The 57,671-nt window shown below is 47.7% G+C and carries 49 protein-coding genes, 2 tRNA genes, 1 rRNA gene and 1 other RNA gene (2 of these 53 running past the window's edge); 38 read left to right on the top strand and 15 right to left on the bottom strand.

The annotated features are described in order from the left end of the window. A protein-coding gene (locus WC959_03835) for a sulfatase (GenBank protein MFA5688261.1) crosses the window boundary here: on the bottom strand, window positions 1-1,379 show its 5' portion. The gene continues 94 nt to the left of window position 1, outside the view; only the first 1,379 of its 1,473 coding nucleotides appear in the window; it begins with the start codon at window positions 1,377-1,379; the stop codon falls past the left edge of the window. Window positions 1,380-1,870: 491 nt separating this feature from the next. Here WC959_03835 and WC959_03830 point away from each other — a divergent pair, with 491 nt between their 5' ends. From WC959_03830 to WC959_03815, 4 genes are all read left to right on the top strand, one after another. Then, on the top strand, window positions 1,871-2,905 hold the full coding sequence (locus tag WC959_03830; GenBank protein MFA5688260.1) for an IS30 family transposase: 1,035 nt from the start codon (window positions 1,871-1,873) through the stop codon (window positions 2,903-2,905). 299 nt (window positions 2,906-3,204) lie between these two features. Continuing rightward, window positions 3,205-3,281 (top strand) — tRNA-Arg (locus WC959_03825). A gap of 84 nt (window positions 3,282-3,365) precedes the next feature. Continuing rightward, the gene (alr, locus tag WC959_03820; GenBank protein MFA5688259.1) at window positions 3,366-4,463 is read left to right on the top strand and encodes an alanine racemase; all 1,098 of its coding nucleotides are present in this window, start codon (window positions 3,366-3,368) and stop codon (window positions 4,461-4,463) included. Then, window positions 4,460-5,215, top strand: a complete 756-nt coding sequence (locus WC959_03815; protein MFA5688258.1) for a VC0807 family protein — start codon at window positions 4,460-4,462, stop codon at window positions 5,213-5,215. Before alr ends, WC959_03815 begins: the two co-directional genes overlap by 4 nt. 151 nt (window positions 5,216-5,366) lie before the next feature. On the opposite strand, the gene WC959_03810 is transcribed toward WC959_03815, so the two are convergent. After that, window positions 5,367-6,305 (bottom strand): UDP-glucuronic acid decarboxylase family protein, encoded by a 939-nt coding sequence (locus tag WC959_03810; protein ID MFA5688257.1) that lies wholly within the window; start codon window positions 6,303-6,305, stop codon window positions 5,367-5,369. A 68-nt stretch (window positions 6,306-6,373) separates the two neighbouring features. Between WC959_03810 and WC959_03805 the strand changes: the two genes are divergently transcribed. The 4 genes from WC959_03805 to WC959_03790 all read left to right on the top strand — a co-directional run bounded on the left by WC959_03805 (window position 6,374) and on the right by WC959_03790 (window position 9,744). Next, window positions 6,374-6,946 (top strand): Maf family protein, encoded by a 573-nt coding sequence (locus tag WC959_03805; GenBank protein MFA5688256.1) that lies wholly within the window; start codon window positions 6,374-6,376, stop codon window positions 6,944-6,946. Window positions 6,947-7,003: 57 nt separating this feature from the next. Continuing rightward, on the top strand, window positions 7,004-7,681 hold the full coding sequence (rsmI, locus tag WC959_03800; GenBank protein MFA5688255.1) for a 16S rRNA (cytidine(1402)-2'-O)-methyltransferase: 678 nt from the start codon (window positions 7,004-7,006) through the stop codon (window positions 7,679-7,681). 95 nt (window positions 7,682-7,776) lie between these two features. Continuing rightward, on the top strand, window positions 7,777-8,295 hold the full coding sequence (locus tag WC959_03795) for an STAS domain-containing protein (protein MFA5688254.1): 519 nt from the start codon (window positions 7,777-7,779) through the stop codon (window positions 8,293-8,295). Between the two features lie 6 nt (window positions 8,296-8,301). Further along, window positions 8,302-9,744, top strand: coding sequence for a GAF domain-containing SpoIIE family protein phosphatase (locus tag WC959_03790; GenBank protein ID MFA5688253.1), 1,443 nt, complete (start codon window positions 8,302-8,304; stop codon window positions 9,742-9,744). Window positions 9,745-9,778: 34 nt separating this feature from the next. On the opposite strand, the gene recR is transcribed toward WC959_03790, so the two are convergent. The 3 genes from recR to dnaX are packed head-to-tail and all read right to left on the bottom strand — an operon-like array spanning window position 9,779 to window position 12,384. Beyond that, window positions 9,779-10,381: a recombination mediator RecR gene (recR, locus tag WC959_03785; protein ID MFA5688252.1), complete on the bottom strand. Its 603-nt coding sequence runs from the start codon at window positions 10,379-10,381 to the stop codon at window positions 9,779-9,781. Window positions 10,382-10,441: 60 nt separating this feature from the next. Continuing rightward, a complete protein-coding gene (locus WC959_03780; protein ID MFA5688251.1) occupies window positions 10,442-10,726 on the bottom strand; it encodes a YbaB/EbfC family nucleoid-associated protein in 285 nt (94 codons plus the stop codon). A gap of 17 nt (window positions 10,727-10,743) precedes the next feature. Further along, complete coding sequence (dnaX, locus tag WC959_03775; GenBank protein ID MFA5688250.1) at window positions 10,744-12,384, bottom strand: DNA polymerase III subunit gamma/tau; 1,641 nt, start codon at window positions 12,382-12,384, stop codon at window positions 10,744-10,746. A 76-nt stretch (window positions 12,385-12,460) separates the two neighbouring features. Here dnaX and WC959_03770 point away from each other — a divergent pair, with 76 nt between their 5' ends. From WC959_03770 to WC959_03755, 4 genes are read left to right on the top strand one after another with little or no spacing between them, the layout of a single operon-like run. Then, window positions 12,461-13,132 (top strand): hypothetical protein, encoded by a 672-nt coding sequence (locus tag WC959_03770; protein MFA5688249.1) that lies wholly within the window; start codon window positions 12,461-12,463, stop codon window positions 13,130-13,132. Window positions 13,133-13,187: 55 nt separating this feature from the next. Beyond that, the gene (locus WC959_03765) at window positions 13,188-13,772 is read left to right on the top strand and encodes a sigma-70 family RNA polymerase sigma factor (GenBank protein MFA5688248.1); all 585 of its coding nucleotides are present in this window, start codon (window positions 13,188-13,190) and stop codon (window positions 13,770-13,772) included. Continuing rightward, window positions 13,769-14,230 (top strand): hypothetical protein, encoded by a 462-nt coding sequence (locus tag WC959_03760; GenBank protein MFA5688247.1) that lies wholly within the window; start codon window positions 13,769-13,771, stop codon window positions 14,228-14,230. Before WC959_03765 ends, WC959_03760 begins: the two co-directional genes overlap by 4 nt. A gap of 14 nt (window positions 14,231-14,244) precedes the next feature. Beyond that, window positions 14,245-14,844: a hypothetical protein gene (locus tag WC959_03755; protein ID MFA5688246.1), complete on the top strand. Its 600-nt coding sequence runs from the start codon at window positions 14,245-14,247 to the stop codon at window positions 14,842-14,844. A 67-nt stretch (window positions 14,845-14,911) separates the two neighbouring features. On the opposite strand, the gene WC959_03750 is transcribed toward WC959_03755, so the two are convergent. The 6 genes from WC959_03750 to WC959_03725 all read right to left on the bottom strand — a co-directional run bounded on the left by WC959_03750 (window position 14,912) and on the right by WC959_03725 (window position 21,101). Next, window positions 14,912-15,739, bottom strand: a complete 828-nt coding sequence (locus WC959_03750; GenBank protein ID MFA5688245.1) for an RluA family pseudouridine synthase — start codon at window positions 15,737-15,739, stop codon at window positions 14,912-14,914. After that, window positions 15,736-16,926, bottom strand: coding sequence for an aspartate aminotransferase family protein (locus tag WC959_03745; GenBank protein MFA5688244.1), 1,191 nt, complete (start codon window positions 16,924-16,926; stop codon window positions 15,736-15,738). Before WC959_03745 ends, WC959_03750 begins: the two co-directional genes overlap by 4 nt. 2 nt (window positions 16,927-16,928) lie before the next feature. After that, entirely contained in the window at window positions 16,929-17,801 is an 873-nt protein-coding gene (gene argB, locus WC959_03740) for an acetylglutamate kinase (protein MFA5688243.1), read from the bottom strand. A gap of 70 nt (window positions 17,802-17,871) precedes the next feature. After that, on the bottom strand, window positions 17,872-19,056 hold the full coding sequence (argJ, locus tag WC959_03735) for a bifunctional glutamate N-acetyltransferase/amino-acid acetyltransferase ArgJ (protein ID MFA5688242.1): 1,185 nt from the start codon (window positions 19,054-19,056) through the stop codon (window positions 17,872-17,874). A 142-nt stretch (window positions 19,057-19,198) separates the two neighbouring features. Further along, entirely contained in the window at window positions 19,199-20,962 is a 1,764-nt protein-coding gene (locus tag WC959_03730; protein ID MFA5688241.1) for a UTP--glucose-1-phosphate uridylyltransferase, read from the bottom strand. Between the two features lie 52 nt (window positions 20,963-21,014). Next, window positions 21,015-21,101, bottom strand: a tRNA-Leu gene (locus tag WC959_03725). A 168-nt stretch (window positions 21,102-21,269) separates the two neighbouring features. Here WC959_03725 and WC959_03720 point away from each other — a divergent pair. The 14 genes from WC959_03720 to WC959_03655 all read left to right on the top strand — a co-directional run bounded on the left by WC959_03720 (window position 21,270) and on the right by WC959_03655 (window position 38,006). Beyond that, complete coding sequence (locus WC959_03720) at window positions 21,270-22,667, top strand: tyrosine-type recombinase/integrase (GenBank protein ID MFA5688240.1); 1,398 nt, start codon at window positions 21,270-21,272, stop codon at window positions 22,665-22,667. A gap of 2 nt (window positions 22,668-22,669) precedes the next feature. Continuing rightward, window positions 22,670-23,455, top strand: a complete 786-nt coding sequence (locus tag WC959_03715) for a hypothetical protein (GenBank protein MFA5688239.1) — start codon at window positions 22,670-22,672, stop codon at window positions 23,453-23,455. 110 nt (window positions 23,456-23,565) lie between these two features. Next, window positions 23,566-23,859, top strand: a complete 294-nt coding sequence (locus WC959_03710) for a helix-turn-helix domain-containing protein (protein MFA5688238.1) — start codon at window positions 23,566-23,568, stop codon at window positions 23,857-23,859. Beyond that, the gene (locus WC959_03705) at window positions 23,859-24,164 is read left to right on the top strand and encodes a hypothetical protein (protein ID MFA5688237.1); all 306 of its coding nucleotides are present in this window, start codon (window positions 23,859-23,861) and stop codon (window positions 24,162-24,164) included. The genes WC959_03710 and WC959_03705 overlap by 1 nt, the downstream gene beginning before the upstream one ends. Window positions 24,165-24,181: 17 nt before the next feature. Then, complete coding sequence (locus tag WC959_03700) at window positions 24,182-24,991, top strand: AAA family ATPase (protein MFA5688236.1); 810 nt, start codon at window positions 24,182-24,184, stop codon at window positions 24,989-24,991. 987 nt (window positions 24,992-25,978) lie between these two features. Further along, window positions 25,979-27,133, top strand: a complete 1,155-nt coding sequence (locus WC959_03695) for a hypothetical protein (GenBank protein MFA5688235.1) — start codon at window positions 25,979-25,981, stop codon at window positions 27,131-27,133. Between the two features lie 2 nt (window positions 27,134-27,135). Further along, window positions 27,136-32,649, top strand: coding sequence for a DUF6531 domain-containing protein (locus WC959_03690; GenBank protein MFA5688234.1), 5,514 nt, complete (start codon window positions 27,136-27,138; stop codon window positions 32,647-32,649). Next, on the top strand, window positions 32,646-33,026 hold the full coding sequence (locus WC959_03685; GenBank protein MFA5688233.1) for a hypothetical protein: 381 nt from the start codon (window positions 32,646-32,648) through the stop codon (window positions 33,024-33,026). The genes WC959_03690 and WC959_03685 overlap by 4 nt, the downstream gene beginning before the upstream one ends. A 26-nt stretch (window positions 33,027-33,052) precedes the next feature. Next, complete coding sequence (locus tag WC959_03680) at window positions 33,053-33,655, top strand: hypothetical protein (protein MFA5688232.1); 603 nt, start codon at window positions 33,053-33,055, stop codon at window positions 33,653-33,655. A 255-nt stretch (window positions 33,656-33,910) separates the two neighbouring features. Further along, on the top strand, window positions 33,911-34,759 hold the full coding sequence (locus tag WC959_03675; GenBank protein MFA5688231.1) for a macro domain-containing protein: 849 nt from the start codon (window positions 33,911-33,913) through the stop codon (window positions 34,757-34,759). A gap of 3 nt (window positions 34,760-34,762) precedes the next feature. Beyond that, window positions 34,763-35,341 (top strand): hypothetical protein, encoded by a 579-nt coding sequence (locus WC959_03670; GenBank protein ID MFA5688230.1) that lies wholly within the window; start codon window positions 34,763-34,765, stop codon window positions 35,339-35,341. Between the two features lie 403 nt (window positions 35,342-35,744). Next, window positions 35,745-36,407 carry a hypothetical protein gene (locus tag WC959_03665; GenBank protein MFA5688229.1) on the top strand — a complete coding sequence of 221 codons (663 nt, stop codon included), beginning with the start codon at window positions 35,745-35,747 and terminating at the stop codon, window positions 36,405-36,407. Window positions 36,408-36,432: 25 nt separating this feature from the next. Next, entirely contained in the window at window positions 36,433-37,236 is an 804-nt protein-coding gene (locus WC959_03660; protein ID MFA5688228.1) for an SHOCT domain-containing protein, read from the top strand. 155 nt (window positions 37,237-37,391) lie between these two features. Then, window positions 37,392-38,006, top strand: coding sequence for an outer membrane beta-barrel protein (locus WC959_03655; GenBank protein ID MFA5688227.1), 615 nt, complete (start codon window positions 37,392-37,394; stop codon window positions 38,004-38,006). A gap of 678 nt (window positions 38,007-38,684) precedes the next feature. Here the strand turns inward: WC959_03655 and WC959_03650 are convergent. After that, window positions 38,685-39,938 carry an outer membrane protein transport protein gene (locus WC959_03650; GenBank protein ID MFA5688226.1) on the bottom strand — a complete coding sequence of 418 codons (1,254 nt, stop codon included), beginning with the start codon at window positions 39,936-39,938 and terminating at the stop codon, window positions 38,685-38,687. 332 nt (window positions 39,939-40,270) lie between these two features. Between WC959_03650 and ssrA the strand changes: the two genes are divergently transcribed. Further along, window positions 40,271-40,626, top strand: a transfer-messenger RNA (tmRNA) gene (gene ssrA / locus WC959_03645). A gap of 41 nt (window positions 40,627-40,667) precedes the next feature. On the opposite strand, the gene WC959_03640 is transcribed toward ssrA, so the two are convergent. Together WC959_03640 and WC959_03635 are read right to left on the bottom strand one after the other, a co-directional pair. After that, complete coding sequence (locus WC959_03640; protein ID MFA5688225.1) at window positions 40,668-41,069, bottom strand: NFACT RNA binding domain-containing protein; 402 nt, start codon at window positions 41,067-41,069, stop codon at window positions 40,668-40,670. Window positions 41,070-41,124: 55 nt separating this feature from the next. Next, on the bottom strand, window positions 41,125-43,599 hold the full coding sequence (locus WC959_03635; protein MFA5688224.1) for an ATP-dependent Clp protease ATP-binding subunit: 2,475 nt from the start codon (window positions 43,597-43,599) through the stop codon (window positions 41,125-41,127). A 374-nt stretch (window positions 43,600-43,973) separates the two neighbouring features. Between WC959_03635 and WC959_03630 the strand changes: the two genes are divergently transcribed. From WC959_03630 to WC959_03590, 9 genes are all read left to right on the top strand, one after another. Next, a complete protein-coding gene (locus WC959_03630) occupies window positions 43,974-45,224 on the top strand; it encodes a sialidase family protein (protein MFA5688223.1) in 1,251 nt (416 codons plus the stop codon). Window positions 45,225-45,334: 110 nt separating this feature from the next. Further along, the gene (locus WC959_03625; protein MFA5688222.1) at window positions 45,335-45,994 is read left to right on the top strand and encodes a hypothetical protein; all 660 of its coding nucleotides are present in this window, start codon (window positions 45,335-45,337) and stop codon (window positions 45,992-45,994) included. A 51-nt stretch (window positions 45,995-46,045) separates the two neighbouring features. Next, the gene (locus tag WC959_03620) at window positions 46,046-47,728 is read left to right on the top strand and encodes a sialidase family protein (protein ID MFA5688221.1); all 1,683 of its coding nucleotides are present in this window, start codon (window positions 46,046-46,048) and stop codon (window positions 47,726-47,728) included. 24 nt (window positions 47,729-47,752) lie between these two features. Further along, on the top strand, window positions 47,753-48,388 hold the full coding sequence (locus WC959_03615) for a hypothetical protein (GenBank protein ID MFA5688220.1): 636 nt from the start codon (window positions 47,753-47,755) through the stop codon (window positions 48,386-48,388). A 180-nt stretch (window positions 48,389-48,568) separates the two neighbouring features. After that, window positions 48,569-49,285 carry a PEP-CTERM sorting domain-containing protein gene (locus tag WC959_03610; GenBank protein ID MFA5688219.1) on the top strand — a complete coding sequence of 239 codons (717 nt, stop codon included), beginning with the start codon at window positions 48,569-48,571 and terminating at the stop codon, window positions 49,283-49,285. 68 nt (window positions 49,286-49,353) lie between these two features. Continuing rightward, window positions 49,354-50,469, top strand: coding sequence for a sialidase family protein (locus tag WC959_03605; GenBank protein ID MFA5688218.1), 1,116 nt, complete (start codon window positions 49,354-49,356; stop codon window positions 50,467-50,469). A 9-nt stretch (window positions 50,470-50,478) separates the two neighbouring features. Next, window positions 50,479-51,411, top strand: a complete 933-nt coding sequence (locus WC959_03600) for a dihydrodipicolinate synthase family protein (GenBank protein MFA5688217.1) — start codon at window positions 50,479-50,481, stop codon at window positions 51,409-51,411. Window positions 51,412-51,508: 97 nt separating this feature from the next. Beyond that, the gene (locus WC959_03595; protein MFA5688216.1) at window positions 51,509-52,429 is read left to right on the top strand and encodes a dihydrodipicolinate synthase family protein; all 921 of its coding nucleotides are present in this window, start codon (window positions 51,509-51,511) and stop codon (window positions 52,427-52,429) included. Between the two features lie 14 nt (window positions 52,430-52,443). Next, window positions 52,444-55,011, top strand: a complete 2,568-nt coding sequence (locus WC959_03590) for a sodium/solute symporter (protein ID MFA5688215.1) — start codon at window positions 52,444-52,446, stop codon at window positions 55,009-55,011. Here WC959_03590 and WC959_03585 read toward each other — a convergent pair. Beyond that, window positions 55,008-56,090: a substrate-binding domain-containing protein gene (locus WC959_03585; GenBank protein MFA5688214.1), complete on the bottom strand. Its 1,083-nt coding sequence runs from the start codon at window positions 56,088-56,090 to the stop codon at window positions 55,008-55,010. The genes WC959_03590 and WC959_03585 overlap by 4 nt on opposite strands. 283 nt (window positions 56,091-56,373) lie before the next feature. On the opposite strand from WC959_03585, the gene WC959_03580 reads away from it, so the two are divergent. Both WC959_03580 and WC959_03575 read left to right on the top strand, forming a co-directional pair. Continuing rightward, the gene (locus tag WC959_03580) at window positions 56,374-56,499 is read left to right on the top strand and encodes a hypothetical protein (protein ID MFA5688213.1); all 126 of its coding nucleotides are present in this window, start codon (window positions 56,374-56,376) and stop codon (window positions 56,497-56,499) included. A 261-nt stretch (window positions 56,500-56,760) separates the two neighbouring features. Then, window positions 56,761-57,671: ribosomal RNA gene (locus WC959_03575) — 16S ribosomal RNA — on the top strand (it continues 662 nt past the right edge of the window).

The following is a 57,671-nucleotide window of genomic DNA, read 5'->3' as shown; positions in this document are numbered from 1 at the left end:
TCCTGACCGCGAAAAACCGGCTTCATCTGATACGGATCGTTTTCGTTATCATATAATACTTCGCAGCCGTCGCCGGACATACTTTTGTATACGGCCTGCGTCAGCACATAGGTATATTTTTTTGTGCGGACGCCGCGCCAGTAACGGTCGGCTTCCTGATTTCCGTAAAACAGTCCTTTGTCAAACTGAATAAACGCTTTGCCGGGCGTTTCCATTTCCTGTCCGCGCATCAGCGGCGAAAAATCCGTGCCGTCCACCCGCGCCGGAACCGGCAGTTCCATCAGGCCGAGCAGCGACGGCATTAAATCAATGCTATTGAACGGTTCGTCCGTTTTTCCGGCGGGAATTTTTCCCGGCCACGAAATCAGCATCGGCACGCCGATGGATTCTTCATACCAGATTCCTTTGGTCATGCGTCCCTGCGACCCCAGCATTTCGCCGTGATCCGCCGTATAAACAATAATTGTATTTTCCAGCTCGCCGTTTTTTCTCAACGCTTCAAGCATCCGCCCGAACTGTTCGTCAATCGATGTAATTGCACCGAAATATCCCGGCAGTGTTTCGCAGGAGGAATCCTGCATTTTCCCGACCGGTCTCACATTCGGGCGGCGCTCAAGTTTTTCGCACGGCTGATACAGCGCTTCAAACCGCTCCGGCGCGGCATAACCGTAACCTAATGTTTTCTGCGGCTTGCCCGGATTCCATTTTGTTTCAAATCCCGGGCCGCCGCCGTTGTGCGGCGGCGCATACGAAACAACCAGCGCAAACGGTTTAGATGTATCGCGCACCGCGTTTTTATTCAGAATAAAATCAAGCGCTTTATCCGTTGTGCGCTCCGGTATCCAGCCCTCTTCACGAATAATTTCCGGCGTGTCGCCGTAATAGGTCGGCGTAAAATGCCAGTGCATCACACTCTTAAACCAGTAATCCCAGCCGTGCCGCCGGTCGCGCGGCACAAAATCTTTATGATGCCCTTTCGGATCGCCGTTTAAATGCCACTTTCCGACATAACCAGTGCTGTAGCCGTTCTGCTTTAGCACATCGCCCAGCGTTTCGCCGGTCAGCGGCAGTGCGCAGTCATTACTGTGCACCGTATTATTCTGTGTATAGCAGCCCGTTAAAAGACACGCGCGGTTCGGCGATGAAATCGGCACTTCCGCTACCGCCGAGGTAAAAACAAGCGCGCGTTTGGCAAAATCGTCAAACACCGGCGTGATCACCGGATCTTCATGCATAAACCCCATGGCCTGCCGGCGGTGCTGATCAGAAAAAACAAACAGCAGATTCGGGCGTTTCCGTTTTAACGTAACTCCTGCCGTCGACGCAGCAAAGGTTCCTGCCATTGCTGTTGTTGATATAAACTCTCTGCGTTTCATCATAACTGCACGTCCTTATTTTGTGTTTCTGCGACCTATTACACTAAAATTAATGCATTGATTAAACCCTGTCAACTTAAACGGCTCGATTTTTACAATTTATCCAGGCATATCAGTGTCGAAAAAGAAGCGTTTTTTTTGATTAACCCGGCGTACAGGCTTTTAAAGGCTCTCAGAAATCGAATGGAAGATCTTTATGAAATTTCAGAGCGGCTTGATGAGGAATTCAGATTGAGAAGATCTTAGACTGTAAACTTATAATTTTTCGCGGGCTTTTGTTTGAAAATATAGTGAACCGCTCCACGGGCTGAAGCCTGTGGAGCAGTTCACTAAAATACGAAACCCCTAAAGTATGATTCATGTCACAGAGACTTCGTTGCTTGTCGGGGGAAGTTGGTAGATTGTAAAAGCAAGAGTCCGGTTGGAGGCGGAAAAATTCCATGCCAGAATGAACCTTTCTTCATTCAGTGAAAACAAAGGAAAGGAACATCGGCATGGAACAGGCAGAGCGTAGCACACCTCACCCGCGCAAAGGAAAACAGTTGAGTCAGGAAGAACGCATTCAGATTGAAGTGCTGTTGCGTTCCGGCGAAACCGCAGTTCACATCGCAAGGCTGCTCGGACGGTCGGAACGCACCGTCAGGCGGGAACGTCAGCGCGGCTGGCTGACCTGCCGTACCGGGCGCGATTCAGCCGAAGAGCGCTATAATGCAGTACGGGGTCAGACGGTGTATGAACGCCGGCGGAAAACGCAGGTTCCGGCAGTAATCGATCCGCAGTTGGCGGCGTTTCCGGTTGAACAGATTGCGCTCAAGCGATGCTCTCCGGCGGTGGCCGCGTACCGGATGAAAGATGAGCCCTATGCGGTGTGTATGAAAACGGTTTATCATCTGATTAATCACGGCAGAGTCCCCGGGGTGAGTGATGAGTCACTGTGGGAAAAGCGGCAGCGCAAACGCCGGTATCGTCCGGTTCACCGTATCCGTAAGCGTGCGGTGGCACCGGGACACAGTATTACAGACCGGCCGGCAGCGGTTGAAACCCGGGGCGAGTTCGGCCATTGGGAGATCGACCTGATCGTTAGTGAGAAAGGCGCACTGCTCTCATTAACGGAACGCAAAACCCGGCGGCTGATCCTGCGGAAACTGAAAAGCCGGAGTCAGGCGGCGGTGATTCGTGTACTCAATGAGATCGAACGGCAGATGGGGGTCGAGGCGTTCCGGAGCGTATTTAAAAGCATTACCCCGGATAACGGGAGTGAACTGCTTGATCATGCGGGAATGGAACGTTCCGTTGGCAGGGGCAGGCGGACGCATCTGTATTATGCCCATCCGTACAGTGCGTGGGAACGCGGCGGCAATGAGAATACCAACCGGTTCATCCGGCGGTTTATTCCGAAAGGGAGAAAGCCGGGACGCATCAGCAGAAAAATGCTTCACGAGATCGAACTATGGATTAACACCTATCCACGCAAGATTTTAAATTTTGAAACAGCGGAAGAACGGTTCAATCAGGAAATCGCGGCATGAATCAAAAAGCTTCAACCGGACACTTGCTTTTACAATCTACCCTTGTCGGGGGAAGTTCCATTTTTCAAAACAGATTGTTTGTAAAAGCTGATTATGCCTGTATTTTTATAACCCGTAGCAGAAAATCCCGGCTTTTAAGGCCGGGGGATAAAATGAAATCCATACTTCGGACTGTTTTGCCGGAACGGAGCAATTATGCAGAAGACCGGAAGCTGCGGGCTTCCGCCGGCGGGGTGCTTCACTTTGTTTCTTGCCTTGTCCCGACCCCCTTGTCTATCTTTTCACCTGCTTTATGCTGCACCCCTGTAGCTCAGCTGGATAGAGCATCGGATTTCTAATCCGACGGTCACAGGTTCGAATCCTGTCGGGGGTGCCAAATTTTAATGAAAAATGAAGTCTGAAATCTGAAAAATAATAATGCTGTTTTTTCAGAGCGCGGGTTTCAGCAGGCAGGTTTTATATGACGCACTCATGGGTGGAAATTGATCTCGGCGCACTGAAGGAAAATGTTCAGTCGTTGCGCCGTTCTATTCCGCCGGATGTCGAAATTATTTTTGTTGTTAAAGCCGATGCTTACAACCACGGAATTATTCCGGTATCATGCGCCGCCGCTGAAGCGGGTGTGAAATGGCTGGCAGTGGCTTATCTTGATGAGGCTCTGAAGATTCGTGCGGCGCTGCCGGACGTTAACATTCTTATTCTCGGTGTGCTCGATTCCGGTGATGTTGCAACGGCGTATCGGAATCACATCATTCCGATTCTCGCCAATGGTGATCATGCCCGCGCATTGGCAGCTGAAGCGGCGCGGCTGGGAATTGAGCTGCCGGTGCACCTGAAGATTGATACCGGTATGGGGCGGCTCGGCTGTCCGTGGAACGGAGTTGAAGCGCTGGCCGCTGAACTTAAAAAATTCCCGGCACTGAAAATTTCCGGTGCGTGCAGTCACTTTGCCGCCGTTGAGCCGGATTCACCGCACGGCGCAACAATGCAGGTTGAACGTTTTGAAACGGCATTACATTTTCTACCGGAAAATATTTTTAAACATATTTCCAGCAGCCGCGCCGCACTTTTCTTTCCTGAGTGGGATTTTAGCGGCATTCGCCAGGGCATTGTGCTGTACGGCTACGGCACCGGTCATCCGGACGGGCGGTTTCACACGCGCCCGATTCTGCAGTGGAAAACGCGGATTGTACAAATCAAACAGGTTCCGGCGGGCTGTGCAGTCGGTTACGTCAGCACACACGTTACTGAAAATCCAACGCAGATTGCAACGCTGGCGGTGGGTTACGCCGACGGTTATAACCGCGCGCTCAGTAATCGCGGCGACGTACTGATTCGCGGATGCCGGTGTGCGGTGGTCGGACGTGTCAGCATGAACTGGGTCACGGTCGATCTTGGTCCCGATCTCGCTGCACAAACCGGCGACGAGGCTGTTTTGATCGGCCGGCAGGGCGGTGAAGAAATCTGGGCAAGTGAACTTTCAAAAATCTGCCGCACCATTCCGTATGAAATTTTAACCAGCATTAATGCCGGCATTGAACGCCGGTATATCCAGTGAGAAAACAAATGACCGAAAAGAAAAAACCGTTCAGCGACAATCCGATGTTCAGCCTCATGCTGAACGTTATCATTCCCGTTCTGATTCTCACTCTGCTCAGCAAAGAAAAATATCTCGGTCCGGTGAAGGCGATGATCATTGCGCTGCTGTTTCCGATCCTTTACGGAACACACACATTAATAAAAGAACGGCGTACCGACTTTATTGCACTGCTCGGCATCATCAGCGTACTGCTCACCGGTGTTTTCAGCATCATGGAACTGCCGCCCGAATGGATTGCCTGCAAAGAAGCCGCCATCCCGCTGATTATCGGACTCGCCGTTGTCATTTCATTAAAAACACCGTGGCCGCTCATTAAAAAATTATTGATGAATCACAAGCTGTTCGATGTCGATAAAATCCATGAACATCTACGTGAGCGTGATAACGAACAGATTTTTGAAAAACGACTCGTCGGGTTGACGTGGGGACTCGCCTCGTCATTTTTTCTTTCGGCCGGTTTAAATTACGGGTTGGCAAAAGTTATTTTAAAAAGCGAACCGGGTACCGAAGCGTTTGCCGCGGAAGTAGGGCGTATGACCGGATTGAGTTACATCGTCGTCATGCTGCCGAGCATGGCGGTGATGATCGCTGTACTTATCGCTCTTATTAAAACGCTTACCGGACTCACCGGCTTGAAAATGGACGATATGCTCTCTGCTGAATTACGGGAAAAAACAGCGCTGCCGGATTCTTCACCCAAAGAAAATTGATTCACCGCCGCGCGTCATACCATCCAGGATGTGAGCAGCCAGCAGCTCATCTGTTTTTTCAGGATGCCGGATGTCTCGGTTTCCGGCTCAGCCGTTGAATACAAATGAGATCAGAAGTTTTTATCGCCGCTCTGTTATGCCGTCTAAACGTTTAGACATAATTCTTGAAATAAGAGATCGTTTTTTTAAGTCCGTCATTGAGCGGAATCAGCGGTTCCCAGCCGAGTTTTTCTTTAGCGAGTGTGATATCGGGCCGGCGCTGTTTCGGGTCGTCGGACGGCAGCGGTTCGAAGACGAGTTTTGAGTTTGAGCCGGTGAGTCCAATCACTTTTTCTGCAAGCTCAAGCATAGTGAATTCATCGGGATTACCGGTGTTAACCGGACCGGTAATTTCGTCCGGTGCGTCCATTAATTTCAGAAACGCAGCAATCAAATCATCGACATAGCAGAATGAGCGCGTCTGTTTTCCGTCGCCGTACACGGTGATCGGATCGCCGGCCAGGGCCTGCATAATAAAATTACTGACGACACGTCCGTCTTGCGGATGCATGCGCGGACCGTAGGTATTAAAAATGCGCGCGATTTTAATTTTTATACCGTGCCGGCGGTGATAGTCGTAGAAGAGGGTTTCAGCGGCGCGCTTGCCTTCGTCATAGCAGGAGCGAACACCGATCGGATTGACGTGCCCCCAGTAACTTTCCGGTTGCGGATGAACATCAGGGTCGCCGTACACTTCACTGGTGGATGCCTGGAAAATTTTTGCACCGGTGCGTTTGGCGAGTCCGAGCATGTTGAGCGCACCGAACACGCTGGTTTTCATGGTATGAATCGGATCGTGCTGATAGTGCGGCGGCGATGCGGGACAGGCGAGATTGTAAATTTCATCCACTTCAACATGATGCAGCGGATGGCAAACATCATGCTCGATAATCTCAAATGAAGCATTGCCGGCTAAATGTTCCACATTTTTGTGCCGTCCGGTAAAAAAATTATCGATGCACAGTACATGATAATCGCGATTCAGCAGCGCGTTGCACAAATGTGAACCGAGAAATCCGGCGCCGCCGGTAACAAGTGCACGTTTTTTCATATGCTTATATCTCATTGTTTAATTATCCGCTTAAAATTCAACCGGTGAGAATGCTATCGTTCCGGCGAATGGAAACCAACCCAAAACTGATTCTTGCCAGCGGATCCCCGCGCCGCGCCGAACTTTTACGCAGCTCCGGAATTGATTTTGAAGTCCGCCGGCCGGAAGCTGACGAAATCCCGCGTGCCGGCGAAGTGCCGGCAGAATTCACTGAGCGCACCGCGAGAGAAAAGGCTGCATCGATTCAGTTGAATGCAGACGAAATAATTCTGGCAGCAGACACGATCGTCACCATCGCCGGAACAATTCTCGGCAAACCGGCAGACGAAAACCACGCCGGCGAAATGCTGAGACTGCTTGCCGGAAATATACACGAGGTCATCACCGGCGTTTGTCTGCGCGCCGCCGGCAAAGTTGTTTCGTTCAGCGTTTCTACTGCGGTGGAATTTCGCAAACTAGCTGATGATGAAATTGTTGCGTATATCAAAACCGGCGAGCCTTTGGATAAAGCCGGCGCCTATGCAATTCAGGGCGGCGCTGCCGGAATGGTACGGAAAATTAATGGTTCCTATTCGAATGTGGTTGGACTGCCGCTTTGTGAGGTTATAGAAGCCGTTAACGGTCTAACGTCTGAAAGTTAAACGTCGGTTGTATGATTTTCGGCTTGTGACCCGCAGGCTTTCGACTAAAACAAACGTATGGACGCCGGACTATATATTGTTGGAACGCCGATCGGGAATCTTGGTGATATGAGCGCGCGCGGCGTTGAAACGCTGTCGAACGCCGCACTGATCATTGCAGAGGATACGCGCCAGACGCGAATTCTGCTGAATCATTTTGCCATAAAAACGCACTGCATCAGTTGTCATAAGTTTAATGAAGCGCAGCGCTGTGAAGAAATTATTGAGCGCATTCGCGCCGGCGCGGCAATTGCAATGGTGACGGATTCCGGCATGCCGTGCATCTCCGATCCGGGGTCGCGCATCGTCATGGTCTGTCGCGCTGCCGGTTTGATGGTTACGTCTGTGCCGGGACCAACGGCAGTCACCACCGCGCTCGCATTGAGCGGTTTCGGCGGACACGGTTTTTTGTTCGCCGGTTTTCTACCGCGCAAATCCGGCGCGCGCCGGAAAATTCTGGAACAGTGTGCGGCGCTGCCGGTACCGGTAATTTTCTATGAGTCACCTTATCGCCTTTTGAAAACGGTGGAAGAGATCGGTGCTGCCGCCGGCGCAGGGCGGCTGATGTTTACAGCGCGTGAACTGACGAAAAAATTTGAAGAACTGTTCACCGGTACACCGCCGGAAACGCTTGCATACTATGCCGGCAGGACCGTTAAAGGTGAATGTGTGATTATCCTTGCGCCGGCAGAATAATGCCTACAAATAAATAAGCGGTTGCACTCCGCCGCGCATCCTCTAGAATCACATAGAATTTTGAACGGGTTGTACACTCAGGATTTTGACTTTATATGGCCGATAACGAACAGCTTCGCAACGATCTGCAGGCAGCGATCACAGCCGACACCGTTTTTATACGTGTAGTCGGCCGCGGGTCATTTCAAGTCAGTGCGGCGCTAAAACAGTTTATCAACGAATATTCGGCGAAGGACCGGATTGCCGCTGTGGTAATAGATCTTGCGGAGTGCATCGGTATGGACAGCACGTTTATGGGTGTACTTGCCGGGCTTGCATGGCGGCTCAGTAAACAGAATAAAAAAATTGAACTGATCAATGTATCGCCGAAAAACCGTGAGCTGCTTGAGACGCTCGGTGTGGCACGCGTGATTAAGCACTACGAAAATGATAACGGATATCACATTCCGGCTGACACGCCGGAACAGCTCGCAGCGGCTGATTCGACCAAAAGAGAACTGGCGGAAACTGCATTGCAGGCGCATGAAAACTTGATGAAACTTGGTGATGAAAACATTTGCCGGTTTAAACGCGTGGTCGAATATCTTCAGGTCGATATCGATAGACTGAATTAACGAATTATGTCATTGACCGCCACATTCTGGATTGTTTTTCCTGCCGGACTGGCGGCGGCAGTAATCATCGTCCGCCTGTCTCTCTGCCGGCGGCGGCAGAGAAAAGAAAATCTTGCGTTGCGCCGCGAACTGGAAACGATTTTTGAATTTGTTCATGATGTCGGCGAAGTATTCGCGGAAGATGAGGACATCTCTACGGATGCTCTGCTGACTCGTATTCTGTTTTTCGCCGTAAAAACTGCCGGTGCATCCGCCGGCGCAATTTATCTTTTTAATTCCGACCGTACACGGCTTTTCGCCCGTGCCGTTTCAGGCGTTTTTCCGCCGCTTTACGATGCGGAACAGGTAAAAGATGAGCAGCTGTTCACTACGGCAAAATCTCTTGAAACGTGTGTAAAAACCCGGCCGGTGGCCGCCGGCGAAGGGATTATCGGCATAGTTGCCGAGGTCGGAACCGGTATAATTATCGAAGATGCCGAACTGGATGCCCGCACTCCAAATTACACCGCTGCATTTTTAAAAATCCGTACGCTGATGGCCGTTCCAATGCGTTTCGGAAACGAAGTGCTCGGCGCCATTGTTTTAATCAACCGTGTTGATGGACAGCTTTTTACGGCCGGCGATCTCATGCTTCACCAGGCCATGACCGATCAGGCCTCTGTTCCTGTTCACTATGCCGGACTGCGCGCCGCACTTGAGGAAAAACGGATTCTCGACCGCAGCATGCAAACTGCGCGCCAGATTCAGGCTTCACTGCTGCCGCAAACGCTGCCGGAAATCGATTCGGTTTCCATCGCGGCATACAATCTTCCGGCCTTCGATATCGGCGGGGACTATTACGATGTAATTGAACTTGGCAATCATCTGCTTGGGATCGCAATCGCTGATGTTTCCGGAAAAGGAATTGCCGGTGCGATGATGATGGCCGTCTGTCAGGGCGTACTGCGTGCTCGCGCGCCGCTGCAGCACAGTCCTGCGCTGATGCTGTCCGAACTGAATAACGTACTCAGCGCCAATCTTGCTGAAGATATGTTTATTACCATGCTTTATATGGTCATCAATACCGAAACGCGCGCAATGAAATTTGCGCGCGCCGGACACGAACGTCCGCTGCTCAAGCGCACCGGCAGTATAAACGTAGAAATGCTGGATGGCAACGGCATTGCAATCGGTCTTGCAGATTCCGAAATTTTTAACACTGCAATTGAAGATGTTTGCGTGCAACTCGAGCCCGGCGATACAGTTGTCCTTTTTACCGACGGCATTAATGAGGCGCTTGATAACAAAAATAAAGAATGGGGTATTAACCGGCTTAAGCAGGTGATTGATCAAAGGGCGGATGACGGTGTTGATCAACTCATCCAAACCATTCGCGAACAGCTCGCCCGTCACGTCGGTGCTCAACCGCAGTATGACGATATGACCCTCGTCGCCGTTGCAGTGAAATAAACGATGTCCGGAGATTTGCCGGTATTTGTTGTGGTCAAAATGATTGACGTCCCTGAATGGCGCGCTGAAGCGTAGTGGAGTCGGCGTATGCAATTGCGCTGCCGGAAGGCAGCCCGAACGCCAGCCGTGACGCTTTTATATTGCGACTGGATAAAATTTCGGCGAGATAGCTGGCGGTGGCTTCGCTTTCAACATCGGTACCAAGCGCAACAATTACTTCAGTGATATTTTCCGGTTGCAGTCGTGTGAGCAGTTCATTAACCCGCAATTCTGAAATGCCTTTGCCGAGCGCCGGCGAAAGATGTCCGCCAAGCACATGATAACGTCCGTTAAAGCTGTTGGAGTGTTCTATTTTTAAAATGTCGCCGGCGCTTTCGACGACACAGATCAAGCCATTGGCCCGCCGGCCGTCGGTGCAGATTGAACACGGATTTTCTTTGGTTACGGTGATACTGCCGCAGCGCGAACAACTGCCGACCTGTTCATCCGCCGCAAGCAGGGCGTCGGCAAGTTTGCGTGCCAGCCCGTCACGATTCTGTGCCAGTGCAAATGCGATTCGCTCGGCCGAACGTTTGCCGATGCCCGGCAGTTTTTCCAGCGCGGCAACTAAATTATCAAGTGGAAGCAGGTGTCTCATAAATTTTCAATTTTCAGCCGCAATGATCATTATTCATTGAATATCGGGTATAGAGCATTTTTAAAACGGCAGATTCATGCCGGCGGTTAAGCTTTTCATTTCATCGGCAGCGGCGGCCTGCGCGAGATTGAGTACGCCTTTAAATGCATCGAGCACTGCGGTCTCAATTTTTTTGACATTACCGGTGTCGATGAGTTCCGGCGGAATAGAGATGCTTTTTGGCTTCATGTCGCCGGTCATTTTTACAGTCACACCGGAAGCGGTGAACTCAACGGTTTTTGAAGCAAGCGCTTTCTGCTTTTTTTTCAGCTCTCTGACCTGTTTCATCATTTTCATCATGTCCATAATAAGAGAATTCCTTTCTATTCTCTGATTTCTATAATTTCTCCGCTGAACGCTTCGAGTACGCTGCGCACAACGGGATGGCTGTAGTATTTCTGTTTGTTATCCAGTGCGCCGGATACCGAACGGTTTCTGGCGCCGGGATTCAACGCAAAGTCCACCGCAATATCGCGCTGCAAAAACCGTCCGAGGGTTTTTTGAATAAACATCACGGTGCGCGGATTTTCAAGACTGGCGCGTGCAGCGGCAAATTCAAGGTCGACGGCAATCGTGACCCGGGGCCCGGTGACGCTCTGCGGCGTTGTGTCCATCAGATATTGTCTGGCATGCGGAACGCCTTTACTGATGTGTTCAATCAGCACCGGCCATGCGGTTTTTAACCGCTCAAGATCAGTCAAAACGTTTTTTTTTTCGTCAACGGACAGTGCTGCCGGCGCACCGCCACTGTCTGCCGGCGGTGTGTTTTGAAGCACGGCGATTTGTTTCATCAGTTCATCTACCGTGGCAACCGTTGCGGCGCGCGAAGCACGGATCAGCGCGGCTTCAAGCATGGTGCGGCGCGAAAGGGCGTAGCGCATCCGGTTTTCGGCTTCGATCAGAATTTCTATGATACGCAGCAGGCGGCCGGCTGGACATTTTGCCGCCTGTGTCTGCAATGTGGCAAGTTGCGTTTCCGGCAGGTCGAACGCGGTCGCGTTTTTACCGGCGTGCAGAACAATGAGCAGGTTGCGAAACTGGTCGAGCAGTTCCAGTACAACGCGCTGCATGTCTTTGCCAATTTTATCAATTTCATCAATCGCGGCGATGATTGCCGGAATATCCCCGTCGAGGATTGCGCCGGCGAGGCCTTCAAGCTGTGCGCGGCTGATAAGTCCGAACACAGAAAGTACATCACTTTCTTCGATCACTTTGCCGCGGAACGAAATTAACTGGTCAAGCGCGCCTTCGGCGTCGCGCAAACCGCCTTCGGCGCCGCGCGCGATTGCGAGCAGGGCGTCGTCGCTGGTCTGGATCCCCTCAGCATTGGAAATTTTACGGAGCTGCGCAGTGATATCGGTAATGGAAATCCGGCGCAGATCAAACCGCTGACAGCGCGACAGAATCGTAGTCAAAACCTTTTGCGGTTCGGTGGTGGCAAAGAAAAATTTAACGTGCGGCGGCGGTTCTTCCAGCGTTTTCAGAATCGCATTGGACGCTTCGCGCGTGAGCATGTGAACTTCATCAATGATATAAATTTTATACGGACCGCGCACCGGCGCATAACGGACATTGTCGCGCAGCTCCTGGATGGCGTCGATTCCGCGATTGGATGCACCGTCAATCTCAATCACATCGAGGCTGGAACCCTTCATGATTTCAACGCACGAATTGCACCTGTTACACGGTTCAACGCCGCCTTCCCGGTGCTGGCAGTTGAGCGCTTTGGCGAGAATGCGGGCGGTGGTGGTTTTGCCGGTGCCGCGCGGGCCGACGAATAGATAGGCGTGTGCAAGACGGTTATTGCAAATCGCATTGTGCAGTGTTTGCACAACGTGATTCTGCCCGATGACATCCGCAAAAATTTGCGGCCGCCATTTTCTTGCCAGTACTTCATAACCCATAAGCTGTTCAATGTAGCCGCCCGACGCCGGAATAGCAAGAGCAAGGGAATCCGGATTCAAGCGCGCGAGATGTCCGTGCCTTTAAGTTGTTTCGCGCCGGGATTTTTATATGCTTTGGCCGGAAAAGGAAGGGTTTATGAAAAAATTCCTCAAATTCAGTATCGGGATTCTGCTGCTGCCGCTTTGCTGGGCATTTTCAAAGGCGTTGATTGCACTGCTGGCATCATCGCCGGCCGGGTCGCCAGACTGGACGATGTGGGCGCTGCCGGCGGGTTTTCTGATTTCAGTGGGATCATTTTTCGTGCTGCCGCGTCCGTTCCGGGCGTATGTGTTAGGGCACGAACTGTCGCACGCGCTGTGGGGAGTGATCTTCGGCGCGAAAGTCGGCCGGATGAAGGTGGGGAAAAACGGCGGACATGTAATGCTGTCAAAAACCAATTTTATCATTTCACTGGCACCGTATTTTTTCCCGTTTTACACCTTTATTGTGATTGCGTTGTGGGCGCTCGCCGGACTGTTTGTTGATTTGAATGCGTATCGTATCTGGTGGCTTGGTGCGGTCGGTCTGACATGGGGTTTCCATCTGGTGTACACCATTTATATGTTAAGTCAGCCGCAGCCGGATGTAAAAGAACATGGCCGTTTTTTTTCATATATTATCATTTTTCTGATGAACCTCTTCTTCGTGGCGCTCTGGATGATCGTTGTCGATGCGCCGACCTTCCATTCCGCCGGCGTAATTCTCCGTAAAGAAGTGTCCAGTGCGTATCTCGCCGTCTGGCGATTTTTTTTACAAACGGTGCAATAAAATTACAGAATCTCCGTTCTATGTCATGAAAACCGCGGAAGGAAATACCCGTTGCATGGATGGTGACGATGCAAAACTGCTGGCGGCCTATCGTGCCGGGAATACGGAGGCGCTCGGTGAGCTGGTCGAAAAATACAAGCGCCCGCTGTTCAGCTTCATTCTGCGGTTTTCGGAGGGGCGCGAGGATGCTGACGAGGTTTTTCAGGAAGTCTGGGTGAGAGCGATTAAACACATGAGCCGCTACCGCGAAAAAAATCTGCTGAGCTGGCTTTTCCGGATTGCACACAATCTGATGATCGACCGCGGGCGCAAAAGCCGCTCGCTGGTTTCATTTGATACGCCGGCGTACACTGACGGTGTGGCAGTCGGTGAAACGCTGGCGGCACCGCAGATCGGGCCGGACAGTGAAACGGACGGCCTGGAGATCGGCCGGAAAATTGAACGCGCGGCGGCGCTGCTGCCGTTAGAGCAGCGTGAAGTGTTCTGGCTGCGGATGAGCGCGGATTTAAGTTTTAAGGAGATTGCCAAAATTCAACGATGCTCCATCAACACCGCGTTGGCGCGGATGCAGTATGCGGTGGCAAAACTGCGCAAAGAACTTGCCGGTGAATACCGCGAACTGCTGGAGGCGGGACAATGACAACGAAGAGAACAGAGCGCTTACTGCTGCTTGAACAGAGCGGTGAAATGACAGCGCGGCAGAAACGCCGGCTGCAGCGTGCACTGGAAACATCGCCGGAGATCCGGCAGTTGCGTACAGAATTAAACTTCCTGAACAGGACGATGCTTGATGCCGGCGCAGAGCCGCCGGAATGGAGTACGGACAAAATCATCAACCGGCTGCGCACTGAAAAAGACCGGCATAGGCTTTGTATGCCGGTATGGAAGCCGGTGCTTGCCATAGCGGCCGGTCTGGCGGTCGCGGCAAGCATCTGGAATTTTACTGCCGGTAAACCGATGCCGGCGCTGACATCAAATTCCGGTGCAGAAACAGAAATGGATTTATTATGGGATGATCCGTTCGGCGCAGAACTCGCTGAACTGGAAAATCTGCTGCTCACAATATCCGTAGATCTGGTCAGCTTCACTGAATTATAAAACGAGGAGGGAAAATGAAATACCGTTTAGCTATATTTACAGCGGGAGTTTGTATCGCTGCCGGCGTTGCGGCGCAGGACGATACTCCATGGTGGAAACGCCTGTTTGCCGGCGGTGGAAGTGCGCCGATGTCTGAAACTGCAGAAGAACAGCCGGCACCGAGCATCTGCTCCACGCCGGAACAGACACATTGTCACCCGCGAAATAAATTTAATCTGCGAAACCGGCTAATGATGCGGCCGGAGCAGGTGCGTCGCGGCGGACCGGATATGCACCGGATGCCGGTGGAGCAGATGGAAAAAATGCGGCAGCAATATCAGGAAATAATGAAGCTCGGCGAAGCTGTACGCAAAGAAACCGATGCGATAAAAAGAGAAGAATTAATCAATCAATTACGTGTACATCTGACAGAAATTAGTAACCGCATGAACGAAATGCATCACAAACGCCTTGAAGCGGCGGAACGCGATTTAGAACGGTTGAAAAAATCGGCGGCAGAAATGTACAAAATGAAAACGCAGCGCGTTGAAGAACAGCTTCAACGGATTCTTTCCGGCGAACCGATGCGACCGGAAGGAACTCCGGGAATGAGAAAAGGATTTCACCGAAAGTAGACGCGGCAGGGACGCCGCGTTCACGCGTGCTCCAAACGTGGACAGGCTGAAGCCCGTCCTGCGTTCGTTATTTTAATTTCAGGGTTTTTAGACTGGCGGCGAAATCGTCCGGCACCGGCGCTGTTACGCGAATAGATGTATTGCTCAGTTCACCGGGAAAGATGAGCCGGTACGCGTGCAGCATCTGACGCGGCACAGACCGGAACACGGGTTTACCGCGCTGCTCGCCGGCGTAATCTTTATCGCCCAGCACCGGGAAACGCAGTGCTGCCAGGTGTTTGCGAATCTGATGCGTGCGTCCGGTTTGAATCCGCAGTTCCAGATAACTCGCATCGCGATTGCGGTCGAGAATGTTTACCAGCGTGGTCGCCGATTCACCGTCAATATCGCGCGTAATTTTTTTCAGCGCATCCGGCACGCGTCCAATGGCGATGGCGCGATAAATTTTTATAATACGCTGATCTTTAAACAATGGAATCATGCGTGCTTTTGCTTCAGCGCCGGCGGCGAACATCACACAGCCGGACGTGTCGCGGTCAAGACGGTGCACCGCACACAGTTGCGGGTTTCCAAGCTCGTGCTGTAATCGTGTTTCCAGACTGCGCGCGCTGCTGTTTGTCACCATGCCGGACGGTTTATTCACCACAATCAGCTCACCGGCACGTTTCAGGATTTCAATTTTCTTAGACTTCGGTTCCGGCCGTACCGTTTCGATCACATCTTTATTTTTAACAGTATGCTTCGCCATCCAGATGCGTTTGCCGTTAACAAAAACCTGCCGCGTGTCCAGCAGAACGCGCGCCTGTTTTTTTGAACAGCGGAACCGATCTGACAGCACATCGACCAGCGGCAGACCATCCTCGTGCGGGCGCACTTGCAATGTTTCACGGCTCATTGTGCGGCATCCAGTTCGGCGCAGGCTTCTTCAATGCATGTAATCGCGCGATCTGTTTCGGCGGCAGTGATTGTTAACGGCGGCAGCAGCCGCAGGACACGAATCGCGGTGGCGAGTGTAAGCAATCCTTTTTCTTCCAGTTTTTTCTGGAGCGGTGCCGCTGCATGTTTCAATACGATGCCAACCATCAGTCCGCAGCCGCGTACCGTTTCGATCCAGTTATATTTTCCGGCGAGCGGCGAAAGTTTTTCAACGAGCTGTGCGCCGCGGGTTTTGGCGTTTTCAAGCAGGTGGTCTTTTTCAATTGTCTCAATCACCGCCATTGCGGCGGCGCAAACCAGCGGTGTACCCCCGAACGTCGTGGCATGATTGCCGGGCTGGAATGTGTCGCCGAGCTCCGGCGTGACAACGATTGCGCCGACCGGCAGTCCGTTGCCGAGCGCTTTCGCCAGCGAAAAACCGTCCGGACGCACATCATAATTCTGGAAGCCGAACCATTTGCCGGTGCGGCCGATACCCGCCTGAACTTCATCAAAGAACAGCAGGATACCTTTTTCGTCACACAGCTTCCGCAGACCGGTAATAAATTCCGGCGCTGCCGGCAGAATGCCGCCTTCGCCCTGGATTGCTTCCACCAGAATTGCGGCGGTTTTATCCGTGACGGCGGCGCGGCACGATTCGAGATTGTTGAACTCCGCATATTTAAAACCTTCGGGCAGGGGATAAAATCCTTGCTGTACTTTATCCTGTCCAGTGGCGGTCAGCGTGGCGAGCGTTCGTCCATGAAACGAATTGCGCATCGTAATCACTTCGTATCTGCCTTTGTCCCGGCCCCAGAAACGCGCGAGTTTAATCAATCCTTCATTCGCTTCCGCACCGGAATTGCAGAAAAAGCATTTGCCGCCCATCGACCGCTCCGCCAGCATCTGTGCGAGGCGCGGCTGATTTTCGGTGTAATAGAGATTCGATGTATGAACCAGTTTTGCTGCCTGTTCCTGAACGGCTTTGGTTACCGCCGGATGACAATGACCCAGATTCAGCACCGCAATCCCGGCGAGAAAGTCCAGATACTCTTTACCGTCCGCGTCTTTTACCATTGTGCCGGAGCCTTCCGTGAGCACAAGTCCCCGCCCGTACGTCGGCATGACATATTTTTTTGTCAGATCAATAATTTCATCTTTTTTCATAGTTATTTCACAATCTCAGTTCCGACGCCTTTATCGGTGAAAAGTTCGAGCAGTAAGGAGTGGGGCAGGGATGAGTCGATAATATGGGTTTTGTTGACGCCGGCTTTTAATGCCTCTACCGCGCCGCCGATTTTCGGCAGCATACCGCCGGAAATGATGCCGCGCGAAATCAGCTCTTCAATTTCGCTCAGTTTTAAACTGGTGATGAGTGTCGACGGATCAGATGGATCGCGCAGCAGTCCTGGCACATCGCTGAGAAAAACGAGCTTGCGCGCTTTGAGTCCGCGGGCGATCGCATTGGCAACATCGTCGGCGTTTACATTATACAGTCTGCCGTCCTCGCCACGTCCGAGCGGTGTAATCACCGGAATAATATCTGCTTTCAGAAAAGCGAGAACCGGTTCGATATCAATCTGAATCACTTTGCCGACAAAGCCCCAGTCGAGTTCCTCGCCGGTTTGAGGGTTGGTGCCGGTATGCTTTTTCACACGCACAATATCTTCACCATGAATGCCGCGCGCTTTACTGCCGTATTCCTTTAAAATTTCAACCAGATGCGGATTCACTTCATTATTCAACACTTCTTCAACCACCTCGATGGTTTGGCCATCGGTAACACGCAGTCCCTGAATGAAATTCGGTTGAATATTCGCTGCGCGCATCTTTTTAGAAACAGATTTCCCGCCGCCGTGAACAATAACCGGTTGAAGCCCGACACATCCCATGAAGGCGACGTCCTTCAGAATGTTCCGGTAGCCGGTTTCACTTTCCATAATGCTGCCGCCGAATTTGACGACAATTGTTTCGCCGCGAAAGCGTTGAATATAGGGCAGAGCTTCAATTAAAACACCCGCTTTTTCAATCATCTGCTGCATGGTTTTCTTTCCGTTTTCTTTGCTGCTGTTTGTAAAAATCTGTTTCTATCCGTTTAATCCGCGGTTGAAATTATTCAAAATTGATCCGCACATACTCTTCGGTGCAGTTGCAGGTGTAGACTGTGGCACTGCCGCTGCCGAGGTTCAGATTCACGTTGATGGTGAATGCCTCTTTTGAAACGGCGGCAACGAGCTGCTTTTCCGGTGTTCCGGCAGCAGTGCCGCCGCGCACGGCGGGAACATCATCATAATCAATATCAATTTTATTTTCCTGAACCTGTGCATGCGAATAGCCGAGCGCATCGGCAATCCGTCCCCAGTTCGGCCGGACGCCGGCCCAGGCGGTTTTATTGAGCATCGAATTGGCAACCGCGCGCGCGGCTTCATTCGCTTCACCGTCAGACGCGGCACCGCGCACATGAATCGTTACCACCCGTGTCGCGCCTTCACCGTCTTTGACGATCATCATCGCCAGGTCGAAAAGGATCTGATTCAGCGTCTCGCAAAAAAGTGTCCAGCTCCCGGATTTGCGGGTCAGTTTTTCATTTCCGGCGAGTCCGTTTGCCAGACAGATTACGCTGTCATTTGTGCTGCGGTCACCGTCAACGGTAATGCGGTTAAAACTTAAATCCGCGGCGTCGCGCAGCGCGCATTGGAAGCAGGCTTTTTCCACCGCGGCATCGGTAAGAATAAACGCAAGCATGGTTGCCATGTTCGGTTCAATCATACCGGAGCCTTTCGCGAGTCCGGTGAGGCGCACCGGTTTGCCGCTGATGATAATTTCTTTAGTGACAGTTTTGGTGATAAGATCCGTTGTCAGCATCGCTTCAGCGGCGTGCATTCCGTTTTCAGGAGAAAGACCGGTGAACAGTTTAGCGATGCCGCCGGCAATTTTATCCATCGGCAGCGGTTTACCGATTGTGCCGGTAGAGCAGACAAAAATTTCTTCAGCCCGTGCGCCGAGCCGTCCGGCAGTGAGCGCGGCCATCGCTTCGGCATCTGCCATTCCCTGAGCGCCGGTACATGCGTTGGCATTACCGCTGTTCATCACAATGGCGCGTGCAGTTTGCTGTTCCACGATGCGGATGTCCCATTTTACCGGCGCAGCCTGTACCTGATTAGTAGTAAATACGGCAGCGCTGACCGCCGGTACAGCAGACACGAGCATGGCCATGTCTTTGCCTTTTTTCTTTTTGATGCCGGCGGAAACACCGGCGGCGGAAAACCCTTTTGGAAGCGGCAGTTTTTTCATCATCCTCTTTCTGAAATTCAAGAGTAAGCACTGTAGCGTTCACTGCGCTGATACGAAACAAAAAAGTGCCGGAACCCGATTCTGATAACCGGCAATGAAAAGAAAGAAGATTTTTTAAAAAACTGAGTCGACCGGTTGAGCCATGTTATTTGGTACCGGAATATATTTCTGCTCCGCGATTTTCGATGCGGTAGCCGCGTAGACGCAGGTGTTCCGGCGTGGCAGGGTCGTTCTGTTCGGCGTCGGTTAATGCAATCAGTTCAAAACCGGCATTTTCAATTTTTACATTTTTCAGGGCGATGGTGTCTTCCCCTGCACGGATCACGAGTGCAGAGTTCCCTGCAAGTTCAATATGTTCAAGCAGGACGTTTTCGCCGGCGATGCTCAGGGTGGCTTCACCGGAAATTTTTCCACCGGAGATTTTTTTGCGCACTTCGGCCAGCGTCATCGCGAATGATGGATGCAAAATTACGCGCGGTCCCGGAATAATGTTTATTCCGCGAATCATTTTTTCCGGTGCGGTTTCAATCTCAACGCCGGCGGCGGCGAGTTTCATTCGTCCGGCGAGATAGAAGTCTGATTCCGCCGTTGCGGCCGATTCCGGCGGCCCGCCGCTGGCCTGTTTTTCAGCGGCGTCTTTAATATTGTTTTTGTTTGCCGAAAAAGCCCATCGGCGATCAAAAACAGACACGCCGGTCTTTTCGTCCGGGCCGAAAAGTTTCGGCAGGTCCTGCATCATTGTTTCGAGGCGCGTCGGTTGTTTAAAAGTGCTGCGTGAAGCATCGGCATATTTAGGGTTTACAAATTCGGCGATAATTCCGTGTGTGCGTTCGAGAAGTTTAACGTAGGATGAGAGTTTGATGATGAGTACGTTGATGTTGCCGGGAAAGATCGACCAGCCCTGTTCGTTGGGAACATCGCCCGCCGGATTGACCGTTGCGCGGAGCAGGGGATCGAGCTGGTTATATTCAATATTCAGCGTGAGTTCAGTGCCGCCTTTCACCAGCCGCGCGAGTCCGCCGACGGCTTCGCCGGGAATGCGGTTTACAGCGAGCGAATTAAAATCAAACTTCTTTTCAACGGAAACACCGAGTGCTGCCGGCAGTGCATTGAACACCTGGCCGTTGGTATCCTGAATAAAGATAAAATGTTCAATGCCGGCGGCGGCATATTTTTTAGCGAGGCCGCTGGAATGAAGCAGCATGTGTACATCGCCGTGACCGTGCGGCTTGAGAATGAGCTTATATTTTTCTTCGAGCGCGAGATGTCCGGCGTTATCTGCAAGCGCCGGCACGAGCTCCTGTTTGAGGATATGAATCTGCTCTTTTTGCAGCCCGTAATAGTTATTGTTTTCGAGCGACGCGACCGTTTTCGCCTGCGTGTCTTCCGATACCATAATGATCAGCGGCACTGGATGCGGATTCTGCATGCGCGCTTCCATCGCTTTCAAACATGCGGCGTAATGTGCAAGGTAGGGCGTTGTTTCCGTCACTTCCACCGGGATGTCGAGTTTGATGCCGGAATAGCCGAGCCGCTCGCCGAGTCCGCCGGCAACAAGCACTACAGCGACCTTTTCGAAGTGTGCTTGGCCTAGCGCTTCATAATGATCGTACCGTGTGTCAAATTTCGTCAAATCCGTTATATCAGGCTGATGCGGCACAAAACCGTCGAACGGGTTCGCACCGGATTTGGCTTCTGCCAGCAGATTGCGTGCATTGTTGATGTAACTGACCAAGCCGCCGGGATATGAATTATTCATGCACATCAGGCTCTTCAGAAATTCGCGCTTCGCATCATCGTGCATTCCCCGCACGTCCCAATCGGCAAACAGATGCTCCTGCCCGGCCGCAAGTAATTGCTGAATTAATTTCTGTTCATCCGCATTCAGTGTCAGCTGTGCAATATCCATTGAAAAATCCTCTTAAAAACCATCAATCGACGATCGTAAATCAAAGATAGTCTGGTGCCCGGGGCGGGACTCGAACCCGCACGATCTTTCGATCAAGGGATTTTAAGTCCCTTGTGTCTACCGATTTCACCACCCGGGCGAATACGTTTAACTCATTATTTATTAATGAATTATGCAATATACATTGAGGCATTCGTCAAATTTGTTGTTGTGCTTCAGATGTATTAACTTGCATTTGCTCCCCTTTTAAGTGCATTGTTCGGGGCATAACCAAACACCTCAAGACAACACACTTGAAAGGAAAAGCATGGAGAAGATAGCTAGCACAACGAAGCAACGCAAGAAACAAAATAAAAACCGTAGTCAGCGCGGGCAAGGTCGGCTTTACAAGCGGGATAATTCAGGAAAAGAGCATTCTGCCGATTACAAGGGCGGTGTGTTTTATCTTGAATATAAAGCCAATGGAAAGCGGATAAAGCAGCGATTAGTAAACAACGCCGGCGAGCCGATCACTGTTCGCAAAGATGCTGAATTAGCTCGTGCCCGGATCATGGCTCCGTTTGCCGCAAAAGGCACGGTAGACCAGCTTAAGGCGGTACAGGCGAAACTGGCAGATGCAGAAACAGCCTATGAGCAAGCCGTCGATGAGGCGAATCCGCCATTGTCCATTTCTGATGCATGGGATGCCTATGTTCAAAACCTGGAACGCCCTGATTCCAGCCCTGAAATGCTGAATTATTACGCATCGTATTGGCGACGGTTCACCGAATGGCTGTCGGGAACAAATGCCGGGATTTTGTTTTTGCGCGATGTAACGGCACAGACAGCTCAAAACTATGCTGTAGCGTTGGGACATGCAAATTTCAGCTCGAATACGTTTAATAAGCATACGAATTTTTTACGACTCTTATTCAAGGTTTTGAGAGATCAGGCGCGTATGCAGGAAAATCCGTTTGAACGTATTCGCCGGAAAAAACTTAATTCACATGGGCGGCGAGAACTGACCATAGCCGAATTGAAGATAATTTTAGAAAATGCTTCCGGCGATTTACAAACATTGCTTTTTATCGGGACGTTTACAGGTTTGCGATTAGGAGATTGTTGTACGCTAAAATGGGGCGAGGTTGATCTCGATCGCGGACTGATTCGCCGTATCACGAATAAAACTGCAAAAAAACAAAAACCTGTTTTAATCGGTATTCCTTCTGCACTTAGTGAAAAACTGCACGAAATACCGGCAAGTAAGCGGAAAGGTTTTGTTCTTCCATCGTATGCAGGAACTTATTTGCACAGAAATGAAAAAGGTTCTCCCACTCGTCGCTCGCAGATTACCAACGAAATTCAACAACATTTTTTGAAATGCGGTATTAAAACCACCAATGACGAAACCCAAGTCAAACAAAGAAAGCGTACGGCGGTTGAAGTGGGCTTTCATTCATTGCGTCATACATATGTTTCTATTCATGCAGAACACGGGACACCTCAAGCTGTGGTTCAGGCCGTTGTTGGACATGGTAGCCCGGCAATGACTGCGCATTACACGCACATTGGAGAAGATACCGCCCGGCAGGTTGCAAATGTTCTTACTCTTGATGTGCCATCTACGACCGTTCAGAAAGAAATTCCGGCGTGGGTAAAAGAAAAACTGATGTCCATGACGAAAGATAGTTGGGAACAAATAAAACTCGAATTACTGGGAGAGTAGGCATGAATGAATTTTCAGAGAATGGCATATCGAAAATCAGAAAAATCAAATTACAACAAATGTTCGAGCCCTGTCCTGATGCTCCGTTGGCGTGCAAAAGTAAAATGATAACACCATTTGAATTTTTGATGATTGAACGTGTTCCAGAAAATTTAATGAAAGAAAAAATGGTGCAGTTCGAAAAGCGAGTCGCACAGCAGGATAAGTGCATCTTAGCTTGGTTTAGAAAAACTAAATATTTATCCCAACGTATAAAAAATGCAGAGATCTATGCAAATTTTGATAAGATAAAAAAACAGCCGGCGAGCATTTCTCTAAAAGGAATAGATCACCCTTTATCGTTGGAAAGCAAATGTCGTCGAATTCATTTTATTTGTAATTATTTCTGCTTATACGCAATTGAGTTTTACCCAAAAAATTTATTTGAATGGGGATATTTAGAAGCTCTTGCTGATCAACGAGAAAAATTCAATTTTTATGGTGATGAGATTCAATTTTATCGGTCGGCCACAGATACACTCCTGAAGACAATTGATGAATTTCTTCCTAATGTTACTCGCGGAAAGAAAGTCGCAGAGGTTCAAGTGGTTCGGCGAGAAATGAGAAAAAGGAAGTATAATGAAAGGCATGAAGAATATATACATTGGCTGATAAATTATTTTAAAGAAAACCCGAATCAAACTCTTACTCGCGGACGAAATCGATGTGCTGAAGTTTTTAAAGTTGATCTCAGAACTATTCGCCGTCATACCGAAGGAATGAGTGTCAGAGACTTTGTAAAAAAGTGAGGACACGCTATATAGAAAGTCCTTTCCTGTCTATGTAATTCTGCACCCAAGAAAACACGAAACAGTTTTTTTGTTTCATTTGCGGGCAGAACCTAACAGGAAAGGACAACATGAAGATTACAGATACCGGGGACGCGATTCTGGTAATGGGAGCAACTCCCGAAGAAAAGAAACGGTTTCTTTCGATGGTTAATAAAACCGAAGAAAAACCGTCTAAACCAAAACTGATTACACGAAAACAGGCAGCTGAGATTCTCGGCACCTGCCCTGAAACCATCAAACGGTACGTCAAACGCGGATTGATCCGGCAGATTAATTTCACCTGCCGTCAAGTCCGGTATGATGAGCCGGAAATCATTGAATTCGCCCGAATCGGCGATGTTGCAAGTCGAGGAGGTGAATAATGAAACCCCTCTGGCAGAATGATACGCATGTAATCGGCATCTTTGACGAGCGGAACTATTTCGTTGCAGATAAGAAGTCAGAAAAGATCGACAAACGGACAGGCAAAGCCAGCTATAAAAAAATCTGGTACTACAGTTCACTGGTTAGCGCCTGCGAGAGCGTCGCAAAGCTTCAGGCGAACAAGGAGTCAGATTCTTTGCATTCGTGGCTCTCGTCCTACCGTCGCAGCCTAGAATCCTTCCGTTCAGCATTTATGACGGAGAAAGTCTCTCCATCATCACAAAATCATAATTCAAATTCATAACATAAAGGAGATATATCATGATGACAAAAAATGAACTTAATTCCAATTTTCCAGCCATAAATTTCGAATATCTAAAAAATTACATGCCAGATCCGGCAGATATTATTGCAGGCAATGGCCTTATCCGAAAAGGAGCAAGTACTCTTCTGGCCGGTCCGACTGGTGTGGGAAAAAGCGTGCTGGCGTTACAGGCTGGGATATGCTGTGCAACCGGCTATCCTTTTTTAGGAATCCCGATCAGCAAACCGGTCAAAGTGCTTGTGATAGAAGCTGAAAATGATCCAGCAACATTAAAGCGTGATATTCTTTCCATTGCAAATGCAATGAATGTTGATGAAAATTTGCTTTCTCAGAATTTATCAATTCGACATCTCTGGGATACAGTGGATTTTGAACAGCGGATACGAATGTTCATTGAAATGGAAAAACCTGATCTTGTGATTATTGATCCCTATCAGGCTTATGTTGAAAATGACATTAACAATTCTGCAACATTTTCAGCATTTTCGATAGCGATTAGTAAAATCATTAATGATTTTCGTGTGGCATTGTTACTGGTGGCTCATTTCCCGAAGCCGAAAGAAGTTCAAAAGGTCGGCAGAGAGGCAGTTTATTCGGTTGCTGGAAGCGCTGCGCTTTGCAACTGGGTAAGAACGTCAATAAGTCTGTATCCAACGAAAGACAGCGATCAGCTATATCAGCTGGTATTTTCCAAAAATGCAGAACGTGCCGGGTTGAAGGATGATGATGGAAAATTGATTAGGGAGATAATGATTCGTCATTCTGGAGAAGTTGAAAATCCCTTTTGGACTCGGATTTACGATTAAGATTTCAAAGTTACTTACGGCTCCCCCCCTTTAGGGGGGGGAGCCAGTAACAGGGTAGAACTTCTAAAGTGAATACAAAGACATCTATGCTGAAAGCCATGAGAAGCAACTGCCGAGCGTGCGGAGGCAGGGCTTTGAATTGGCTGAAAGCATTGATGCAAAGATGTTGTAAATTTTTCACCAGCATGTGGCATGAAACAGGCAGATTATTTTTAGCCGGCGACGCAGGAGGAGAATAAAATTTATCTGCCGTGGAGAAAAAGCATGCTTATCCGGCTGAAAGCCGACCCATAATCACTCCCATGATACCAGAATTTAACTGTACCTCAATGTATATACTGCTTCTATGCAGATTTTTTCGGATTCCATCCAACAGAGAATGAGAGGAATATTTATTCCAGTACAATGTTAACCCGGTTAACAATCCATTTAAATCCCTTTTTTTCATCCCGTTTTAACGGCTTCCTATGTTATTATATATACTAGTTATAATTATAATAATGTGTATTTAATAAGGTTATTTTACTGACGTCATAGGCTTTGCACTGATACTACGCGTATGTACTTTCAAAATAATTCTGTGAGAACAGATCTTCCCATTCACATCGGACGTCTTGTTCAAGACAGATTCTGATCTGAGTCCGGCGCATGGCCGCAGATGGGGGTTTAAGATTTTATGCCACGAAACCTAGGCGAAGATAGTCCTGCCATAAAGAAATGCGATTCCTGAACAATAAACCCCACCGGCAATGCGGGGTTTAGGCATAGGATTATCTAACCTCTGGAAGATTTTAAGAATCGGGTACTTCGTAACGAATTCAGTTTACACAGAATCACAGTAGATTCTTTTGACACACGGAATTTTAAAGATTAAAAACTGTTTTCTGTCTTAATGTCTCTGTACAGGGTATATCGGTTCTTTAGTGGAGGCACGGACCGGAGTTCGCGCCTTTATTTTTTTGAGGTGTGGTAAAAAGAGGAGAAACGATGAAGTGGCAATTAATGGTTGGGTATGTCGTCAGTGCATTGGTGTCCGGCGTTTTCGCAGGGGAAACAGTGTTTCGGCGTTTTATGCCGGAAGATACGATTGGAAGCTGGCAGGAAATTTTTGTCCGTTATTTAGGTGTTCGGGATATGTACGGTCCTATCAGTCCACCAAATGTTTACTATGATGATGCGGGACTAAAACTGTTACGGAATGATTTTTCATTTATTGGACAGCAAAATTGGTTTTTCAACTTCCAAGGGGGTACCTACTACCTGCCGGGCACCTCTTCTTTAGGAAATATTATGGTTCCGTTAACTGTGCGGGTACAAGAGTACATGCCCAGCGGAGATGTATTTATCATGACGTCAGCCGACGGGGGCAAAACATTTAATGCTGCCGCAGTGTTTAACGCACCCTCATTACCTGCCTATGAAGAAGAATTTTCCCTTAGTGATTATTCATTTTTCGAGTTAAGCCGGCGCAGAATCACATGGACGATTACGATTAAGCCTGAAAGTTTTCGGAAAGCGGACGAACTCGTCCGTCAGGCCGAAAGAGAGGCAGAAGCTTTAAGGCAGGCGATAGTGCCAAAGTCTGCGTCGGTTAATTCATATGCAGATGATCCTCTGTGGTTAAAATTTTCAGATACCTTTGATGAAATCATCGTCAATGTTTCAGACATGCTTATCGATGGTCGAATTGAGTTGTATTCGCGAACGAATCTTATGGCTGGTAATTGGGTTTTTGAGCGGGCGTTTTCTCCAAAAACGGATGGCTCTTTCACAAACCGTATTTCTTCTGAAAGTTATCCACATCGGTTTATCAGAGCAATCGGACATCTACCGATAGACAGTGACGGAGATGGAATGCCGGACTGGTGGGAAATTCTTAACGGACTTGATCCACTGGTAGATGACCGGAACGGCGATGCGGATGGCGATGGTTTTTCCAATCTTGCCGAATATTTGGCAGGAACACACCCGCAAATTGCCAATGTAACAACACCGGGGAATGTACAAAGCCGGATTATTTATCAATATGACGTGAATGGCCACTTAGAGAGTGTGAATTTTAACGGGATTTCAATGCTTCAATTGGAAGTTACACCGTCAAAGAATATTTCTAAAAGCACAATTTGGGTTACAGGAGAATAACAATGAATAAAAAAATTTTACTGGCCGGTTGGATAACTGTACTTACAGGGGCATTAACTCCAGTGTTTTCTCAGTGGGAACAGGCTCCACTAATGCCGGAAACTCCAGCAGATAACCCGACCTTACAGTCTCCGGTGATTATGCCTTTTAGCTTGGAAACACAAGGAACACTCGTTACAACAAATGAAACGGAAATGACAGCCGAGTTACGTTCTTTGGCGCACGCATTCCAATATGACCCAGTTCGTATTTTTGAATATGTTAAAAATAAAATTGATTATCTGCCGACATATGGAATTTATGTAGGAGCACATGGATGTTATCTGGCTGGACGTGGTAGCGAGTGGGATCAGAACGCACTTCTGATTGCGTTATTACGTGAATCAGGATACGCCTGCCGGTATGGTTATGCTAAACTCCGTTATAATCGTAATGATCTATTGGATTGGTTGCCGGTATCGGCAAGTCAAATGGTCGGTTATTTTACACGTTTTGGGGGCTATGCTGGTGATATCAGCGGAATATCTAGCCAATTGTATGTATATCGCGTGTGGACGGAGGTTAGCATCGGGGGGGCATGGCATCAACTAGATCCAGCAATCAAGACATATCGGTCATCGTCAATTAATCTAAAAACTGCCATGGCGTATAATGAAACGTCTTTTAGAGATATTGCGTTATCCGGCGCAACCGTCGGGAATACGGATGTAGGAAATTTAAATCGTGATAATATTCGCTCCACGCTTTCGAGCTATACAACGAACCTCATCGCCTACCTTAAAGCACATGCCCATGATGCTCATATAAGTGATGTTTTTGGTGTTCGAAAAATTGTACCAGAAAATGTAGAAACTCTGCCGCAACAACTACCTTTTGTTGTCGATGTTGATATTTCTACACTTCAATATTGGGATCATGTCCAAAGTCCAGATTATGCAACATATCAAGTGCAGCACGGTAGCATTAATTATCCGTTTAAAGGATATGAAATTGCTGGAAAATCTTTGATTTTATCTTATACAAACAATTGCCCGGTTCTGAAACTTAATAATATACAGGTAGCCATCGGAAATAGTTTGTCTGCCGGTTCTCACAATCTAGTACTAAATGTTCATGCGCCGGTACATTCCAGTTGGACTACGTTATGGCTGGATCAACAAAGAACACTAAGTGTTTCGGTCGGAGGAATATATAGTTTGGTACATGACTTTGATGATGCCGGGGTAAATAACTTAAAAAATTCAATTGAACAGTTAAATAAAGCCATTGCAACAGGGACTACCGGCGAACAGAATGCCGCAGTTCTTGAATTAATGAATAATGGGTATAATTATCAACGCGGGAAGAATCTTCGATTAATGTCTGCTGTTTGGAACCAACCTATTCAAAGAATTTCAAATTTCGGTATAATCGGATATGCTGGATCAATGTCCGTTGATCTTCCTGGTGGATTGATTTCAACATACCCTTATGGTTCTCCGGCATTTGAAACTCAAACTCTTATAGGCAGTGCTTTGGAACATGGAGTACTTGAGCAATTTCAACAAGAAAAAGGTATTTCTACAATTGGTGCATTGGACCTCAACATTGCAGAGGGGAATCGTACTTTTTTTGCGACGACTGCCACATGGAGCTATGTTAAAACACAGATTAATTCTAAATACCCATCTTCTTTGATTTCCACAATTGAAAGCGGCATACTGCAAGGAAATTCTTACATATTACCTGAAATAGGCTCCATTGTTTACAGCAACTGGACTGGCGTAGGTTATATCCAAATTTCCAGCGCCGGAGCCGTTAACATGAGAATTTCCGATAATCTTAAGGGAGCATTCGGAGCGTTAGGATCAATGTTATCAGGATGGTGGGGTTCAATTCTCTCATGGTTTGGATTCGGTGGAGATGGTTCTGTAAATGAAACTTTTGGCGCAGATCCGGTCAGCATGGTTACCGGCGCATATTGGATGCAAAAAACAGATCTGTCATTAGGCGGTAGTGGCGGCGGAATCAGTTTTGAGCGGTATTATCGTAGTGATGAAAATTTCAAACAGGGTGTTCTTGGATTTGGCTGGAATCATAGCTTTCAAGGCAGAATCCGTGAAACCACACGAACTGATATCGGATGGGGCGAACGCGCTCCTGAGGATGTAGCTGCTCAAATTGTGCAAAATGTTGTATTGGTCGATTTAATGAGTGGAAATCGCGATGTTGTTGATTGGGCAACGGCGGCAGTCGTTACTCGCTGGGCAATGGATCAGGCGACACGCAATACTGTAACAGTTGAATTAGGGCAAAAAAGTTTAGATTTTGTTCGTCAGCCTGACGGAAAATATACGTCACCACCGGGAGTTACAGATTGGCTTATGCAAACTAATAATGTCTATCATCTTATGTCTCGTGATGGCACAAAATATCAATTCAACGCTAATGGTATGCTTAATACTGTCGTCGATGTAGACGGAGGGACTACGGATTTCACATACAATGCTCAGACAAATCTTCAAAGTATCGCTGATTCATATGGTAGAACAATGACATTCACTTATAACATCCGGACGAATCTTCAAACGGTTACGGACTCCACTGGTCGGCAAATTTCGTACGGGTATGATGCATTTGGAAATTTGACTTCTTTTACAGACGCAGAAAACAACACATGGATTTATCAGTATAATACGAATCATCAGATTATTGCTGTTATTGATCCTGAAAATATTACTATGATTCAAAATCAATATGACCCAACTGGCTGTGTTACACAGCAAATCGGAGCCGGTTCCGGTATTTGGAATTTTTATATCGGCGGGGGGCAGGGTACCGAAGAAGATCCATTCGGCGGACAGATCACTCACTGGTTTGATGATGCCGGACGTAATCTTGGCACTCAAAATGCACTTGGGTATCGAACACGAAATATTTACGACGGGCAAGGGCGTCTCATGGCTTATGTCGATGCCATGGGAGTGACGAATCAGTATGTATATGATGCTCATCACAATCTTTTATCAAAGACTGAAGCTGTGGGAACGTTGCAGGAACGTATAACAAAATATCATTATGATAGCTTGCATCGACCTATTATTGTGACTAATGCTCTCGGTCATGCTACGCAATATTCTTACGATGAGAAGCACCATGTTCTTTCCATCAGTAATGCTGCTTACAATCTGGAGTATGGTTATTATTCTAATGGGTTGCTCCAAACGCAAACAGATGGCAATGGTTATTCCACGGAATATTTTTATGATAATTACGGAAACGTTCGCCTAATTAATCTGCCGGATGGCAGTACCATTTCCAACCTTTGGAGTATCCGTGGTGATTTATTAACAACATGGGATGCTTTAGAAAATAAAACAGAAAACAGTTACGATGCCAATCGGCAGTTAATCAGTACCACCGATCCGCGCAGTAATACCATGTATAAGACATGGTATGATAATGGACTTTTGGAAACAGAAGTCGATGTCGGAGGGCGAACTAACCGTTATACATATACTCCGGCATATAAAGTTTCTACGGTGATCGAACCGGATGGCAGCATTGTCAGTAATCTTTACGATACAGCAGATCGCTTAACCGCTGTTGTTACTCCGGAAGGACGTGTGACTTATTACGAACTTGATGCCATCGGACAAAGTACAAATATACAATATCCAGCAACTTCTATTGGTCGAAATTTTAACGCAAATGGGCGTATCACTGAAACTAAGAATGCAAAAGGCGAAATTACTCATTATGATTATGATGCATTGAACCGGATTACGAATGTTGTTCATAGCGGGCAATGGCAAGCAACGTTTGGTTATGATTTTCTTGGAAATAGAACACAGTCTGTAAACCAACAGACGGAGACATTTTTTGCATATGATGCAATGAATCGTCTCACAAACAGTATTCTTAATGCTGGTGGTTTAGAATTTCGCGTATCAAATTCTTATGATTCTAGCGGAAATCGGACCAATGTTGTTTATCCCGGTAGTTTTTCTGTGCCATTTTTATACGATGAAAATAATCGACTTACTTCAGTTGATCTTTCTAATTTTGGATTATCAGAAATCGAATTTTTTTACGATTCCGCTAATCGAATGACAAATGTCGTTTACCCAAATGGTGTAATCGGTGATTTTTCATATAATCAAAACGGACAGATTATTGAATATTGTTATCAATCCGGTACAAATAAATTTTTACATCGTATTTTACAGCGCAATGCTCTCGGATTTAAAACCATCGAAGATGTTTGTGTGGGGCTGTCTCCGCAACTTTCCGGTCAAATTCGAAGAGATCGCTTTAATAATGCGGCGGATCAGCTGATTTCTCTTCAAAGTAGTGCAGGAACAGACAACTTTTTGTATGGTGTGAATGGAAACCTCAAAGAACGGAATGGTCATGGTGGACAATTTTCATATCAATGGGATTATGCAAATCGGTTAAGTCAGGTTTCAAGCTCTACATCTCAAGTTTCATATCTTTACGACGCCTCTGGCGTACGAATTGGACGAATAGCAGATGATGGGGCGTCAATAATGACAAATTATTTTGTGATTGATTATAAAGCTCCTTTGAAAATGCCGCTGGCAGAAACGGATGCGACTGGACGCATCGTTAGATATTATATTTGGAGTACACATGGGTTGCTTGCTCATCTGGATGTTACAGATAATGGGTCGCAAATCACCGTTGATTCGATTAGTTACTACCACATTGATGAACAAGGATCAACGCTGGCACTCACTGCTGAAAATGGAAACGTCACTGACCAATATGCATATTCTCCCAATGGGAATATTCTTTTTCACAGCGGAACGAACTCTACGCCATACCAATGGTTAGGTGCAATTGCCGTTCGCAATGAAGGCAATGATCTTTATTATATGCTTAACCGGTATTATTCTGCTGATATGAAGCAATTCATCAGTATAGACCCGAAAGGAGTTGCTGGCGGGTACAATCTTTATGCTTATGCCAACTTGAATCCATTGTTTTTATCTGACCCGTTTGGTCTTGAAGCAGGTAGCGGTTGGCTCAGCGGTATTGGAAATGCGATTTCAGATATCGCTGGAAAAATATGGGATACTTCGGTATACGTTGCCGGTAAAGCATGGGATATATCATTAGATATTGTTGGTAAAACATGGACATCTCCGAATACAGCCATTGGTCTGCTATGGGGTGGAATCGGTTATGCGGTCGGATTGCTCCCCGGAGTCAATATGCCAACGATAAGTTTTGAAAATAATGCGATCCAGTTTAAAAATCACCCCTTGATGTTTGGGGCTATAACGTTTGGAAATTCAATCAGTTACGCATCAGATTTTGGGCCTGATTCCTTTTCTGCTGCATATGGGCGATGGACTCAAACGGGCTTACATGAAATGGGCCATACATATCAATATCAGCTATTAGGACCATTATTTTTGCCAATCTATCTTTTTTCTGGCGGGGTTAGTGCTGGAAATCCTTTTGAGCAAGCTGCAGATGATTTTGCTTTAGGAGGAAGTTGGATGCCATGAAAAAGATAAAGTATCTATTGTTATATTTGTGTCTGATAATAGGAATAATTTGTTCAATTTCGTGTAGGCTGGCACAAGGGCCTGTTATAGTAAACAATTTAAGTATTGAGGTCTTCGGTGAAATTGTTTTTGAAGACGGACATATAACATCGGGAAATCTGCCTTCTGGGCGGGTAATTTGGCTGGGACATGATAAATCAAAAATGGCATCCTTAATTGTGCGTAACTCAGACAAAAAAATCTTATTCGAAGTTGAAAAAGAGCAACTTCTCTTATGGCAATCGGATGGAGAAAAACCATTTGTTTTACTTATCGTGGAAACCGGTGTTCGAAAAATATCGAAAGATGAAATCGTAAAATATAATCGGGGTGACTGATTGGGATGAAGCAGTATCTAATATTTTTGATCGGTGCACTCTGTCTGACAGGATGTAAAAGCTATCCACCGGAAATTAATAACGGACGGTTTGTATACCCGAAATATCAGATTTCTTTTGCGGTTCCACCGCCGGATTTATGGCAATCGTCAAAAAAGCTCCCTGATCGGTTTATTCCAAAGGTTGACGAACGAAGATCCATGATCGGTGCGTTCAATAAGGCTGTTTTCTTAAATGATAAACAGGACAGTGCCATTGCGCTCGAAGTTTCAAAAATGTTCATTAATGCGGCAAAATTGCCGCCGCAACAAATAAAGGTGCAGTTAGAGAAGAGCTTTTTAAGTTTCGTTAAAAATATGGAAACGTCTTTGTTCTTTTCTGATTATAAATATGACTTTTCCGTGCCGTATATAAACAAAACGCCGTTACTGCTTAGCACAGAAACATTTAATATGAATAGCTGCGGAAAAACATATCGATGTGAAATTCACACATATATCTATATTATCAATGACGATGATACTTGCAAATTACGATTCATTTTGTGGTCTGCACCGGAAACATATTCCAAAAATAAAGCTGTATTAAATCAACTTTTAGGAACTCTCCGCCGAGAATTGGGAAATTAACGCAACACATGTCAGGTGCCGACTTTTGACTTACTGATTTTCATCTGACAAACAAGAATTGATCATTTTTGATACAAATATGGCTTTATTCAGATAATATGAAATTTAAGCCAATCATAAATTTGCAATTCGCAGGGTTATTAATCAATCAATAACGACATGATGCTTTGACACCTTTTTACATCTTTACCTCAAACACAGCTTTCTTTTCATCAAAAAAATAAGTAGAAAGCGCGCATTGAAAGGTCAACTTTTATGGGCATCCATTTTTTGCGAAAAATTGCATTCCACTATTTAACATTGTTTTTTACAACACTGGGTATCGTGTGGCTATTCATAGAAATTTTCAGAGATTGTTCGGGTATAGAATATAGACTTTCTTTTTGGCAGATAATCGGAGGAACCACCCTTCTTACGTTTATTCCGTTTTTTATCAGTGGATTTTGCACATCTGGCTTTTTGCGGTGTAAAGTCGAAATCACAAGCAACGCATTTAATACGAAGATAATCATAAAATTTTCTGATTTATTTAAACAAAAGGGATTTAAGGCGATAGCGGTTAACAATTTTTTTGATTCAACCGTTGATGAACGGCTTGTTTCTTCTAAAAGTCTTCACGGCATCATGCTCACCAAATATTGGAAAAAGAATGTGGCCGATTGGAATCAACAAGTAGATACTCAACTGGCAAGTAAAACAAAACTTTCTACATCCCCCTTGAAAGAAGGAAAGCAAGATCAATACGAAGTCGGAACAACTGTTTTCGTGACACTAGGACAAGAAAAATTCTTTTGTGTAGTACTTGGTCAAACTGACAACTCAACATTGGAAGCAAAAACAACTGCATCAGATTTAATTCGCGCCATCCGAGGTCTTTTATGTCATGCACGGTCTGTTTGTTCTAACGAGGTATTAAATATTCCGCTTTTCGGAAATGGATTATCGCGTGTTGATATCAAATGTAATGTTTTGGTTGACCTGATACTAACAGCCATTTTTGAAGAAATGAAATTGGGGCGGATAACTGAAGAAATAAAAATTATTCTTCCTCGGAAAAAATTTCTTGAAATAGATCTTTGTGCAGTAAAAAGAAATTGGAGTTAAATTATGGCATATCGAAGTGGGACATATATTGCGTTTGACGGCTTGGGGCAAATCGATCCTTCTCAATCAGATTTTAAATACTATGCGACTATTCAGGCGTGGGATGCCCACAAAACAATAAAATTCGATTATGTTGATAGCCATGACAAAACTTATGCTGTTCTAGATACGAGTAGTAGAATAACGTTGGAAGCACGAATTCGTGAACGTCTTGCAAATTCAAAAAACGTAATAATCATTTTAAGTGGCGATACACGAAAATATGGAAGTATGCTTTCGTATGAAATCGAACAGGCGGCAGATAAATATAAACTTCCGTTAATTATTGCTTATGTCGATTACAAGGTTGTTGCGGCTCCGCTTTCTTTATCTTCCTACTGGCCAAACGCTTTAGCGGAACGAATCAAAAATAAAACAATAAGGGCCATTCATATCCCTTTTTTAAAAGAGACCCTATTCGAAGCGATTAAACAGTATTCCCCTGAAAATTTTCCGAAACATGCGTGCAGTATCTATAATGAGGTATACCAACGGACAGTCAGTGGAGTTAGATCTGGCCCGTTTATAAATACGAAAAAATGAATGTCGTGTATCCGAAAAGCATATTTATTCGTTTTCTTAAAATCGGACATTTTGTTAATTTAACAGAGCTAAACAGCAATTTATTTTGTCATGTTAGTTTTCTACCACGATTGACAAAAGGAAGTTGAGCTTTGTATTTTTAATCAGTAATTTTATTCGATTAGGAAATTTAAATATAATTAGAAAAATAATTTAGCATCATATGTTTTAGTCGTTCTCTCGAAACCGCCAGTTTCATACATGCGACCAGGCTAGATGCAGAGGATGCGCCCTCAGGGCGCGCCCCTGTGTTGTGGTCGCATGTGGGCTCTGGCGGGCCTCGAGAGAGCATGACCGGGGGTGTCGCCTCTTTCTTTAAGAAGTGCCTCTTCCGGTTTGTGAAACCACAACACAGGAGAGGAACATGCAGAGGAAAAGGAATAAGGGGTTGTTACCCCTCTCAATCGCCGTTTCAGTCGCTACGGCATTTTTAAGTGGCTGTACATCGCCAAAAACAAGCAAAGTTCATTCGGGACGCCTACAAACGTTCGGTGAAAATAATCGGATTACGATATCGGGATGCAGTCATTCGCACGCAACCGTGTCAAGCGCTACAATTTTTGGCGGAGCAATAGCCCATATTATTGTTACTGAATCCACGAGAAAAAGGGATGTGGAACAGCAGTTAAACAATGAGTGTGTGCAGGTAATTGAATCTGTTTTTACAAACTCACCAGCATTTACTTACGTCCTTCGTTCAGAGATCGGATTGCCGGAAAATATTATAAAACCGGATGATGACCAATATCCGTCGTTTCATGCAAAATTTGGTGTTGGTGCTTTTCTTGAACCGAAATTCTATTTCATGCCAAAAAATGGTTTTGATCAAACGCTGTGTCTGTACACCGTCTGGAAAGTTGTTTCACCGGATGGCAAGCTGATCTGCCAAATCAAAACCCGGTCTGATGGATACAAAATGCCAGGGATGACGTATTCCACCGCCGACCCCAAGCACAAAGACGAAATTCTGCGTCTGGCGAAAGAAAGCGCAGAACAATTTATTCAGCTTTGGCCAGCGCAACAATAACCCAAACCATTAACCGGAGAATATTATGAACAAAAAAATTATCAAAAACAGTGTCGCCTTTACAGCCGTTGCATTCATTTTAACCGCTTGTACTCATCCGCTAGCCGTAAAAAATCTGGATATGTACCGCCAGCATTCGATGGGCGCGCCACTGGAACAGCCGATTCGCCTCGGTATTCGGGAAAAGAATCACCAAATGGATGCGAAACGAATGGCGCGTGATTTCGCGGTTGATATCGGACGTTACAATGTACAGGCAACTACGGCAATCTATCCCGACAACAGCAATGTAGATGTGATTGCATCATTTGATTCCCGTTCGCAGTATAAAGGTTCCGGCTGGAATTTTCTGATCGACTGGCCTGGATTTTTAATTTTCACCCCGGCATGGCACGGTTACAAATACAATGTCGTTCATGATGTGAAAGTTGATCTAACCGATGCCCAAACCGGCCAGTTCATCAAATCCGTTAATATTCCGATTGATCTGGATGTCCGGCACGCCGACATGAAACGCACCTGGCTGGCAGAAAGCGGGTGGTGGCTGTTTTGGACAATCCCCTCATTTGTCGGAGGAATCTTCCATATCGGTTATGATGAGGATGTGACCTCGTTACTTGAGAAAAATGCGGGGCCGGTGTTGACGGATTACATTGCACAGGAAGTTGCTAATGAATTACGCAACTATACCAAATCAAAGCCTGTTTCCAAAAAGACCGGCGAGCCAGTGGATGCAAAGCTGCAAAAGCTCACCGAATTAAAAAATCAGAGATTGCTGACTGAAGATGAGTACAACGCTAAGCGGCAGGAATTAATCAATGCCCTGTAAATATCACCACATTATTAAACCTACCCGTCACACGGGTCTTCAGCTTCGGCTGATCGTCGAACAGAAAGGAGGATGCCATGCATTATGGATAAATGATTGCCTCGATTTCTGATGGCCAAAGTTGTGTTTAATGAATGTTAATAAAAGGAGAGGTTATGAAAAAAATATTGTTCGTTGTATTGGCTGGGATTACCGGATTCAGTTTTGCGGATGGAGTCCGTCCGTATGTTCGTGTTAGCGCCGGTGTAGCATTATTGCAGGATGCTGATCTTGGCGGTGATACAGCAATCCAGCCGGGTGTTCAAATGAAAGAAATGGAATTTGATACAGGCTATTCAGTCGGATTTGCCGGTGGCGTAAAATTTGCCAATCTGCCGATCCGTGCAGAATTGGAATTTCTGTATCAGAGAAACGATCTGGACAACATTAATCTGACCCCCGGGTGGGTTTACACCGGCGATGGAAAACTTACTGTCATGGCGTTGATGCTGAACGGATTCTATGACTTCGAAAATAAAACCATTGTCACGCCGTACTTGATGGGCGGTGTCGGTGTAGTCAGAGCCAAAATGAAACTTAATGACGTTGGTAGCGAAACCGATACCGTTGCGGCATTTCAACTCGGTGCCGGACTGGATTTCAAAGTTACAGACCATGTAAGTTTGGATGCGGGATATCGTTTCATGATGACATCCGATCCGGATTTTGGCGGAGTGGATGCCGAAATCACCGGGCATCGAATCGAACTGGGGATCCGGTACACGTTCTGATTCAACAAAATTAACAGGGTTAATGCGCCGCTCCGTGCGGCGCTTTTTTTGTATCATCCAATTCCTGAGGAAATTCATTGTTGTACTATTGATGTATTAACTCTGATTTTACAGATGGAATTTGAAAAAACTTTTCCCCACAAATTGGAACAGCATAATTTCATAAAACATCTGTAAATATTGATTAAATTTAATGTTTTCAGGGGAAAGTCGATGATGGTGGAAAATTTACGAATAAAGATTTTAAGTCCCTTGTGTCTACCGATTCCACCACCTGGGCAAAATAATTAACCTCTTTTATATTAACATATTTATAGAAGAAGTTATTTTTTATTTTTAAATTTGTATCCAAATTGCACCTTTTTTAAAACTCAAAAACCGAATAAACAGAAAATTTAAATAAACGAATGATAAAACCAGGTCCCGGTTCACCGTCCAAATCAGCAGCTATCCCTGCAAAACGAATGAAAAGCTGACAACGGAGATATTGAAGAAATTGACAGCCTGATATCCGGCATTTTTCAGGATCTCAGGCGTCGGCACCCTATCTATCCTTATCTGTGCAATCAGTGCATCCCGTTGTTCTTCAATAACCACCTGTCACGGCTGACTGGCACAACAATGCAGAAGTCAAACTCTCCTGTATCATCACAAGAATATCAAGACCTGCAGGCCCTTTCAGAAGAGCCATGTCAGGCCGATGGTAAGCGAATCTTCGTACAGAGATGACTTAAAGTTATAATCGCCGCCAGGGGTGCTGCCGCTGCTGCTGCTGTGCTTCTCGAAAGCATGCATATACGCCACATTCAGCAGCAGATTTTCATTGATGTGATATCCGGCGCCCAGGGTGATGTGGGTCTCGACAATCGCTGGAAAAGCCACAGTGCGCAGCAGTTCATACCCCATCGTAGGAACATATTTACCCTGCACGCTGGTCATTCCCATTGGATCCCAGCCTCGATGCTCCTTGACTGGATTGCGGGAGTAGTTGAAGCCGGCGCGTAAATCCCATGAAGAGGTCAGCCGATAGCGAGCTCCAACAGCATAAACCCACTGATTTTCCCAGTCAAAATCGCCATATCCATCCGCTTCACCCCACATCAACCGCTTGATGTCAAAGGCAATCAGCCATTGATCATTCGGCTCCCAGGCTGCACCGGCGCCGTAAACAGCGGGCTGCTCCAAAACCAGCGTGTCTTTGCGGGTATCGCCCAGAAACTCATCGAAATTATACACCCCTTTGAATCTGGCCTTCTGCGGCGAGGTATATGAGAGCCCCAGGTTCCAATCTCCAATGCGCTGCAACAAGCCGATCGAACCGCCGAAGCTCACATCATCCACCTCACCCTGCCCGATACTCAGAGTACTGTAATTAAAATGCGGTGAGATGCCGATAGAAAGCGAATCTGTGATCTTGTATGAGAGTGCCGGGGCAAACTTCATGCTGGCGAACTTGGTATAAACCGCGCCTTCATAACCATTGGAGGGGTCGCCATCCAGATCCCATGGGCGTTTCTTATAATCCACTCCCATGCCTGAGATGCCATAAGCGGCAAATCCTGCCGCCCACCGTTCATTCAGCGGCTGGGTATAGCTCATGTAGGGAATATACGAAGTTGGATCATCACTGCCGCCGGAGTATGTTCCGGCTGGAGTGCGCAATCTGGCGCGCACATGTGGCCGAAAGAAAGTAATTCCAATATTAACTTCATGCAACTCCGAGCCCGGCAAAAAAGATAACCCCGCCGGATTGTTTACTATGGCTGAGATACCGTCCTGCGGTGCGGCCACGCCCGTACCCCCCATGCCGCCGGATACCGCTCCAATACCCTCCAGAATATCACCGTTGGTGGCATTTGCCTGCAACACTAAACCAGTTACCACTACCCCGGCCACCAGCCAGACCCGCCCGTTTTTTTTACTGTTTTTCATAAGCTCTAGTTCCCCTGTTAAAAGATTTATACTTGACAGCGTTACTTGCCCGACTGCAAGCGGAATTTTATTTTTTCTGTTTTTTTGTTCATCTGCTTTGAGCCGATATGGATGTATGATTCGTACAGTCTGATTATATGGGGATTTTAGCCGATGTCCCTTTCCTTTGTTTTGCCGAATGAAGAAAGGTTCATTCCGTTATGGAATTTTTCCGCATCCAACCGGACACTGGCGTTTACAATCTACCCGGATTAATCCATTTTCAACATTCCATCATTCCTCTCTTCCATTATTCTGTTCTTTATGAGAGATTTGCTGCGTTTTATAGAAGAGGGGGCGACTGGTTTCGACGGGTAAGTTGAAGCTTCCGCCGCGTGTCGAGGTTGGTCTCCTGGCCTCGTAAAAAGGAGCCCGAACAATAAATGCTACTGAAGAGTACGCACTCGCTGCCTAATTGACGGCGCGACGTTTCTGCCCTGATGCCTGTTAGGGGACAGAAACGACGACAGCAGGCTGGCGCCAAAGCCGGGAGTCCGGGCGGCGGCGCAAGAAATAACAGGACCCTAGCGACCAAGGTGGCCATGTTAACCGGCAGCTGCGGGGGCGAATCCTTTAAAGGTTGACTACACACGTAGACGCTGCTGTGACTCTTATTCGGACGCGGGTTCAAATCCCGCCGCCTCCACCAGTTTTTGGATGAGCGTGCTTTCTTGATAATGAATAAAAGCCCTAAGCCGGGGTGTCCCGGGCTACCGATGGCAGCGCCGGTTTTATCCTGATCGTTTTTTCTTTTTTGATGGTAACGGTTCCTGGCTTTGTGCCGCGCGGCTTGGAGACATTTTTGACCTGTGTGCAGGATACTGAGACCGTTCCGGCAGTCCGTGCATTACTATGCCACGCAGCCACAGCAGCGGCGGTTTTTATCAGATGATTCCCCGGCGCTTCACCGGTCGCGCTGCACAAAATCACATGACTGCCGGGCAGTCCGCGGACATGAAACCAGTAATCATTCGGACGCGCAGCTCTTAAACTGAGCCGATCGTTGTCGGCGTCCGTCTTTCCGGCGAGAATTTCCCAGCCGTCCGGCAGAATATATCTCCAGACATCCGGTTCTGTAATGGGCGGTTTCATGAGATTTTAACGGAAGAAAACAAAGCGTTGTCTGCCTTCGTTGTCTTCTGTAAAACTAGTCTGCCGGCGTGAATGTTAATTTATCCTCTGCGGCATCCACTGTAACAGTTTTATCGCTTGCGATTTCACTGCGCAGAATGGCTTCCGCCAGCGGATCTTCAAGGTTGCGTTCGACCGACCGGCGCAACTGCCGTGCACCGTAAGCCTTATCAAATCCTTTGTGAATCAGATACTGTTTCGCGGCAGCGGTGAGATTTAATTTAATTCCGCGGGCATCAATGCGTTCCTGAACCTGCGCAATTTCGAGGTCAAGGATGGCTTCGATATCTTTTCTCGTCAGCTGCCGGAATACAATAATGTCAGTCAGGCGGTTGATGAGCTCCGGCTTAAAGATTTCTTTGCTGGCGGCGAGCATGGCATTACGCAGTTTTTCGTAATCGTTTTCCTCGCTGACCGGCGCAAAGCCCAGTCCGGACTTTGCCGAGTGCGTCGCACCGACATTCGAGGTCATGATAATAATCGTATTACGAAAATCAACGCTGCGTCCGAGGCTGTCGGTTAAACGCCCTTCTTCAAGAATTTGCAGCAGCATGTGCATCACATCCGGATGCGCCTTTTCAACTTCATCGAACAGCACCACGGAATACGGACGCCGGCGCACGCGTTCGGTGAGCTGCCCGCCCTCTTCGTGGCCGACATAGCCCGGCGGAGAACCGACAAGCCGCGACGCCGAAAATTTTTCCATATATTCAGACATATCAATCTGAATCAGCGAATCCTGATCATCAAACATATACCGCGCCAGTTCCTTCGCCAGCATGGTTTTGCCGACGCCGGTCGGGCCGAGAAATGCAAAGGAGCCGATCGGCCGGCGCGGATCTTTCAGTTCGGCGCGCGAACGGCGCAGGGCGCGCGAAATGGCGGATACCGCTTCATTCTGTCCGATCACGGTCTTCTCGATCTCCTCTTCCATCTGGAGCAGCTTAGCCAGCGCCTGCTCGCCCATTTTATCCACCGGCACGCCGGTCCATTTGGAAACGATCACGCGGATCTCCTCTTCATCCACTATGGAGAGATTCTCTTTGCGTTCGGACTCCCACTCTTTCAGCGCGGTATCGAGCTCTTCTTTTGCCTTGCGTTCGGCGTCGCGCTGTGCGGCGGCCTCTTCAAATTTCTGGTCGCGGATCGCAATATCCTTTTTCTGCTGCGCGTCGAGAATCCGCTGGCGGATCTCCTGAAATTCCGGCGGCTTCACCATGTGTGCAATGTGACTGCGCGCGCCGGCTTCATCCATCAGATCGATCGCCTTATCCGGCAGAAACCGGTCCGGCAGATAACGCGCCGAAAGTTTCGCCGCCGCTTCCAGCGCTGCGTCGGTGATTTTACAAAAGTGGTGATCTTCATATTTCGGACGGATACCGGTTAAAATCTGCACTGTTTCTTCAATCGTCGGTTCATTCACAATCACCGTTTGAAACCGGCGTTCGAGCGCCGCATCTTTTTCGATCGACTTGCGGTATTCGTTCAGCGTGGTTGCGCCGATGCACTGCATTTCGCCGCGCGACAGCGCCGGTTTAATAATATTCGCTGCATCCATCGTACCTTCCGCCGAACCGGCGCCGACGATGGTGTGCAGTTCGTCGAGGAACAGCAGAATATTTTTGGCTTTGCGGATTTCGTCCATCACCGCTTTGATGCGTTCCTCAAACTGCCCGCGATATTTTGTGCCGGCAACCATCAGCGCAAGGTCGAGCGTCACCACTTTTTTATCGGCGAGAAGCTGCGGCACCGTGCCGTTGGCAATCGCCTGAGCGAGTCCTTCGGCAATCGCTGTTTTCCCGACGCCTGCTTCGCCGAGCAGCACCGGATTATTCTTGGTGCGCCGGCAGAGAATCTGGATGACGCGTTCAATTTCATTTGCGCGGCCGATCACCGGATCGAGCTCGCCCTTTTTTGCCATCGCCGTCAAGTCGCGGCCGAACGCATTCAGCGCCGGCGTTTTTACCGCCTGTTTATCGCCCGATTTCTGCGGTGCGGCGCCGGCGGGATTGAATCCGGCGGCACTCTCTTCGCCGGCACCCATGGAGCCGTCATAATCCGGATCGAGCATCGCCATCACCTCTTCACGCGCCTCGTCGAGATCAACCCCCATATTTTCAAGTACGCGCGCGGCAATACCTTCACCTTCGCGCAGCAGCCCGAGCAGGATATGTTCAGTGCCGACATAACTGTGATTCAGCGAACGCCCTTCACTCGTTGCCAGCGCCAGCACTTTTTTCGCGCGCGGCGTGAATGGAATATTGCCGGTCATTTTTGTGTCCGACCCGGTGCCGACGGCCTTTTCCACCTCGATGCGCAGTGACTGTAAATCGACGCCGAGCGACTGCAGTACGCTCACCGCCACGCCGTCACCGAGTGCGACCAGTCCCAGCAGGATGTGTTCCGTCCCGACATAATTATGATTAAACCGTTCCGCCTCTTTGCGCGCCAGATGCAGCACACGCTGTGCTCTTGGTGTGAAATTATCCATAATTTAATTCCTTAAAATTCCGGCGATTATCCCAAAATACCTGTAGATTTCAATTGGATTTTTTGACCGCAAAACTCAACGCACGTTCAGGATTTATACCATGCTACAGTTCTCATGAGATGACCAACTCTATCATATGGCAAATTTTGTACAGTGCGGATTACATTAAAGGATAAAATTTCAGAATGTACCGTGTATTCCATCAACAATAAATTAATGAAAAAACTCTCATCATTTAAAATTAGCGGTAATATGTTTTCACCAGATATTTGGCATTGATGAATTTTTTTCATCCGGTTTTCTTAACTGTAAATTTCAGGTTTAGAGTTTGGAACGTTATGGGGATAAAAATAAAACTAGCAGGAGTTAAATCAATGCAAAATTTTTTCTGGTTACTAATATTGTCGGTTTTTTGTGTCTCCGCCGAACCGTTGTTTGAGACAACGACACTATGGGGAATGTATCCCAACAACCATCCCAATTACCGGATTCCGTCGATTATAACCGCCCCGAATGGCGATTTACTTGTTTTTGCAGAAAAACGGAATCATGGGATTCTTGATATCGGTGATACTGATATTGTAATGAAACGCAGCTCGGATTTGGGAAAAACATGGAGTAAAGAAATAATTGTATACGATCCGGGATACGAAACCTGTGCGGACATAACTCCTGTTATTGATCTAGAAAAAGGAAGGATTTGGATATTTTTCTTACGGGATAAAAAACGCTATTACACAATGCATAGTGATGATAATATGTATACATGGTGCAAACCTTATGAAATTCATTCATCAGTTGTTGCACCGGAATGGGATGACTATAACGCCGGCAAGAATCAAATTGTTTTTGTGCCACCGGGCACTTCAACTCGAGATAAAATTCAAACTTGGGAACGGAACTGGTTTCAACGTTACGGGGTTGGTCCCGGCGCCGCCGGAATCCAGAAAAAACAGTTTCCGCATAAAGGGCGCCTCATTATTCCCGCACGTCATATGGAGAATGGCGGGCACCGGTCACATGTCTTTTTCAGCGACGATCATGGCGCAACCTGGAAACTGGGCGGAACGGTTGGTGAGGGGAATGAGTGCCAGTTGGTTGAACTTCCCGACGGACGTCTTTTCATTAGCATGCGAGATCCAGACAACAGCCGGCGCCCGAATCGCTTAAGCCGCCGGTTTGCGCAGAGTCGCGATGGCGGAGAAGCTTGGGAGTCCTACACCCTCGCCGGGGAAAAAATTCCGACAGTACAATGTCATGCAAGTATTATCAATTATGACAACAAATTGCTGCTTTTTTCAAATCCAGCCAGCCGCTATCGCGAGGAGAAGCATCCTTACGGACGGTATAATATGACAGTGCGGTTCAGTCAGGACGGCGGAAACAACTGGATCGGTGGACACACAATCTGGGAACACCCCTCTTCTTATTCCGATATGACGGTACTTCCTGATGGAACAATTGGGCTAGTTTACGAAAGAGGACCGCAAGGCAGTACCCATTATTGGGATGAGTTGCAATTTGTGCGATTTAATATGGAATGGCTGCAGAACGGAATAATTTTGCTGAAAGACGCCTGTAAAATCTGTCATCGAGTCTGCTGCCGTTGTGACGGTACACGCTAAAATAATAACCTTGATCGGTAAGTAATGTTCACCAGTTCGTTGATGTTGTGCTGTTGGTAAAAAAGAGGGACAGTATGCGCACCAATTTGCAATAATACACAGGAGAGCTAATGAATTTTATAGTAAAATATGGACGAGTGATTTTAATGCTGCCTGTTTTGATATTTTCTGATCCTATTCCGATTATCAATCATAGTTTTGAAAGTGATCCTGTTGTCGCGGCAACGGTTACATTGCCGGACGGATGGTCGATACTTGCCACAGATGCCCCTAATGGGGCGAAGGGACTTATTCCGACTAATGATAATCAACACAGTGTTTCCGGAGCGATCGATGGGAATCAATACGTGTTTCTTTGCGGGCGTAAAAACTCTGGCAGTACAGACACATCTCCCAATTATCTATATCAGCAGGTGATCGGCGGAACCGGAGCGGCCGTTGTTTTAAAGAAGGGGGATCAGTTGATTTTGACAGTTGCGTTGGCAGTATCTCGTTATGATCTGCAAAATTTCAGCGTTGGTTTGTACAGTGATAGCGGGTTAACAGATGCTCTGATGGTTTTAGATCAAACGGATATTGCATTAACGACGACCTTCACGGATTACGAGCTGACATGGACAGTTACGGCTGCTTATGCCGGAACACCCGTTTATGTCGGGTTTTCAGCGGATGATATTGCTACGACAGCCTCTACTCCTCGGCTAGGCATCGATAACGTCCGATTGACACTGGGGAAAAGCAATGGAATTTCGCTGTATTTAATACACTGATGATTTGTGTCACAACCGCATTAGGTTGGATAAATTAGAAACAAGATGACTATGAAAAAAATTATACAAATGATTTTATTGTTGTCTGCTTCCGCAGGTATACCTCAAGCATTTTCTATTTCAGGAGCAATCTCGATTCCTGTAGAAAATCACAGCTTTGAAAAACCGGAGAATTCTAAAACCGTTCTCGGCAATCCGGGGGAATCGTGGACTTGGATTGCTGCCGGATCCCCAAATTCTGCTTGCGGCGTTATCCAAGGCGGACAACACGGACGACAGTACTTATTTATTGCTGCCAGGAAAAAAAATAAAACCGATTTCGGAGTGCCGAACCGGTTATACCAGCGTATTGATCATCAAGTAAAAGTGGGAGATAAACTGGTTTTAACAGTTGCTTTAAGCGCCTATGCTGGAGACCCGGAAAATTTTAATTTTGGTTTGTTTGCGGATGAAACGATGAAAAATCCACTGGCTCTAAAGACCGGCACAGAGGTAGCACTATCGAATAATTTCAGAGATTTTTCTGTGGAATGGGTTGTTGGCAAGAATGAAGTCGCGAATAAATTTTACATTGGATTTCAAGTGGAAGACTACGGTTCTGATGTTTCTACACCAAGATTGGGTGTTGACAATATCCGGTTGAGTAAATCGGAAGGCATAAAAATGGCGTCGACACAACCGAGAATTCCTTTTTTTGAAATGCAAGAGCTATTTATTGGTCGTGGCGGACGTAATATTGTCGTTGCGCTAGACGGAACAGTGCTCGCATTTCATACTCCAGATGTGGGGTTCCGTCGCAGCCAAGATGGCGGCGCGACCTGGACAGATTTGGAAATAATCGATAAGAGGGCCAAGGGAAATGTGATCGTGGATACAAATTCCGGCGATATTCTTTATATAAATCCAGCTAAGGGTCTCCTTTGGCGCAGTACAGATCATGGGAATAGCTGGAGACAAGAGACTATGCATATCGAACCAAACTTCTTTGGACATGGTACACCGGACGGTATTCCGCAAAATTCGGTTGCTGCAGAATCCGGCATCACAATTCAATTCGGTGCGTATCCTAGACGGCTGCTATCGCCAAGCCGGATTGCGGCGCCATCAAACTCAAACGACGAAAAATATCGCGCGTATCACTATAATTGCGCTTTGTATAGCGATGACGGCGGAAAAAATTGGCAGACCAGTGATCCGTTTCCAATTCTTGGAACAGGAGAGGGTGCGCTGGTTGAATTGTCGACTGGAGAAATTTATTACAATTCGCGCTGTCATACTGCTACGGATTGTAAACGCCGCGAAGCCTGGAGCTTCGATTCCGGGCGCACCTGGATAAACCCCGGCAAGGCAGATCTTCCCGACGGATTAATTGGCGATTCATATGGGTGCCACGGGGGATTAATCCGTTTACCTTTTGAAGGGCAGGATATCATACTGTTCAGTAATTTAGATGCGGAGATGACCGGCGGTATGCGGAATCGGCGAAACATAACCGTCTGGGTGAGTTTCGACGGGGCAAAAAGCTGGCCGGTGAAAAAACTGATTTATGATGGGCCGGGAGCTTATTCCTGCATGGCTTCCGGGCGTCCGGGCACACAGACTGATGGCTTAATTTACATGTTGTTTGAAGGCGGGGCTGAAGGGGTTGAATCTGCGATTCAACTTGTCAGATTTAACTTAGAATGGCTTTTAGACGGCGTCGATATATCTCAGTTTTTTAAGGGTTCTATGTGAAGAAAAAACGAAAGGAGGGTGATCATGCAAAAAACTGCAAAATTCATAGTATGGATAATGTGTTTGGTTGCACTGACCGGCAATACAGACCCAGTTAAGGTATTAAATCATAGTTTTGAAATAGATGAAATGACAAAGCCAATGCTCATAACGCCCGCGGATTGGCAATATTCTGGAAAAGATGCCGCTAAGGGTGGACGGGGTCTCATTACAAAACGTGATCCACAAAGCCATTCAATCTACGGTAAGATCGACAAAGATCAATACGCATTTCTTTGCGGGCGTAAAAACTCCGACAGTACAGACACATCTCCAAATTATCTGTATCAACAGATAATCGGAGAGAAAAGCTCACCGATCCGTCTGAAAACAGGAGACCAACTAATATTAACCGTTGCTTTGGCAGATGCACGGTTTGGTGTGCAACGCTTCAGTTTTGGGCTGTATAGTGATCCTGCACTGACAGATGCATTGGCAATTCTGGAAAGCAAAGACATCACATTGAGTAAGCAATTTACAGATTATACACTCAAGTGGACGGTCCCTGCTAAATATGTAGGCACACCGGTTTATATTGGATTCTCATCGTATGATGTCGGGACAACTGCGAGTACCCCGCGACTTGGAATTGATAATGTCCGGTTGGAATATAAAAAATAAATGAAATTCTTTAAATATTAAAGCAGGTTTCTGTCGGAAAAGTGGTAATGTTTTTTTACCAGAAGATAATAATTGTGATACATGGAAGAGCGGCTAAGATTGCGGTCATATATTAAGATAAACAAGGGTGGTACTTGTTTAGGAACAGTAATAATAGCCTAATTAAGGAGGAGGAATCAAATGAAGAAAATAGTAAAATTCGCAATGGCAGTGTGCTCAGTTGCATTACTGGGGAATGCTGACTTGCTTACAAATTCAATTGCGGTGGCAAATCACAGTTTTGAAAGTGATCCTGTTATGGAGCCAAAGGTTGGTTTGCCGGACGGATGGTCGATACTTGCCACAGATGCCCCTAATGGGGCGAAGGGACTTATTCCGACTAATGATAATCAACACAGTGTTTCCGGAGCGATCGATGGGAATCAATACGCGTTTCTTTGCGGGCGTAAAAACACTGGTAGTACGGACACATCCCCCAATTATCTATATCAGCAGGTGATCGGCGGAACCGGAGCTGCCGTTGTTTTAAAGGAGGGAGACCAGCTGATTTTGACGGTCGCATTAGCAATATCACGATTTGATCTGCAAAATTTCAGCGTTGGTTTGTACAGTGATAGCGGGTTAACAGATGCTCTGATGATTTTAGATCAAACGGATATTGCATTAACGACGACCTTCACGGATTACGAGCTGACATGGACAGTTACGGCTGCTTATGCCGGAACACCCGTTTATGTCGGGTTTTCAGCGGATGATATTGCTATGACAGCCTCTACACCTCGGCTAGGCATCGATAACGTTAGGCTGGGACATGTCATCCCTGAGCCGGCGACAATTGGTATCATAAGTTTTGGTGCTTTAGTTGCATATGCAGTACGCCGGCTCCGGAGAGACTAGCTGACCATCTAACAGATGAAACTGCCGGATTTTAAAATCCGGCAGTTGTGTTATCCGGAGTCTCTCTTATGAAAACGATGCTGAGTTGGATGGTGCTGACCTATACATCTGTTGTGTTTGGTGAAGTTACCTATCTTAACCTTTTTGTTTCTGGAAATGATGGATATAACACATATCGCATTCCTGCACTGATTACGGCAGCAGATGGAACAGTTCTTGCATTTTGCGAAGGAAGACGGGACGGCAAAGGCGATACCGGGAAGATCGATTTAATCATAAAACGTTCCATGGACGGCGGAAAAAACTGGAGCGATCAAACCGTTATCTGGGCAGATGGTGACAACACCTGCGGGAATCCCTGCGCAGTAATGGATGAAAATACCGGTCGGATTTTTTTATTTTCAACCTGGAACCTCGGCAGCGATCATGAACGCGATATTATGGCTGGAACGAGTGCTGATACGCGCCGGGTTTTTTATTTAACCAGTGATGACCACGGCGTAACGTGGTCAAAACCTGTAGAAATTACATCCAGTGCCAAACGGAACAACTGGCGCTGGTATGCAACCGGTCCCGGCACCGGAATTCAATTAAAATACGGCATGAAAAAAGGGCGTTTAATTATTCCGGCGAACCATTCATTTAATCTGGATGACGGGACGAGTATCTATGGCGCTCATGTCATTTACAGTGATGATGGCGGGAAAAACTGGCAAATTGGTGATTCAGTGGTTCCGGGCGCAAATGAGAGCCAGTCAGTTGAGTTGCTGGATGGCACGCTAGTGCTTAACTCCAGAAATCATCTTTATCGCGGGACACGGATTATTGCCCGCAGTCCGGATGGCGGAGAACGCTGGACGAATGTGGATTATCAATCCAATCTGATCGAGCCGCGCTGTCAGGCCGGCTTTATTCGCTATTCACCGAATAAATTTTCTGCCGAAAATATCCTGCTTTTTTCAAATCCGGCAGAATCAAAACGCATTCGGATGACGATTAAAGCCAGTGCAGATGAAGGTCAGACCTGGAATGATGGACTGATGCTTCATTCCGGTCCTTCAGCTTATTCCAGTCTAGCGGTTCTACCCGATGGAGGGATCGGATGCTGTTTTGAGGCGGGCGAAAAAGGGCCGTATGAGAAAATCATTTTTTCGGCAGTTAGCCGGTTGCTGATTCTTAAATAACGGCGGGAAATGAAACCGTTATTTCACGATCAGATTCGTGGAAACTGGGCGACGCTGCTGCTTCCCTTGAATCGTGACAACAGCATTGATGATAATGCACTGGCCGATGAAATTGATCGGTTGATTTTTTTCGGTGTTGACGGAATTTATTCAAACGGCAGCGCCGGTGAATTTTATAATCAAACGGAAGCAGAATTTGATAGGATTAATGGAATATTAGCGGAACGATGTGAAAAAGCCGGTATGCCTTTTCAAATCGGTGCAAGTCACATGAGCCCTGTTCTTGCCGTTGAGAGGGCCCGCCGCGCAGCAGCATTGAAACCCTCTGCAATACAGGTTATTCTTCCCGACTGGTTTGTGCCGACATTGGCAGAGGATATTGATTTCCTGCTTCGCCTCAGTGAAGTTTGCGATCCGGTTGGATTGGTGCTGTACAACCCTCCGCATGCGAAACGGGTATTGACTCCGCTGGAAATTGGGAAGTTAAAGAAGAACGTTACAGCATTAACCGGTGTGAAAGTTTGCGATGGCGATCAGGAATGGTATCGACAAATGCGGGAAAATTGCACCGGTTTATCCGTTTTTATTCCCGGTCATCATCTCGCCACCGGAGTCGCAAGCGGAGCACATGGCGCTTATTCAAATATCGCCTGCATTCACCCGCTGGCGGCACAACGCTGGTATAATCAAATGAAAAAAGATATGCCGGCGGCACGGGAGCTTGAAACGCGTATACAGTGTTTTATGAACGACAACATTGTTCCTTATCTTCGCGGGGGATATTCAAATATGGCAGTGGATAAATTGATGGCGGCAGCAGGCGGATGGTGTGCAATACATCCCCGGCTTCGTTGGCCGTACCGTGGAGCCGGCGAAAGTGAAATAAAGGTTGTACACAAGGCAGTTCAACACCTTATTCCAGAGTTTATTGTATCTGAATAGCCGGTCAATAAAAGTAACCGGTTTAAGTAACTGGAGTCCGGCAGATAACAGATTCATCCTTTCTGAATTATAAATTGAAAAAGAAAGGATGTGAAAAATGGAATTTTGTCTTAAAACAGCCGGACTGGTTGCGGCGCCGTTTACGCCGATGCTGGCAAACGGCAAACTGAATCTTGCGGCGGTCGGTTTGTATGCAGAATATTTGCATCGCAAACATGTTGTCGGCGCATTTATTTGCGGAACAACCGGCGAAGGGATGTCGTTGACATTAGCAGAACGGATGCAACTCGCGGAAAAATGGGTTGCCTGCGCACCGGTGGATTTAAAAATTTTTGTACATGTCGGACATGTCTCACTGGCTGACAGTTGTGCTCTCGCAAAACATGCAGCGGATACCGGCGCCGGCAGTATTGCAACGATGGCGCCGTTTTTCTTTAAACCGGACGGCGTTGCCGGTCTGGCGGACTGGTGTGAACAGATTGCGGCGGCGGCGCCGGAACTTCCATTCTACTATTACCACATACCGTCAATGACCGGTTTTAATATTGCCGTAAGCGATTTCCTTGAAATCGCCGCACCCCGCATTCCGAATCTTGCCGGAATTAAATATACTTTTGAGGATCTTAACGATTTTGAGCGCTGCCTGAAATTCGATAATGGACGGTATGATGTGCTGTTCGGACGTGACGAGTTATTATTATCGGCGCTGCGGTTCGGCAGTTACGGCGCCGTCGGCAGCACCTATAATTTTGCGGCGCCGCTTTATTATGATCTGATCGCGGCATATCGGCGCGGCGACTTAGTCGAGGCCGAAAAACTTCAGGCCGTCGCCGTGGCGATGATTGACGCACTGGTAAATTCCGGTGCCGCACCGACGGCGGCATTTAAATGGCTGATGTCCCGCGCCGGAGTGGACTGCGGTCCGGCGCGCCGTCCGCTTTTCCCGCCGACACCGGAACAGATTGAAAAGTTAAATGTAGCCCTTGAGGGCACCGGCGCGCTAAAATGGATTCTATAATCATGAAGTGTAAAATGAAATTTGTAATTCCGATACTGTGCGGATTGCTGTGCGCCGGCGGTTTCAGCGAATTGATCTGGGAGCCATTGCCGCCGCTGCCGTATCAGAACGGCGTGGCGGGCGCATTCGCCGGTGCGCATAACGGTGTATTGATTGCTGCCGGCGGCGCAGATTTTCCAGTGGCCGCCGGCGAGGATTTATGGGCAGTTCCAAAAAAATGGCATGCTGAAATTTATGTTTTAACAGGACTGTCAAAAGGAACGCCGGAATGGCGCACCGGATTTCATTTGGATTCAGAAATCGCTTATGGCGCATCAGCAAGCACATCGTTTGGTGTGGTTTGTCTGGGCGGCGATGACGGCACAGCAATTTCGGCGCGGGCATTTATTCTGCAATGGGACGGCGAAAAAATAATCAATATTCCACTGCCGGACCTTCCGCAGCCTTGTGCGTATGGCGCCGCGGCCGTGATCGGCAATACAGTGTATCTCGCCGGAGGACAGAGCGGTTCCAAGTTAGAATCGGCGTTGCAGAATTTCTGGTCGCTGGATTTGTCGAAAATAAATTCCGGCGATGAATCATTTAACTGGCAGGAACTTCCGGCGTGGCCCGGCCCGGCGCGCGCATTTAATTTAACGGTGGCGCAGCACAATGGATTTGAGATGTGTGTTTATGTGATCAGCGGTCGCTGGAATTCCGGTGCCGGCGTTGAAGCACTGAACGATGTTTACGAATACAGTCCATCGAAAAAGGAGTGGCGCCGGCGTACAGATGTACCGGCGCCAGTCATGGCGGGCACCGGCGCCGCATCCGGCCAGTCGCACATTTTTATTTTGAGCGGCGCAGACGGTTCATTGTTCGGCCGCGAAGCAGAACTGAAAAATTCGCATCCGGGGTTTCCGAAACGCACATGGGCATATCATACCATTACAGATACATGGATTCATGCCGGCGAAACACCATGCAATCAGGTAACCACGCCGGCGGTAAAATCCGGCGAGGATATATTTTTAATTTCCGGCGAAAGCCGCCCGCGCGTCCGCACGCCTGATGTCTGGCGGATTCAGGTGCAGGCGGAACCGCGCGCCGGTTTCGGCGCCATAAATTTCACGGTGCTGATTATTTATCTGCTCGGTGTTACCGGCGTCGGGTTTTATTTCATGCGGAAGAATAAAAACACAAACGATTATTTTCGCGGCGGACAGCAGATTCCGTGGTGGGTCGCCGGCTGTTCAATTTTTGCGACCATGCTGAGTTCCATTACCTTCATGGCAATTCCGGCGAAAGCGTATGCGCAGGACTGGCTGATGCTGCTTGGCAATTTTATGATCGTCCTGGTTGCTCCGGTGGCGGTGTATCTGGCGCTGCCGTTTTTCCGGCGAATTGATGCCACCAGTGCGTATGAATATCTGGAAAAACGATTCAACCGTCCGGTACGTTTACTGGCGAGCGGACTGTTTTCAGTATTTCATGTGTTCCGCATGGGCATTGTGATGTCGCTCGCCGGTTTAGCGCTGGCAACTTTGACGCCGTTGACGCCGGCACAATCGGTCTTAATTATGGGTGTGCTCAGCATGCTTTACTGCACCGTCGGCGGACTTGAAGCCGTGGTCTGGACGGATACAATTCAGACCTTTGTTCTGCTTGGCGGTGCACTGCTGTGTTTAATCTTAATTTGTTTCCGTCTTGAAGACGGCGCCGGCGAAATACTGACCGTTGCGCTCGCCGACGGAAAACTCCGGCTGGCAGATTTGGATTTTTCGATAACGAGTTACACCGCGATGGCCGTCTGGGTAGTGGTTATCGGCGGAATCGGACAGAACATTTCTTCATACATTGGTGATCAGGCGGTGGTTCAACGCTATATGTCGACGCCGGACAGACAAACAGCAGCGCGTTCCATCTGGACCAATGCGGTATTAACCGTTCCGGCGAGCCTGCTGTTTTTCGGTATCGGAACTGCACTGTATACGTTTTATAAAAAAAACCCGGCGCTGCTCGATCCCACCATCAACACCGATCAGATTTTCCCGCTGTTTATTTCCACCGAAGTTCCGGCGGGCATCGCCGGACTGATCGTCGCCGGAGTTTTTGCCGCTGCGCAATCCACCATTTCCACCAGTATGAATTCAACTGCGACAACCATCGTCACCGATTTCCTGCAGCCGTTTAATCTTTGTCGCAACGACCGCAACTATTTAAGAGCCGGACAGATTTTCACCTTTGTGCTCGGTCTTGCCGGAACGTTGATCGGTCTGCTGTTTGTGCATCCCGCCATTACATCACTTTTCGACGCATTTATCACTGTGATCGGACTGTTCATGGGTGTGCTCGGCGGTGTGTTCTGTCTGGGAATGCTCACGCGGCGGGCGAACGGCAAAGGAACAACCGCCGGAACCGTTATTGCCGTTACACTGCTTTGGCTGATCCGGCAGTACACACCGGTGCACTGGTTCCTTTACAGCGCTATCGGCATCGCATTGTGTTTCGTCTTCGGCTATCTGTTCAGCCTGATTCTGCCGGCGGGCGTAAAAGATATTCGCGGGTTAACTGTTTTCGACCAGCCCTCCGGAAATGATTAAACTGTATCGCCGTTCAGAAATGTCGGCATCAACCGGATCGGATGCACCGGCACCGGTCCGGAGCGCACCATCTGTAAAATAATGTGCGAAAACTGCCGGGCATATTTTTCAGGATCACTGACATACCGTGCCGGTACCGGTGAAACAAACTGGAGAAAAGCGTCGTCGTCTCTTGAAATCACCGCCATCTCTCCCGGCAGTTTAAATCCGCAGTGGGTGAGGTATGTCAATACCGTCAGGACGTGCGCAGAGCGTGCCACCAGAAAGCCCGTCGGTGCATTCTGCCGGCGCAGGCAGCCTTCCAGCTGCTTAATAATATCTTCGCGGCTTCCATTGTGCCGGAGGACAACCGGCAGAATATCACGACCGAGCCCTTCACAGAATCCGGCTTCACTCTCCGTATCACCGAACAAACCCTTATTTGGAATGACCAGCGCCAGGCGCGAATGTCCTTTACGCCGGAAAACTCCCACGGCGTGCCGGCATGCCGCGTGATAATCAATATCAATCGACGGCAGAGAAATTTCCGGCGGGCAGGAGCCGGCAACCAGACAAGGGACGCGCTGCGCCTGAAACCAGCGCTGTACCGGCGGTGCGGCCAGCAGCAGAATCCAGAGTGTCGACGGTGTGCTGTGAATCAACCGTGCCAGCGCGCGTTCCGGTTTATTCGACGTGCCTGCACGACTGCTATGAAACTGCAGCCGGTACCCCTGTTTATTCAGATTCGCGCGAACTTCATCAATCCAAAACAGCACAAACGGCGGCAGTGATTTTAACGGCAGCGGTGATAATACACTGACAATATTATTTTGTACCGGGCGGTTCTTCTGTTTTTTCTGCTGAACAATCTGCCGGCGTTTGCCGGCAGCATTCTTTAGCCGTCCCTTGCGTTCTAGAACCTGCAGTGCCTGCCGGAGCGTCGGACGGCTGATTTGCAGTTCTTCACACAGTGTTCGTTCGCCTGGCAGAAAATTATTCCACCGTCCGGCATCCAGTTGTTCCGTTAAAATCTGTGCCGCACTTTCTACCAGCGAGTGGCGTTGCGGCAGATTCATTTTATTTGACAGATACGGACTCATGATTTGGTCAATAAACATTACCGGAAATCCAATCACAGGCCAGCTTTAATGCAAATAAACTTAAAAAGTGCATCAACTGAATCAAAAAATTATGCTGCCGTCATTCCGTTACATTCAGGATCTCCGGCACTTCCACGGATTTGGGCGATCGGGGAAGCAAACACATCCGTATTATGCCCATTCGTACAGTGCGTGGGAGCCCGGCGGAAAGGAGAACACGACCGGCTCATCCGGCGGTTTATTCTGAAAGGGAGAAAGTTAGGATGAATCAGCAGGAAGCGGCATGAATCAAAACGCTTTAACCGGACACTTGCTTTTACAATCTGCCCCCGCAGGTTGCCGCAGAATTTTTTTTAAAAAAACTGTTGCACCGGATTTTAATCAGCGTATTATTGCTCGCCTTGTTTGAAACAGAACAGACCGCAAGCGGGATGAAAAAATCAGACAGAAAATGTTCTTCGAAAAAAGTTAAAAAAAACGGTTGACCCGGTAATGATGAATATCATACCTTGATCGTTGCTCCAACGGGAAGAACGCCTGTTTAAGGCAGGTGAAAAAACGTTGGTGTTTTTTTTGCTCTTTGAAAACTGAATGACTCACGAATATCATTTCGATTCAGAAATGGTACGATTTGTTTTAAGCAAACGTTTCAAAATGTTTCCGTATATAATTATCGGAGAGTTTGATCCTGGCTCAGAACGAACACTGGCGGCGTGGATTAGGCATGCAAGTCGAGCGAGATTAATCTGATTCAATTCTTCGGAAAAGAGACAGATTATGAGAGCGGCGAACGGGTGAGTAATGTATGGGTAATTTACCTTAAAGTTCGGGATAGCCATTCGAAAGGGTGGGTAATACCGGATGTGTTCGGATACCGCATGGTATCCTGTATAAAGACGGGGATCTTCGGACCTGGCGCTTTAAGATAAGCCCATATCCTATCAGCTTGTTGGTAAGGTAACTGCTTACCAAGGCTTACGGGTAGCCGACCTGAGAGGGTGACCGGCCACACTGGGACTGAGACACTGCCCAGACTCCTACGGGAGGCTGCAGTCGAGAATCATTGTCAATGTACGAAAGTATGAACATGCGACGCCGCGTGGAGGACGAAGGCCTTCGGGTTGTAAACTCCTGTCATGAGGGAGTAAGTGCAGATGGGTTAATACCCCGTTCTGCTTGATAGTACCTCAAGAGGAAGTCACGGCTAACTCTGTGCCAGCAGCCGCGGTAATACAGAGGTGGCGAGTGTTGTTCGGATTTACTGGGCGTAAAGGGTCCGCAGGCGGTCCTGTGTGTCAGATGTGAAATGCCACGGCTTAACCGTGGAATTGCATTTGAAACTACAGGACTAGAGTACAGGAGAGGAGAAGGGAATTCATAGTGTAGCGGTGAAATGCGTAGATATTATGAAGAACACCGGAGGCGAAAGCGCTTCTCTGGACTGATACTGACGCTCATGGACGAAAGCTGGGGGAGCGAAGAGCATTAGATACGCTCGTAGTCCCAGCCGTAAACGGTGCACACTTGATGTGGGAGGTTTACCCCCTTCCGTGTCGGAGCTAACGCGTTAAGTGTGCCGCC

The organism is Kiritimatiellales bacterium, assembly GCA_041656295.1.
In the GTDB taxonomy this organism is placed as follows: Bacteria; Verrucomicrobiota; Kiritimatiellia; order Kiritimatiellales; family Tichowtungiaceae; genus Tichowtungia.
Note: the sequence above shows the minus strand (reverse complement) of the source record. Positions and strands in the feature narration are given on the sequence as shown.

What these genes read in the sequence shown, in the direction of transcription:
- WC959_03710 (MFA5688238.1), top strand. Translation starts at nt 23,566, where the DNA reads ATGAAGATTACAGATACCGGGGACGCGATTCTGGTAATGGGAGCAACT.
- WC959_03635 (MFA5688224.1), bottom strand. Translation starts at nt 43,599, where the DNA reads ATGGATAATTTCACACCAAGAGCACAGCGTGTGCTGCATCTGGCGCGC.
- WC959_03780 (MFA5688251.1), bottom strand. Translation starts at nt 10,726, where the DNA reads ATGGACATGATGAAAATGATGAAACAGGTCAGAGAGCTGAAAAAAAAG.
- WC959_03610 (MFA5688219.1), top strand. Translation starts at nt 48,569, where the DNA reads ATGAAGAAAATAGTAAAATTCGCAATGGCAGTGTGCTCAGTTGCATTA.
- WC959_03630 (MFA5688223.1), top strand. Translation starts at nt 43,974, where the DNA reads ATGCAAAATTTTTTCTGGTTACTAATATTGTCGGTTTTTTGTGTCTCC.
- WC959_03675 (MFA5688231.1), top strand. Translation starts at nt 33,911, where the DNA reads ATGGGCATCCATTTTTTGCGAAAAATTGCATTCCACTATTTAACATTG.
- rsmI (MFA5688255.1), top strand. Translation starts at nt 7,004, where the DNA reads ATGGACGCCGGACTATATATTGTTGGAACGCCGATCGGGAATCTTGGT.
- WC959_03705 (MFA5688237.1), top strand. Translation starts at nt 23,859, where the DNA reads ATGAAACCCCTCTGGCAGAATGATACGCATGTAATCGGCATCTTTGAC.
- WC959_03795 (MFA5688254.1), top strand. Translation starts at nt 7,777, where the DNA reads ATGGCCGATAACGAACAGCTTCGCAACGATCTGCAGGCAGCGATCACA.
- WC959_03790 (MFA5688253.1), top strand. Translation starts at nt 8,302, where the DNA reads ATGTCATTGACCGCCACATTCTGGATTGTTTTTCCTGCCGGACTGGCG.
- WC959_03650 (MFA5688226.1), bottom strand. Translation starts at nt 39,938, where the DNA reads ATGAAAAACAGTAAAAAAAACGGGCGGGTCTGGCTGGTGGCCGGGGTA.
- WC959_03700 (MFA5688236.1), top strand. Translation starts at nt 24,182, where the DNA reads ATGATGACAAAAAATGAACTTAATTCCAATTTTCCAGCCATAAATTTC.
- WC959_03745 (MFA5688244.1), bottom strand. Translation starts at nt 16,926, where the DNA reads ATGAAAAAAGATGAAATTATTGATCTGACAAAAAAATATGTCATGCCG.
- recR (MFA5688252.1), bottom strand. Translation starts at nt 10,381, where the DNA reads ATGAGACACCTGCTTCCACTTGATAATTTAGTTGCCGCGCTGGAAAAA.
- WC959_03770 (MFA5688249.1), top strand. Translation starts at nt 12,461, where the DNA reads ATGAAAAAATTCCTCAAATTCAGTATCGGGATTCTGCTGCTGCCGCTT.
- WC959_03810 (MFA5688257.1), bottom strand. Translation starts at nt 6,305, where the DNA reads ATGAAAAAACGTGCACTTGTTACCGGCGGCGCCGGATTTCTCGGTTCA.
- WC959_03640 (MFA5688225.1), bottom strand. Translation starts at nt 41,069, where the DNA reads ATGAAACCGCCCATTACAGAACCGGATGTCTGGAGATATATTCTGCCG.
- alr (MFA5688259.1), top strand. Translation starts at nt 3,366, where the DNA reads ATGACGCACTCATGGGTGGAAATTGATCTCGGCGCACTGAAGGAAAAT.
- WC959_03715 (MFA5688239.1), top strand. Translation starts at nt 22,670, where the DNA reads ATGAATGAATTTTCAGAGAATGGCATATCGAAAATCAGAAAAATCAAA.
- WC959_03755 (MFA5688246.1), top strand. Translation starts at nt 14,245, where the DNA reads ATGAAATACCGTTTAGCTATATTTACAGCGGGAGTTTGTATCGCTGCC.
- WC959_03580 (MFA5688213.1), top strand. Translation starts at nt 56,374, where the DNA reads ATGAATCAAAACGCTTTAACCGGACACTTGCTTTTACAATCTGCCCCC.
- WC959_03665 (MFA5688229.1), top strand. Translation starts at nt 35,745, where the DNA reads ATGCAGAGGAAAAGGAATAAGGGGTTGTTACCCCTCTCAATCGCCGTT.
- WC959_03655 (MFA5688227.1), top strand. Translation starts at nt 37,392, where the DNA reads ATGAAAAAAATATTGTTCGTTGTATTGGCTGGGATTACCGGATTCAGT.
- WC959_03805 (MFA5688256.1), top strand. Translation starts at nt 6,374, where the DNA reads ATGGAAACCAACCCAAAACTGATTCTTGCCAGCGGATCCCCGCGCCGC.
- WC959_03685 (MFA5688233.1), top strand. Translation starts at nt 32,646, where the DNA reads ATGAAAAAGATAAAGTATCTATTGTTATATTTGTGTCTGATAATAGGA.
- argB (MFA5688243.1), bottom strand. Translation starts at nt 17,801, where the DNA reads ATGCAGCAGATGATTGAAAAAGCGGGTGTTTTAATTGAAGCTCTGCCC.
- WC959_03605 (MFA5688218.1), top strand. Translation starts at nt 49,354, where the DNA reads ATGAAAACGATGCTGAGTTGGATGGTGCTGACCTATACATCTGTTGTG.
- WC959_03690 (MFA5688234.1), top strand. Translation starts at nt 27,136, where the DNA reads ATGAATAAAAAAATTTTACTGGCCGGTTGGATAACTGTACTTACAGGG.
- WC959_03615 (MFA5688220.1), top strand. Translation starts at nt 47,753, where the DNA reads ATGCAAAAAACTGCAAAATTCATAGTATGGATAATGTGTTTGGTTGCA.
- WC959_03765 (MFA5688248.1), top strand. Translation starts at nt 13,188, where the DNA reads ATGGATGGTGACGATGCAAAACTGCTGGCGGCCTATCGTGCCGGGAAT.
- WC959_03830 (MFA5688260.1), top strand. Translation starts at nt 1,871, where the DNA reads ATGGAACAGGCAGAGCGTAGCACACCTCACCCGCGCAAAGGAAAACAG.
- argJ (MFA5688242.1), bottom strand. Translation starts at nt 19,056, where the DNA reads ATGATGAAAAAACTGCCGCTTCCAAAAGGGTTTTCCGCCGCCGGTGTT.
- WC959_03620 (MFA5688221.1), top strand. Translation starts at nt 46,046, where the DNA reads ATGAAAAAAATTATACAAATGATTTTATTGTTGTCTGCTTCCGCAGGT.
- WC959_03660 (MFA5688228.1), top strand. Translation starts at nt 36,433, where the DNA reads ATGAACAAAAAAATTATCAAAAACAGTGTCGCCTTTACAGCCGTTGCA.
- WC959_03585 (MFA5688214.1), bottom strand. Translation starts at nt 56,090, where the DNA reads ATGAGTCCGTATCTGTCAAATAAAATGAATCTGCCGCAACGCCACTCG.
- WC959_03730 (MFA5688241.1), bottom strand. Translation starts at nt 20,962, where the DNA reads ATGGATATTGCACAGCTGACACTGAATGCGGATGAACAGAAATTAATT.
- WC959_03595 (MFA5688216.1), top strand. Translation starts at nt 51,509, where the DNA reads ATGGAATTTTGTCTTAAAACAGCCGGACTGGTTGCGGCGCCGTTTACG.
- WC959_03590 (MFA5688215.1), top strand. Translation starts at nt 52,444, where the DNA reads ATGAAATTTGTAATTCCGATACTGTGCGGATTGCTGTGCGCCGGCGGT.
- WC959_03600 (MFA5688217.1), top strand. Translation starts at nt 50,479, where the DNA reads ATGAAACCGTTATTTCACGATCAGATTCGTGGAAACTGGGCGACGCTG.
- WC959_03720 (MFA5688240.1), top strand. Translation starts at nt 21,270, where the DNA reads ATGGAGAAGATAGCTAGCACAACGAAGCAACGCAAGAAACAAAATAAA.
- WC959_03750 (MFA5688245.1), bottom strand. Translation starts at nt 15,739, where the DNA reads ATGAGCCGTGAAACATTGCAAGTGCGCCCGCACGAGGATGGTCTGCCG.
- WC959_03625 (MFA5688222.1), top strand. Translation starts at nt 45,335, where the DNA reads ATGAATTTTATAGTAAAATATGGACGAGTGATTTTAATGCTGCCTGTT.
- WC959_03695 (MFA5688235.1), top strand. Translation starts at nt 25,979, where the DNA reads ATGAAGTGGCAATTAATGGTTGGGTATGTCGTCAGTGCATTGGTGTCC.
- WC959_03760 (MFA5688247.1), top strand. Translation starts at nt 13,769, where the DNA reads ATGACAACGAAGAGAACAGAGCGCTTACTGCTGCTTGAACAGAGCGGT.
- WC959_03670 (MFA5688230.1), top strand. Translation starts at nt 34,763, where the DNA reads ATGGCATATCGAAGTGGGACATATATTGCGTTTGACGGCTTGGGGCAA.